This window comes from Pseudarthrobacter sulfonivorans, from assembly GCF_031454915.1.
GTDB lineage: Bacteria > Actinomycetota > Actinomycetes > Actinomycetales > Micrococcaceae > Arthrobacter > Arthrobacter sulfonivorans_C.
Genome location: NZ_JAVDRS010000002.1, coordinates 510,019 through 565,771 on the forward strand (window position 1 = coordinate 510,019; position 55,753 = coordinate 565,771).

Here is a 55,753-nt window from a genome sequence, read left to right on the forward strand (position 1 = left end):
TCAGCCGACGGTGGCGACAGCCAGTTTCCGGAGGATGGCCTTGCCACCCTTGACGAACACGGACGAACCATGGGTGCCAACGCGCGGGAAGACCAAGTCGGTCAGGACCACCTTCCCGCCTTGCGCGAAGACCTCCACCGAGCAATGGTCGACGACGATGCGCAGCGTGAGCACTCCGTCCTCCAGCGGCACGGGAGCGGAGTCCACGGACGCGAAGGTCGTGTGGAAGGTTGTGTCCCCCACCGCCGTGCGGTCCAGGCTCAGTACCCCGACGGCGGGATCGTAGTCAATGACGGCGGCACCGCCGTCGGCGTCTTCCCAGAGCCGGAAACCGCAGTGTTCCGCGGTGCCGGGCAGGATTTCAGCGTCGATGACCTGCGCCTCGCCCGGCAGGATTTCCGGCAACGCCAGCACCCCGTGGAGCTCGCGTCCGTCCAGGCACTGGACCTGGTTAAGGGGCGGAAGGATGGGCGCCTGGGCCAGGGATGGGCGGCCGCCCACGGTTTCCAGGGCGACCTCGCGGACCAGCGACATCCCGGACCGCCAAGGGAACGTGGGCAGGCTGTTGGCGTAGTCCCAGTTGTTAAGCCAGCCGATCATGAGTCGCCGGTTGTTCGGAACATTGCTGAAGGAGACGGCGGCGTAGTAGTCGCGGCCCCAGTCCAGCCAGCGGCATTCGCGCAGGCCTTCCAGGCCAGTGCCGGAGCCCGCGCCGGTGGTTCCGAAAACCGGGGAGTCCAGCAGCGACGACGGATCCGGCGTGAACGTGACGCCGTCGAAGTCGCCAACGAAGTACTGCCCGCCGGAGCCTCCTGCCACTGCACCGGGGTTGACATTGACCACCAGCACCCACTTTGTCCTATCCGGATCGCCGTCCACAGGCAGCGGGAACAGGTCCGGGCATTCCCATTCGCCGCCGGCGGCGTTGGCCGGTCCGAACTCACTGGCCAACTCCCACAACCGCAAGTCTGCGGAGCGGTAGAAGACCACCGTCTGATCCCCCGCTTCGACGGCTACCATCACCCAGTACGGGCCGTCAGGGTGGGGGTAGCTGAAGACCTTGGGGTCGCGAAAGTTCGCCGAACGGCGTGTAAGCACGGGGTTGCCGGTGAACTTGGTCCAGGTCATGCCGGCGTCGTTGCTGTAGGCCAGGGACTGCGCCTGAGTGCCTTCGTGGGCTGTTTCCGGCTTGTAGGCGCTGGTGTAGATGGCCACCAGGGGCGGGTTTTCCGCGTTGCCGAAGCCAGAGCTGTTGGTGTGGTCAACCACAATGCTGCCGGAGAAGATATCCTCCGCGTCGTCGCAGGCGATGGCCACGGGCTGCTCGATCCAGTGCACGAGGTCGGTGGATGTTGCGTGGCCCCACGACATGTTGCCCCACACGTCCCCGTGCGGGTTGTTCTGGTAGAAGAGGTGGTAGGTGCCGCGGTAGAACACCAGGCCGTTGGGGTCATTGAGCCAGGTGTCCCGCGCCGTGTAATGAAGGGCGGGTCGCAGGTGCGGCGTTCCGGCCGGGGCCGTTTCGGGGCGTGCGTCATCAAGGCAACTGGACATGGGTGGTGGTCCTTGGTCTGTGTCGGTGGTTTATGGCTGTGGCCCTTGGAACTGGCGGTAACGCAGCAGCGGTCAGCGCACGGGCGCCGCCACGGAATCGCGCTTCACCAGGGGGCAGTCCAGGATGGTTGGGTGGAGCGCCATGAGGGCCAAGTCCGTCTTGCCTTCGATGGCGTCGATCAGGTTCTCGGCGGCCCAAGCACCCATTTCGTAGTGCGGCAAGGCCACCGTTGTCAGGCCCGGGTACAGGTTTGCCGCGATGAGTTCCTGGTCATCGAAGCCCACCACTGACAGGTCCCCAGGTATGGACAGCCCCAGTTCCGCCGCGGCCCGGTAGGCGCCCATGGCCATCCGGTCGTTGTAGCAGAACAGTCCAGTGGGCCTGTCTTCACGCCCCAGCATCCGGCGGGCCGCCTCATAGCCTCCCTGCACTTCGGAGAGCTCCGACTCGACAGGCGCCGCATCGCCGTCGAGCCCTGCCTCCGTCAGCGTGGCACGGAAACCGCGGAGGCGGTCCCTGGTGGCGGGGACGTCGTCGGTGTTGTTGAGGAAGCCGATGCGGGAGTGGCCGGCGGACAGGAGGATTCCGACGGCGGCACGGGCGCCGCCCTCCTCGTCCGGCACCACGGCCGTGATGCTGCCGCTGGTGCTGACGGAGTCCACCAGCACAGCCGGTACGCTGCCAAGGTTGACGGGCAGCTGCACGTGGCGGTGGTACATGGTGGCGTAGAGGATGCCGTCAACCCGGCGCTCCAGGAGGGCCTCGACGTCGGCATCCCTGGATTCTGGGCTCGCGGACCCGGACGTGTTGATGATCATCAGGTTGTAGCCGCGGGCGCGGGCAGCTTCGTCTGCGCCCAGGATGATGCGTCCTGCATGCGGTGTAGTGGCGATGTCCTCGCTGACCAGGCCAAGCATTCCGGTCCGCTGGGTACGGAGCGCCTGGGCCAGGCGGTTGGGACCGTAGCCGAGCTGCTCGGCAGCTGACTTCACCTTGTCCCTGGTTTCCGGGCTGATCCGTGCGTACGACACGTCATTCAGGACATGGGAGACAGTGGTCACAGAGACGCCGGCGGCGACTGCCACGTCCTTGATGCCTATGTTCTTGTTGCTCAACGGTCTCCCACGTCCTCATGGTGTTGGTGCTGTACCAGTAAGGCTACAGACGGGTAATCGTTTCCCTGGCGTGGCCGTGGCCTGAGGGGGTTACTGGGCCACAAGTGCATGTGCCGCCTGGGAACCGACCGTGGGTGTGGCCCTAAAGGCATTAACAGCCCTGTCTGCGATAACTTGGGCGTCGCTTCCGGAATCAAGGATCGTATTCCGGGCTGATTCGGAATCGACCATGACGGCCGTAACGGCGAGGGCGTCCGAAGCCTCGGTGGTCAACAGGGCGTCCACCTGAGCAGAGAAGCAGGAGTCACTTGACTTGGAGTGAACGTCCATCGCCACCACGTGGTTGTTGGAGACGAAGTTGCCGACCCCCGCCATCAGCCGGATGACGACAGGGGTCGCACCTGCAGGCCGGATGCTCTGTGCGTCGATGATCTCGGAGAAGTGGTTGCCGACGACAGAGTTGTTGCTGCCGCTGACACAGAGAAGTCCGTAGAGGTCGTCCAGTCCGTTGTCGACGCCCAGGAAGGGCGTCCAGGGCTCATGGTCACGCAGGAAGTGATTCGTGGCCACGAGGTTCTCCGAACTGTTCGCTGCAAGAATCACCATCCCGGGGTAGAACGAATGCAAACGGTTGTTGGTGACGCTTGAACGCGTGACGCCGTCGAGATGGACGCTGCTCGCACCACGGGGGAAGACGTTGTTCGCGGTTATCAGGAGCCCGCCATGGTTCTCGGCGTAGATCGAGTGACCCTTGAAGCCCGCTCCGACCAGGTTGTCGGTGATCTTTGATGCCTGTCCCCACCCCCGCAGCTCGATGCAGCTTCCGCATTCAGCGATGAAGTTGTCGTGAACGGAAAGCGCATCCGCGTTGTAGATAGTGAGAGCGTTCTCAAGGTAGACGAACCCCATGCCGGTTACGCGGAATGAGTCATTGGCGTTCGCCACGTAGATACCGGTCTTGCCGTTGACGTAGGTGTTCTCCGGATGCATCCCCGAGCCATCCGGGGTGAAGTGCAACCCGTCGATGCAGAAGTTGGAGAACTCCACCGAGCTGATCCGCGGGCTCCCGCTTCGCTCAACGTAGAACGCGGCTCCCTTGGATTCCTCCCCGTCGCCGCCGAGGGGAATGTCGACGAGAATGCGACTCCCTCCGGGCCACAGCTCATGCAAGTCGGGCCATTCGTCTTCGGGAACATTGAACCGGATGCTCGAGGACGTAAAGCCGTGTCCCGAGCCATGGATGCTGAGGAAGCTGACGTCGATCACCACCTGCGTACGAAGGTGGTAATCCCCGGGCGGAATGTAGATCACCGCGCCCGGCTTTCCTCCACTGTTCGCATCGGCGACCGCCTGCCGGTCCTTGATGTCAGCGATGATGCTGTTGATTACTTCACCGACGTCCTCGGACGGATTGCCGACGGGCCACGTTGTCACGTCGTAGTAGTTGTTGCTTGACATGGGTTCTTCCCTTTGTGTTGTGGTTTCTCAGCCCTTGACGGCGCCGAGAGTCATGCCTGCGACGATCTTGCGCTGCAGGAGAAGCGTGAGCAGGATGACGGGGATGGAGTAGACGGCGGCGAGCGCCGTCATGGATCCCCAGTCGAGTCCGAACTGGGTCTGGAAGTTTGCTATGACCACGGGTGTGGTCTGGGACCGGACGGCGGTCATCAGGAGGGCGAAGAGGAACTCGTTCCATGAGGCGAGGAACGCGAAGATCGCCGTGACTGCGATGCCGCCGGACACCACCGGGATGACCACCCGCCACAGGGCTCCGAGCCTGCTGCAGCCGTCCACGGTGGCCGCTTCCTCCAGGTCCTGCGGCACGGCTTCGAAGAAGCTGGACATAAGCCAGATCGAAAGCGGAAGCGAGATCGTGGTGTGGGCGATGGACAGGGCGATCGGCGTGTCAGCGAGTCCAGCTGCCGACATCATCGATGCGAGCGGGATGCCGATGGCCACCGGCGGCACCATGCGGGTGACCAGGGCCGCCATGATGAAAACGCGGCCGCTGGGTGTCTTGTATCGCGTGATGCCATAGGCGGCCGGAACTGCCAGCACGAGGGACAGGACCGTGCTGATGATGGCCGTCTGCGCGCTGTTGATGAAGGAGGCCAGCACCCCGCTGCGTCCCAGGGCGTTGGTGTAGTTCTCCAGCGTCCATTCCCTGGGCATGATGGTGGGCGGCACGGCGATGGTGTCGATCGGCGTCTTGAATGACGTGAACAGCAGGTAGAGGAACGGGAAGCCGTAGAGGATCATGGCCGCCGCGAGCAGGATCCAGAGCAGCGTCCTGGTGCTGCGCTTGCCCACCTCAAGGCCCTCGGCGTAGTGGCGACGGCGGCGCGCACCGTTGCCTCCTGAAACCTGGGTGGGGAGCGCGGGAAGCGCTGTTGTGGTTGGCATGGTGGTCTCCGTTGCGGCTGGTCCGTGAAGGCGGGAGTCTGCGAGGCTCATCAGTTGTCCTTTCCTGGCCGCCAGATGGTGGAGACAGCGACGAAGGCGACGGCGAGCATGGCCAGCAGGTAGATGGTGCCCATGGCGCTTGCCAGTCCTGGATCGCCGAAGCGGATCATGGTGCGGTAAATGAGGAGGCTCATGGTTTCGGAGGCGGACTGGGGGCCGCCGTTGGTCTGGATGAGGATGGTGTCGAAGGCCCGGGCTGCGTCGATTCCGCGGACCACCAGCGCGACGGCAATGACGGGCCGCAGGAGGGGAAGGATGATCCGGAACAGCATGGCAGGCGCCCTGGCCCCGTCCAGGCGGGCCGCTTCAATAATGTCACCGGGGATGTTCTGCAGCCCGGCAAACAGCACCAGGCACATAAACGACGTGGTGAGCCAGATGTCCGGAATGGCCACCGAGAACAGCACAATGTTGGGGTCGGACAACCAGCCGATCTGATTCGGGTTGGCCAGCAGCCCGGCCTGGTGCATCAGTGTCCCGATCAGGCCGAAGTTGTCGATCATGAGGAACTTCCACAGCAGGCCAGCCACGATCGGGGCGATCATGAGCGGGTACAGGAACACGGTCCGCCAGATCTCGGATTTGCGGCCCAGCATCGTGAAGAGCAGGGCCATGCCCAGCCCGAGGGCGAATTCGAGGGTGACCACCACCAGGGTGTAGGCCAGGGTCCGCCAGCCAGCGCCCATGAAGGCTTCCGAGGTGAATGCCCTGACGTAGTTGTCCAAGCCCACGAAGTCGCGGGGGCCGCCGGCCATGGGCGAGATTTTGAAGAAGCTGTCCGCGATGAGTCGGAACAGCGGGTAGGCCACGAATACTGCCAGGAACAGGGCCGCCGGAGTCATGAGATACAGGGCGAAGCGGCGATCGGAGATACGCACGGTTTTCTCTTCTGTTGGTTTGGGGCCGCGGCCGGCACCGCATTTGCGGGCGGTGCCGCGCTGGCTGGTGCCGGCCGCGGAGTTTTTACTTGAGGAGGTCCTGGATCTGCTTCTTGGCGTCAGCCAGGAGGGTGGCGGAGTCCCCGCCGGCCACAGCCTTCTGCAGGAGGGGCACCAGGACGGTGTCCACGATCTGCTGCCACTTTTCGGTTGCCGGCCGGGTGGCGGTGGCGTCACCGTTGAGTGTCTTGATCAGTGGGCCGAAGCTCTCGTACCCGGCCTTGTCCTGGTACTTCTCGAAGGCCGAGATGCGTGAGGCGAGGCCCAGGCTGGACTCGATGCCCATGCTGTTGTAGTCATAAGCGCACTTGACGAACTTCTTGGCGTTGTCCGTGTTCTTGGTGGCCTTGGGGACGGAGAGGTACCAGGGACCGGGAACGCCGGCCACGCCTGCGCTGCCGCCAATCATCGGAGCCGCGCCCACCTTGCCGGCCACCGGTGCATCCTTCGGGATCTGGCGGTAGGCGTGGGCCCAGAAGCGGGTCATGACGGTTTTGCCTTGGTTGAACAGGTTCTGGGCAGCGGCCCAGTCCACCTGTGCGGCACCCGGAGGCGCGTATTTGGTGAGGCTGGTGTAGAAGTCCAGCGCCTCCCTGTGGGCGTCGTTGTCGATGACCACGTTGTTGTTTTCGTCCAGGACCATTGGGGAGCCGGCCTGAAGAACGTGTGCCAGCCACTCGGTCTCGACGCCGCCCTTGACGTCGGTTCCGTACATGCCGTCCTTGGTGAAGAACTCGGAGATGTCCTTGTACTGCTGCCAGGTGGTGGGAGCCGCGAGGTCGTAGCCGTACTTTGCCTTGAAGCCGGCCTTGTTCGCGGCGTCTTCAAAGAGATCCGTGCGGTAGAGGATGATTTCGGCGTTGGTCCAGGCGGGCATGCCGATGAAGTGGCCGTCCACGTTGGCTTCCTTGACGAGGGCCGGGAAAATGTCCTTCTTGGCTTCGTCGGTGAAGAGTTCGTCGATGGGCTGGACGGCGTCCTTGAAGCTGGGCAGCCATACGGAGTCCAGTGCTGCGACGTCGAAGGAGACGTTGCCGGAGGAGAACTCGCTGGAGAGCCGGTTGAACATGCCGTCATAGGGCAGCTCGACGAAGTTGACGTCGATTCCCGCGTCATTCTTGCACTGCTGGGCCACGCCTGTCAGCTCGGCGTGGCCGCCGGCCTCCACCAGGACGTTGACGGTGCTGGCGGCGCTACCCGAGCTGGTCGGGCCCCCAGCGCCGCACCCGGTGGCCGCAAGTGCGACAGCGGTGCAGAGGCCGCCGATGGTGGCGAACCTGTTGATCATCTTTCGAGTGGACATCGCTGTCGACTCACTTTCTCTCGAACGGAATGGCGAGACGGTTTGTGGGGTGAAAAATCGTTTTGCCAAAACGACTTGGCACCAACGTAGGCCTCGCGCCGACGAAGTGTCAAGGGTCACAGTCTGGGAAGTTTTGCCTGTTGACGGAGGTGGCCGGCGCGCATAAGTCATGAGCGGTCATTGCATTAGTTCGGCCACTTTGGCGCATTTTGACACCGCAGCCCGCATCCGTCCCGGGCGACGCCGCAATCCCCGGCGCTGGATTTTCCAGAGCTTAAACGCCGGCGGCGGCCTCCGAAGAGGCCGCCGCCGGCATTGTCGCGTGTGAGTCTTTACTCGTAGACGTGCGGGGCGAGCGTGCCCACGAAGTCCAGGTTGCGGTACTTCTCGGCGTAGTCCAGGCCGTAGCCCACCACGAACTCGTTGGGGATGTCGTAGCCAACGTATTTGACGTCGATCTCCACCTTGGCAGCTGTGGGCTTGCGGAACGCGGTGCAGATCTCCACGGACGCGGTGCCGCGGGATTCCAGGTTCGTCTTGAGCCAGGACAGCGTCAGGCCGGAATCGATGATGTCTTCAACGATCAGGACGTCCTTGCCCATCAGGTCCGTATCGAGGTCCTTGAGGATGCGGACCACGCCGGAGGACTGGGTTCCGGAACCGTAGGAGGATACTGCCATCCAGTCCATCGAAACGTGGCTGTGGAGCGCGCGGGCGAGGTCGGCCATGACCATCACAGCACCCTTGAGTACGCCGACGACGAGGATTTCGCGGCCTTCGTAGTCCTTGTCGATCTGGGCAGCGAGCTCGGTGATCCGCTGCTGGATCTGTTCCTTGGTGTAGAGAACGTGCTTGAGGTCTGCCTGGACGTCGTTTGAATCCACCAATGGCTCCTGTGTAGATGCGGGGTGCGACTATTCTTGGGGCGGTTTTTGAGGCCGGAATACTAGCTTCCCACAGCGGGCCGCCTCACGGGGAACGGGAATGCCGCCATCGGGCCTGTCAGGGGCCCCGGGCTGCGTTTCCGCCGTGTCCCGCTGGGCCAGCTCGGCGAGTGAGAGCCGGTAGACACTCACCCCGCCGGGAAGTTCCACGGGACCGGCCGAACCCTGCCGCCGCAGCAGCGCTTCCGCGGCCAGAAGGCGCTGGTAGCTGGGCTGTTGACCCCCGACGTCGGCTGCCGCCTTGGCGATGACCCGGAACCTGATGGCCGGGGAAAGTGCGCCGAGGGCGTCCTCGGGAAGGCTGATTTCCGGGCCGGACCGCTGCACCAAATCGGCGTATGTGCGTTCTGCCACGTCCTCCAGATAGTCTGCGTCCAGCTGCAGGATGGACGCAGTCCGGGCGAGCGATTCAGCCACTCCCGGCCCGAGCTTTTCCTCCAGCAGCGGCAGCACTTCCACCCGGGTCCGGGAGCGGGCGAAGGCCGGATCCGAATTGCTGGGATCGTGCCAGGGCTGCAGTTCCTCAACATGGCAGATCTCGAGGGTGTCCTCGCGGCGCAGGCCCAGGAAGGGCCGGAGCAGCAGGCCGCGGGCGGGCCGCATCCCGGCCAGCGAGCGCGTGCCGGAACCGCGGGCCAGGCCGAGGAGGACCTGTTCTGCCTGATCGTCCAGGGTGTGGCCCAGCAGGATGGCGGCGGCACCCTGTTCAGTTGCCGCTGCTTCCAATGCTGCGTGGCGGGCGTCCCGGGCGGCGGCCTCGGGGCCCATGCCGGTACTGTCGACGTCGACGGTCCGGACCTCCACCGGGGAGAGCCCCAGTTCCTTCAGGGCCTGGGCGGCGGCCGCGGCCACCTGGGCCGATCCCTCCTGCAACTGGTGGTCCACCACCACGGCACCCACGGTCAGCGGGTGCCTGTCAACATGGCCACGGCGGGCAAAGTAGGCTGCGACGGCGGCGAGTGCCAGGGAATCCGGGCCACCGCTGCAGGCCACCAGCACGTGGGCGGGATAGCCGGCCTCCGCAAGGGCGTTCTGAAGCATTTTGCGCGCTTTGCCGACGACGGGCGCCAGCCTGCCGGGCCGCCGTCGGCCGCTTGCGTGCGGCTCCTGCTGCACGTCCGGCACGTGGGGGGAATCCGGCACCTACAGGCCCATCCGGTCAACCCACAGCCTGGACTCATGGATCTCAGGCTCGGTAGGGAGGTTGTCAGCGGATTCCCAGACCCTGTTGAAGCCCTCCATCCCGGCGACGGCCACAACCTCGCGGACAAACTTGGCGCCGTCGGAGTACTGGCGCATCTTGGCGTCCAGGCCCAGCAGGCTGCGGATGAATTTCTCGATGACGCCGCGGTCCTTGCCGCGGTCGGTGAAGCGTTGCCGGATGGTCTTGACCGACGGGACAATACTGGCGTCGACGGCGTCCATCACCACGTTCGCGTGGCCCTCCAGCAGGCTCATCACGGCCGTGAGGTGCGAGAGGGACGCCTTTTCCTCGGGGTTCTGCAGCAGGTCCAGGATGGCACCCCGGCCGGGGGTGTTGCCCGTGGCCGAGCGGTCCTTAAGGGAGCGGGCGGCGGCGGAGGCGCGCTCCATCAGGGAATCGACGTTGCCCAGCAGGTGAACGCTGAGGTTGTCGATCTCGGAGAGCATGTGGTGGCGGAGCCAGGGCGCCGCGGCGAACTGAACACGGTGCGTCTGCTCGTGGAGGCAGACCCAGAGCCGGAAATCCTCGGGCGTGACGTTGAGTTCCCGCTCCACGGAGACGATGTTGGGGGCCACGAGCAGCAGCCTGCCGCCTGCCGGCGCTTTGGAGCCTTCGGCCAGGGCCGCGAAGGGATCGTACTGGCCGAGGACCTTGCTGGAGAGGAATGCCAGGACCGCGCCCAGCTGGCTACCGGTGATGGCGCCGCTAACGCTGGCCGCCGCCGGACTGACAGTGCCGCGGCGGCTTTCCAGCATCTTTTCCATGGCGGGTTTGAGCATCACCGCGAAGCTTTGGGTGTTGGCCTTGGCCCAGTTGGCCCGGTCCACCACCAGGACAGAGGAGTCCCGGAGGTCCCTCGCGGCTTCGAGGCCGGTGATCTCGTGGACGTGCGGGACCGAAGCATCCGCGAGGCGGCGCAGGCTGTCCACGGCCTCGCCGATTTCCGCCGAGCCCAGCGTTGGACCCGCGGAAGCCAGCCGGGCGGCGGTGGATGCGGCCAGGTCCCAATTGATCAGGGCCTGGGCCGGATTGGATGACGCCGGTGCTGACGAATCGCGCGCAGTGGACTCCATAGCCCCATCACATCACAGCCGACGGCGGAAGGTCCTTAAGTTCGCTGACCGGCGAACGCTGGCAGGCCCGGTGGCAGGTCCACAGGCGGCTCCGCTGGCAGGTCCACTGGGATGTCCACAGGGCGCGCACAGGGGGACGAAAGCGGAGTCCTAAGCAGCGCTCGCACACTGGGTGGGAACAGCAATCGTCCCAGCGCGTATGCACGCAGGGGCCGGCCGCTGTTGCCAGCCCTACCGGCAGCCGCAGGCAGCAAGCGTGGCGGCGGCACGGTCCACGGCCTCACGGTTCCCGGCCGCGCCAGGCTTCAGACCGTTACCGATAAACGAGAACACCAGGAGCCGCCCGTCGGCGTCCACCACGTATCCGCTGAGTGAGATCACCGTGTTCAGCGTCCCCGTTTTGGCCCGGACCAGGCCCGCCCCACGGGAGGTGGCACCATCTTCGTAGCGGGCCTCCAGGGTCCCGGTCAGCCCGGCCACCGGGAAGCCATCCAGTGCGGCCCGCAGCCGCTGGTCGGTTCCGGTGGTGACGGCCCGCACGACGTCGGCGAGCTGGCGGGCGGAGGCCTGGTTTCCGATGGCCAGCCCGGACACGTCCGCAAACCGCATGGTGTCCGTGGCGATACCCAGCTCGGCGAGGTGTGCGCGGACCGCGGCGCTGGCTCCGTCGTTGCTCGCCGGCTCTCCCGCCGCTGCCGCGGCCATCCGGCCCAGGGTCTCCGCCAAGTAGTTGTCGGAGGACTCCAGCATCAGGCCCACCTGTTCGCCGAGAGTGGCGGACTGTACCTCGGCAAGGATCGCGCTGCCTGCGGTTTCGGAGACGGCTTCGGGAGCCGGGAGACGCCCGACGCCGGCTGCTACCGTGATTCCCGCCGCGGCGCCGGCCGTCTTGAGCTGCCCAGCGAACGCCTCCGCGGCCGCAACAGCCGAGTCCTGCGGGCGCGGGCCCGTGGTGACGGCGGGGTTGTAACGCGCCGAGTTCAGGGCGAGCGGGAACAGCGGGGCCATCTCGCCGGCCTCAACATCCCCGTCAGCCCAGGCCGGGTTCAAGGCGGGTCCGCTGAACAGGGAATCGTCCACCATGACCGTCAGCTCGCCGGTTGTTCCGTTGGCCTGGAGCGCTGTGACGGTGGCGGCGGCAAGCGTGGCGAGCCCGGCGTGGCCCATCACGTCGTCCGGCACGGATTTGCCGGCGCCGAGGAGGACATCGCCGCCGCCGGTGAGCACCACGTGGTTGGGGTCGGGCCCGGCGAGGACCCTGGTGCTGAAGCGGTGGTCCGGCCCAAGCGCCCGCAGTGCGGCCACGGCGGTAAACAGCTTCATATTGGAGGCGGGAATCCGGTTCTCCGAACCCCCGCGGTCAAAGAGGACATCGCCGGTGAGCGCATCCTGGACGAACCCCGCGAAGCTGCCGCCGCCGTCGGGCTTTAACACGGCGTCCAGCTGCGCCGTGACGGCGGAGGGCAGCGGCACCGGCGCGCTGTCCGCGAGCGGGGACAGGCCTTGCCGGGCAGAGAGCGTGGCCGGGGGCAGCTGCCAGGCCGGTGTGGCAGGAGCGGCGGCGGGCGGTTCCGGGCCGATAAAGCCGGGGGCAACCACAAAGGCGGCGGGAACGGCGAGTACCAGCATCAGGGTCGCAAGGACGGCGAGCGGCCATGCCTGGCGCGCCGTGCGGCCGGCGCGACTTGTGGCAGAAGCGATAGCGTCCTTGAACCCGCCGTTGAACGCTGCGGGGCGCGATGTTTCCTTCATGCTGCTGCTGGTCCTCAAGTCCTGAAATTTCCCCGCAAGTTCCTGAAACCTGGGCCTCTCGCTATATCCTCAATAGTAGTCGGCGGCACCGACACTCCTTTTGTGGTTCGTCTCCTGTGCCGCGAACCCCTGCAATTGCCGAGGAGCATTCCATGAAGCATGACGTGACCATCGAGATCCCCAAGGGATCACGCGTCAAGTACGAAGTTGACCACGAGACCGGCCGCGTCCGCCTGGACCGCGTCCTCTTCACCTCCATGCAGTACCCCACGCACTACGGATTCTTCGAGAACACCCTGGGTGAAGACGGCGACCCGTTGGATGCACTGGTGCTCCTGCAGGACTTCGATCTGCACCCGGGTGTCATTGTTGAATCCCGCCCCATCGGCGTTTTCAACATGACCGACGACGGCGGCGGAGACGCCAAGGTCCTCTGCGTCCCCGTTGACGCCCGCTTTGACCACATCCAGGAAGTGAGCGACGTCAGCGAATTCCTGATCAAGGAAATCGAGCACTTCTTCACCCGCTACAAGGACCTGGAGCCGGGCAAGTGGGTCAAGGCTGAAGGCTGGGGCGACCGCGCCGCCGCCGAGGCCGAGCTGGAAGCATCCATCAAGCGTTACGTTCCGGCCGCGCACTGATTTTCACGCAACGCGGGGTCACTTCCCGCCCATTCCACGTCAGGAATTGGGCATGAAGTGACCCCGCGTTGTGGTTAAGGTGGAGGGTGAGTTCCGAGCCTTCGAGTCCCCCGTATTTTGACCCGCCGTGCGGGCCCATCACAGGATGGCGGGACGGTGAGGTGGTGCGCGCGACCGGCATTCCGTTTGCCACCGCGGGCCGCTTCCAACCTCCAGTGGCCGCGCCGGACTGGACCGATGACTATGCCGCCACCACCCTCGCACCGGCCTGCCCGCAGGGGCCCGTCCCGTTCCTGGACGACATCCTGGGCACGCGATACGGCGAGCTCCCCGGCAGCGAGGACTGCCAGTGCCTGTCGATCACCGTGCCCGCGGGCCTGGCCGAGGACGAACGGGTCCCGGTCATGGTGTGGCTGCACGGCGGCTCATACACGTCCGGCTCCGGCGACCTGGCGATCTTTGATGCCGCGTCGCTGGTGGCAGAAAACCGGGTCATCGTGGTCTCCGTGACGTACCGGCTGGGCCTGTTCGGATACCTCGCCACCGGTACCGGCCGGCCTGCCAACCTCGGCCTGCTGGACCAGCTGGAAGCGTTCCGCTGGGTGCAACGCAACATCGCCGCGTTCGGAGGGGATCCGGGCCGCGTCACCGCGTTCGGCCAGTCAGCCGGAGGCGACTCCGTAGCCCACCTGATGGCGACGCCCGAAGCGCCATCACTGTTCCAGCGGGCCATCATCCAGAGTGCGCCGCTGGGCATCACCCGCGGCCGGCACAAGATGAGCCGCGCCATGGGCATCGCCGCGGAGGCGGTCACCGAGGACACTCCTGCCATGGAGGTTGTGGCCATTGAGGACAAAGTGTCCCAGGTAGCACGAAAGTACGGGCTGATTGCGGCCATGCCGTTCGGTACTCAGTACGGGCACGCCCCGCTGCCGGCGGAAGCCGCCATCGAGGACGCCTGGAACGTGACCGCGCCGGGCATCGAGGTGCTGATCGGGCATACGGCAGATGAGGCCAGGCTGTTCCTGCCGCGCAGCCCCGTCGTCAGCCGGCTGGGCAGGGTTCCGGTGCTGGGCACCGTCGCCATCAGGAGCATCAACTGGGCCGTGACGGAGGCGGTTTACGGCCGGGCTGCCCGGAAATTTGCCCGCCGCCATGCCCGCGCCGGAGGCAAGGCGCACAGCTACGTGCTGTCCTGGGGTGCGCCCGGAAACTTCTACCGCGCTGCACACACCGTTGACCTGCCGCTGCTCTTTGGAAACCGGCAGACCTGGGCCGCTGCCGGGCTCCTCACGGGCGCAACGTGGGATGAGACCAATGCCGTTGGCCGTCAGGTACGCCGGCTGTGGGCATCCTTTGCCCGGGGTGACAGCCTCGGCGAGTCGGGCGGCATCCCGGGCGCCCTTCACTACCGGTCGGTGTAACCGGGGAGGTCCTCAGGTACCGGCGCCGGCATTTCGGATTGCCGCCACCAGCAAGTCCTGCCGTTGGAAATACGCGTTATGGCCCGCGTTCTCCACTACCAGCAGGCGGCTGCCCCGGACCGTTGCGGCTACGTGCTCTGCCGCGCGGCGGATGCGTGGCCTTTCGGCGTCCCCGATGAACACCAGCAAGGGGCTGGTGATCGACTCCAGTCCTTGCTGGAATGCATCCACGTCCTGGGCGGCGGCACTGAGGAACTCGCCCTGGCTTGCTGCGAGGCTTCGTGGGTGGCGGGCCGCTTCGATCGCTGCGGCTGTGGACCGGACCCGGATGTAGCGGGCGTAGTCGAGCGGGTTGTCCGCGATCCATTCCTCCGTGAATGAATCCCCCACTCCCAGCCAGATCCGCTCATCGGCGTCGAGCGAGCTGAACACCTGGAATTCCTCCGGCTGGCCGGGTTGCCCGGGAGGTGGCACCACCAGCGGCCAGCCCATGCCGCACACCACCAGCGCCGCTGCCTCGCCCGGATGGCGGACGGCCCAGCGAAGCGCAGTCATGCCGCCCATGGACTGCCCTACGATGATGGGCTCTTCCAGCCCGAGCGAACCGATGAAATGCTCCAACTCCGCTACCCGGTCAACCAAGGGACCCTGCCGCGGCGAGTTCGAGGACCAGCCGTGGTCGTAGGTGTCGTAGGCCAGCACCCGGAAGTCCCGCTCCAGCTCAGTGCTGATCGGTTCCCAGCATGCCGCCGCGGAGGCATGGCCGTGCAGGAGGACCACCGGCTGGCCGTGGCCTGCGTCGGTGTAATGGATATCATTGCCGAGCACATCAAGCCATGGCATTAGGACGGTTCCTTCCGGGCAGCGGGCCGCTGGCCGACCCTCTGCCAACCAGCGTTCCAGACAGGAATCCGGGTGTCACGTGGCGTCCAGCACGGCGGCGGTAAGGTCGATTGCATGACTCCCTCGGTAACCGGCAGTGTCACTTGAGGACCCTGGGCGTCGATCTCGCTGCGGCGGCCAGGAAGACGGCCGTCGCTGTCCTGGAATGGGACGCCGGCACCGCACGTCTGGTGCACCTCGCCCTGGACGTGGATGACCGGGAAATCGTGGAACTGTTCGGCAGCAGTTCGATGACCGGAATCGACTGCCCCGTTGGCTGGCCGGACGCCTTCCTGCCGTTCCTCGCCGGCCACCTGAATCTTGATGCTCGTTCGGTCCTGGAGCACGACGGCATCGAGGGGCGCCGGCTCCTGGCCTACCGGGACACGGACCGCTTTGTCACCGGGCACACCGGGCTGATCCCCCTCAGTGTTTCCGCCGACCGGCTCGCCCACCCGGCCATGCGCTGCGCCGTGATCCAGGCCAAGATCGCAGCGGAGCACGGGCCGCAGGCCAGGGACGGGTCCGGCCGTTTGGCGGAGGTCTACCCTGCGGCGTCGCTCAAGGTCTGGGGTCTCCTGGCCCGTGGCTACAAGGGCCGGGGCGCTCCCGAGGCGGAACGTCTTGGCGTGATTCTGGAGCACCTGGCCGCGGCGGCGCCCTGGCTGGACCTTGCCGGCAGCGAAGACCGGCTGGCCGCCTCCGACGACCTCTTTGACGCGGTGATCGCGTCGCTGACCGCCCGTGCTGCGGCAGTTGGCCAGACCCTCCATCCACCGGAAACCCATGCCGCCGCAGCTCTGACCGAAGGTTGGATCCATGTTCCGTCCGGCCAGCTGGCCGGTCTCACCAGGGCCTAGCCGTTTGTTTCCCTGTTTTTCAACGTCCAGTTGCGGATGTCCTCCGGGTCCTCGCCCTCGGTGCGGGTGTGTTCGCGGGCCTGCATCCGCCGGTCCTGCAGGTCCTGGCGCAGCAGCGAGTGCTTCTCCGCCAGGCCCGGCACGCGGTCGATCGCGTCGATGGCCAGCTGGAACCGGTCGATGCCGTTGAGCATGGCCATGTCGAACGGCGTGGTGGTGGTCCCCTCCTCCTTGTAGCCGCGCACGTGCAGGCCCTCCTGGTTGGTGCGCCGGTACGCCAGCCGGTGGATCAGCGACGGATAGCCGTGATAGGCGAAGATGATCGGCTTGTCCGGGGTAAAGATCCCGTCGAAGTCCCGCGATGTCAGGCCATGCGGATGCTCACTCGCGTCCTGCAGCCGCATCAGGTCCACCACGTTGACCACCCGGACCTTCAGCCCGGGGGCGCCTTCCTTCAGGAGCTCCGCAGCCGCGACGGTCTCCACCGTGGGAACGTCGCCGGCACACGCGAGCACCACGTCAGGTTCCTCCCCCGGCACTTCGGAACCCGCAAATTCCCAGATGCCCAGCCCCCGCCGGCAGTGGTTCGCAGCGTCGGCCGGCCCCAGCCACGTGGGCGACGGCTGCTTTCCGCTGACCACGATGTTCACGTAATCCGTTGACGCCAGGCAGTGCTCCATGACCGCGAGAAGCGTGTTCACGTCCGGCGGCAGGTACACCCGGATGACCTCGGCCTTCTTGTTCACCGCATGGTCAATGAAGCCCGGGTCCTGGTGCGAGAACCCGTTGTGGTCCTGCTGCCAGACGTGGGACGAGAGCAGGTAGTTCAGCGAGGCCACCGGCTGGCGCCACGGAAGCTTCCGGTGCACCTTGAGCCATTTGGCGTGCTGGTTGAACATGGAATCCACGATGTGGATGAAGGCCTCATAGCAACTGAACACCCCGTGCCGGCCGGTCAGCAGGTAGCCCTCCATCCAGCCCTGGCACAGGTGCTCACTCAGCACCTCCAGGACGCGGCCGGACCGGGCGAGGTGCTCATCGACGTCGTCAATCCGGTACTGCCACACCTTGTCGGTGACCTCGTAGACATCCTGCAGCCGGTTGGACGCGGTCTCGTCGGGTCCGAAGAGGCGGAAGGTCTCCATGTTCAGCGAGATGACATCGCGCATCCACGAGCCCAGCGTGATCATGGGGCTGATCCGCTCAGTCCCCGGTGGTGAAACCTCGACGGCGTGGGACGCGTAGGCGGGCAGCTTCAGGGGTTTTCGCAGCAGTCCGCCGTTGGCGTGCGGAGTGGCACTCATCCGGAGGTTCCCCGTGGGCGCATTGGCGGCGACGTCTGGCCGGAGCCGCCCGTCGGCGTCGAACAGTTCGTCCGGGCGGTACGACGCCAGCCACTCCGCGAGCTGCCTCAGATGTTTCTCGTTGGTGCGGACCTCGGCAAGCGGCACCTGGTGGCTTCGCCAGGTGCCCTCCACCTGCTTGCCGTCCACTGTCCGCGGGCCGGTCCAGCCCTTCGGCGAGCGCAGCACAATCATTGGCCAGCGCGGCGCGGTGCCGTTGCCTCGTGAGCCGGCGGAAGCGCCGACGTCGTCCGTTCCTTCTTCACCCGAGCCGCCGCGGCGTGCCTCCTGGATTTCCCGGATCCCCGCGACGCAGTCGTCGAGGGCCGCGGCAAAGTCGCGGTGCGCCTTCGCCGTGTCATCGGGGTCGGCTACGGTCACGAAGTACGGCTCGTGACCGTAGCCGCGCAGCAGCTGTTCCAGCTGTTCCTCCGGCATCCGCGCCAGAATGGTGGGATTGGCAATCTTGTAACCGTTGAGGTGCAGGATGGGCAGCACGGCGCCGTCGTGAACTGGATCCAGGAAGTTGTGCGAGTGCCAGCTCGCCGCGAGCGGCCCCGTTTCCGCTTCCCCATCGCCAATCACGACGGCGGTTATCAGCTGGGGATTATCGAAGACAGACCCATACGCGTGGGCGAGCGCGTACCCCAGTTCGCCGCCTTCACTGATGGAGCCCGGGGTCTCCGGCGCCGCGTGGCTGGGGATGCCACCGGGGTAGGAGAACTGGCGGAACAGCTCCGCTATTCCTGCTTCGTCCGAGCCCACGGCGCCGTAAATCTCGGAGTAGGTCCCCTCCAGCCACGCGTTGGCGACCACGGCAGGCCCGCCGTGGCCGGGTCCGGCAACGAAGAGCATGTTTTGGGAGTCGCGGCGGATCACACGGTTCAGGTGGGCGTAGACAAAGTTCAGTCCCGGCGTGGTCCCCCAATGCCCCAGCAGCCGGGACTTGGTGTGATCCGCAGCGAGAGGCTCGCGCAGCAGCGGGTTGGCGCGGAGGTAGATCTGGCCCACCGAAAGATAGTTCGCGGCCTGCCACCAGCGGTCCACGAGTTCCAGGTCTTCCTGCGTCACTTTGTCCTGCGTCAGTTCGTCTTCCGGGTACCCCACCACAATTGTCCTCACGTCCCTGTGTGCCCGCCTCATGGCGGCCGTGCCACCATCGCAACATCTTCGGCGCCCCGGCACAACCCAGGCGTTCCCTGACCTGCGTGGGAGTCCCCGGTTCACTTGCCCTCCGCCTGCTACCAGCGGGTAGTCTGTCTTTCACATGTTCACGTTGACCATCAACCAGACCGATAGCCGGCGCGACGGCGACCGCGTCCCTCAACTGTTGAAGGACCTGCGGCATATTCCGGCGCGCCTTGATTTCGACCGTTCGGTGGAGGACGAAGTCCAAGGAATTGTCGACTCACCGCATCAGGCGGTTGAAGCGGCGCTGATCGCCCTGCGCTGTGGCTCCTGGTACGTGGGCCTGGGGGTGGGGCCGGTGAATGAGCCGCTGCCCAACCAAATCAAGGACGCCTCCGGCCATGGCCTCGTGTACGCCCGGCGCGCCGTGGACCGGCTCCGCAACGGCAAGGAACGCATCCCGGTTGCCGTTGAAGGACCCCTGGCCGATGTCTCGCACGAGGCCGAAGCCGTCCTCCGGCTCCTGGGGCACATCGTCAGGGACAGGTCCGGTGCTGAGTGGCGGGTCCTCGACCTGATGACCCCCGGTGTCCGCGGACAGCAGAAAGCGGTGGCCCAGGAGCTGGGGATTACCACCCAAGCCGTCAGCAAGGCGGTGGCCCGGGCGCAATGGACCGAGGAATACGCTGCCCGTCCGGCCGCCGCCCGGCTGCTGGCGCTCATCCTCGAGGTGCGCTGAGCGGTCCCGCTGTTTCGGCCCCGCCTACTGCAGGGCGATTGCTGCCAGGGCCGCTTACTGCAGGGCCCCGATAATCGCGCCCATGGCCGAGAACGTCACAATGTTGTAGCTGGCGTTGATCGCAAACAGGGTCAGGCTTCGGCGTTCAAACAGGTAGTTCACGCCCAGGGCAGCCGCCACCCAGGCCGCACCGGCAGCCAGCCCGGCCAGGGCACCAAATACTGCGCCCCCGCTGCCGATAAACGCCGCGAGCACTACGGCCATGACCACTGCGAGCAGGAACGAGCCGACAAAAACCTGGGCTGTGCCGCGCTTCAGCTGATCGTCGGTTAGGCCGGCTTCACGCTGCCACACCTTGGCGAAAAGCACCGAGCACCAGAGCCCGCCCACTATGAAGCTCGCCAAGGCAGCCTGGAACACTGCCAGCCAGTTGATGTTGATGTCCATGGGGCCATCCGCCTTTCAGAGGTGATAGCCCGATGCTAGCCACCGCCACGTGGGGGGGTCTTGTACAAATCCCGCAGTATCAGGCGCGTCCTGATGCGCCGCCCGGCAGCTCCTCCACCGGCACAAAGGTGGCGTAGCCTGCGCCGTGCTCCCGGACGATCCTGAGGTATTCCGACGGGGTGAAGCCGGCAAAGCGGCGGAACGCCCGGACCAGATGGGGCTGGTCGTAGTAGTCGGCCAGGGCAAGGAGGTCCCTGCCCGCCGCGGCGCCCGGAGGCAAAGCGGCCGCAGCGTTGACGAAGCGGTGGAAGCGGCAGACGTCAGAGAATGCCTTTGGCGTCGTGCCGCAGTCCCTGGCTCAACGCGGCGCGCAAGCTGCCGAATCCGGGGAAGATCCCCTCCGCGTCCAGCACCTGCCCGGTAATGGACGACGGCGGCACTTCAGTAAACGCGGCCGCTCCGAATGGTGCGAGGACGGCCCCGACGTTGAAGAGCTGCGCGGGGTTTTCGCTGATCAGGTACGTCCGCTGGAGTCCTGAGTAGAACCCGGCTGCCACTTCCCGGGCTGGTTCCCGGGATGGGGCGGGCTCGATCAGGCGGTACGGATCAGACAGATTCAGGACCAGATACGCCGAGGGCCCCGGCAGGATCTTTTCGAAGCGTGCTGCGGGGGTGGCGCGGATGAACCAGAACCCCGTGACGAACGGCTGCAGCCCGGCGGGGGCGGGACACTCCTCGAAATGCACACGTGCAGTCTACGGTGCGGCCGGAAACAGCCCTACGAGAAGCAGCCCTACGAAAGGAGGCTGCGGAGCACGTGCGCGGCGCCGTCGTCGAACACCGACGCGGTGACCTCATCGGCTACGGCGATGACTTCCTCCGGGGCCTGGCCCATGGCGACGCCGCGTCCGGCCCAGCCCAGCATTTCGATGTCGTTGCGGCCGTCTCCGATTGCCACGGTGAGGTGGGATTCGGTTCCCAGCTGGCCGCGGAGCCGCTCCAGCGCACTTGCCTTGGTGACTCCGGCGGCGGCGATGTCCAGCCACGCGGTCCAGCCGACGGAGTAGGTGACACCGGCCAGGCCGATCTGCTGGATGGTTTCGGAGAACTCCTCCGGTGTGTTCTCCGTGCTGAACACCACCAGGCGCACCGCGGTGGCCTCGAGCAGTGTCTGGAAGTCGACGCCGATCGACTCAACGCCGAAGCTGGCGTCCTGGAAGCGCTCGGTGGCAAGGAAGTTGCCGTCCTCGTCTTCCAGCGCGTACTTGGCCGTGGGCAGGCGTTCGCGGAGGGCGCGGAGGGCCGGGGCGGGGTCGAACGTGGATTTGTGGATGATCTCATAGCCGTCGGCCAGGCCGGGATCAAGCCGGAGGGTCACGCCACCGTTGCAGCAGACGGCGTAGCCGGTGTCGATGCCGATCTGCTCAATGATCGGCAGGGTGGCGTTCAGGGAACGGCCGGTGGCGATCAGGACGTCGTGTCCCGCTGCCACCACGGCCTGGGCGGCCTCACGGACGGGAACGGACATGTGGCCGTCGTGGTCCACCAGGGTGCCGTCCACGTCAAGGGCCACCATGAACTTGGTGATGTTTTCGGTTGCGATCCGCTGGTCATCGATGCCAGCGACTGTCGTTTCAGTCAATGTAGTCATACATCAAGTAGACCAGAGGCCCCTGACACCGGCTAGGACGCACGCCACAGCACGCGATGAACACGGGGTTAATACTCACAGGTTATCCCCGCTGTGAGTGTTAACCTTCGCCTCCCGGGCCCGCCGCTCCAACCAGGACGCGGGGTCACTTTTCGCCCGATAAACGGGATTTATCGGACGAAAAGTGACCCCGCGTTGGAGTAGGCGGACGTCCCGTGTGTCAGCGGGTCTTAGAGGACCGGGAGGACCTCCATGCCGCCAAGGTACTTCTGCAGTGCGGCGGGGACGTTGACCGAGCCGTCGGCGTTCTGGTGGTGCTCCAGGATGGCCACGATCCAGCGGGTAGTGGCCAGGGTGCCGTTCAGCGTGGCCACGGCGCGGGTGCCCTTGGCGACGCCTTCGGAGTTGATGACACGCTCGCGGATGTTCAGGCGGCGAGCCTGGAACGTGGTGCAGTTCGAGGTGGAGGTGAGTTCGCGGTAGGCGCCCTGTGTGGGAACCCAGGCTTCGCAGTCGAACTTGCGGGCGGCGGACATGCCGAGGTCGCCAGCCGCGGTATCGATGACCCGGTAGGGCAGCTCGCACTTGGCCAGCATCTCCTCTTCCCAGGCCAGCAGCCGTTCGTGCTCCGCGGCGGCCTCTTCAACCGTCGTGTAGATGAACATCTCCACCTTGTTGAACTGGTGCACGCGGATGATTCCGCGGGTGTCCTTGCCGTGGGAGCCGGCTTCGCGGCGGTAGCAGGAACTCTGGCCGGCGAACCGGATGGGGCCCGACGTGAGGTCCAGGATCTCGTCCGCGTGGTAGCCAGCCAGGGCCACCTCGGAGGTTCCCACAAGGTAAAGGTCGTCCTCCGCGAGACGGTAGATCTCGGCGTCGTGCTTTACGTCGAAACCGGTACCCTGCATTGTTTCGGGGCGCACGAGGGTGGGCGTGATCATGGGCACGAAGCCGGCCTCGATGGCCTGGTCCATGGCCATCTGCAGCAGCGCCATTTCAAGCCGCGCACCCACGCCGCGCAGGAAGTAGAAGCGGGAGCCGGACACTTTGGCGCCGCGCTCCATGTCGATGGCGCCGATCAGTTCACCTATTTCCAGGTGGTCTTTGGGCTCGAACTCGGGGAACTCGCGGGGCGTGCCGACGGTCTTGACCACAATGTAGTCATCCTCGCCGCCCTCAGGGACGCCGTCCTCGATGAGGTTGGGGATGCTGCGCAGCAGTTCGTCCTGCTTTGCCTGCACGGCGTCCGCCTCGGCGGAGGCGGCCTTGACCGTGTTGGCCAGTTCCTTCACTTCGGCCAGGAGGGCTTTTTTATCATCGCCCTTGGCCTGCGCCACCTTTTTACCGAAAACGTTCTGCTCGGCACGGAGGTTTTCAAACCGGATCAGGGCGGCCCGGCGGGCGGAGTCTGCGGCGATGATCGCGTCCACCACTGATTCGTCGGCGCCGCGGGCGCGCTGGCTGGCACGGAACTTGTCCGGGTTTTCGCTGAGGTCTTTTACGTCGATCACCAGACAAGAGTATCTAATCCCTCGCACGCAGCACTGCCGCCCAAGGTGCGGGAATGGCGGCGCCGCGGCCGGGATACTGTTGAAGCACCATGAACGACTGGCTTCTATACCTCCTGAGTGCGGCAGCGCTGGCCTTCGCCGTCTCCAGTTGGTGGGGTGTACGGAAGCTCAAAGCCCTGCACGTTCGCAGCGCCGTCCACGAAGACGCGCACGAAGCCGGCCTCAGCCACCAGCGCGTGGCCGTCATCCTCAATCCCATCAAGGCGCGCGCTCCCGAGGCGAAAGCAGCCATCCAACGCGCCTGCCTGGCTGCCGGCTGGGACGAGCCCCTCATTCTGGAGACGACGGCCGAGGATCCGGGACACTCCCAGGCCCAGGCGGCGCTTGAGTACAAGGCCGACGTCGTCCTGGTGGGCGGCGGCGACGGTACGGTGCGGGTGGTGGCGGAGTCCCTCGCGCACACTGATGTGGCCATGGGCCTCATTCCGCTGGGGACCGGGAACCTGCTGGCACGCAACGTTGACCTGGATGTCTACGATCTCCACGCCAGCATCGAGACTGCCTTGTTCGGCCAGCAGCGCTACATCGACACCGCACGGATGGGCATCGAAAACTCCCGTACCGGCCACTCCTCCGAACACTTGTTCCTGGTGATCGGCGGGATCGGCATGGACGCGGAAATCCTGGCGGACACCAACGACGGCCTGAAAAAAGCCGTGGGGTGGCTGGCCTACACCGAGGCCGGCATGCGGCACCTGCCGGGCAGGCGCAGGAAGGTGTCCGTCGCCCTGGATGACAACCCGGAGCAGGTCCGGAACATCCGCAGCGTGCTGTTCGCCAACTGCGGGCTGGTGCCGGGCGGCATCGATTTCATCCCGGAGGCCATGATCGATGACGGCATGCTGGATGTGGTGGTTATGAGCCCGCGCAGCGCCATCGGCTGGCTGGCTATGTACGCGAAAATCCTCTTCAAGCACAAGGGCAACCTGCCCATCATGACGATGTACAGGGCCGGGAAAATAGTCATCAAGTGCCCGGAGCCCATGCCCACACAGATCGACGGCGACACGTCCGGCCTGGCCACGAAACTCACCGTCCGGGTGGCGCCGCGGTCCCTCCTGATCAGGGTGAAGGGGCAGGCGGCCTAAGCGGGCGTGGCCTCAGGCGGTGGCCTTCTTGGCTGCTTCCTCCGCGGCGGCCTTCGCGGCACGGGCCTCGGACTGTTCACGGATCATGGCCTGCTCCTCCTCGAAGCGCAGGCGGTCAGCACGGTCTGCCTCATCGCCGTCCCAGTCCTGGTTGTCGGCGGTCGGTTTGGGGTTAACGATCATGCCTTGGCCGTCATTATCGGTGCTACTGGTACTCATGACCCGCTCCCTTCGTTAGGGGCCGTCCCCCAAGTGGATCAAGCAAGCATACGCACAGTAACAATCGCACGGAAGTACCCTGACCTACGCTGTGGGCGAAGCCTCGGAAGCGGTTTCCTGCACGAGAGGTACCCCGTGCAGAATCCCGCCCACCCACTCATGCGCCGCACGGAAGGCCTCGTCCGACGTGTGCGGTGCCACGTGAATGCTTTGGGTATCCGCCCGCCCGTAGGAGCCCAGGAACCGGGTGGCCGGGCTGATGCGGTGAAGCCCGGCCAGCGCGTCCGCCATGCGGGCATCCTGCACGTGGCCGTCGGCGTCGATGCTGAAGAAGTAATGGCCAAGGTACTGTCCGGTGGGCCGGGATTCGATCCTGCTGAGGTTGACGCCCCGGGTGGCGAACTGGTCCAGGATTTCCATCAGCGCACCTGGCCGGTCCTCGGGCAGCGGGACCACGACGGTGGTTTTATCCGCACCTGTCCGCTCGGGCAGGGCACCGGGCCGGCCCACCAGGATGAACCGGGTTACGGCGCCCGGGTTGTCGCCAATGTTCTCCGCCAGGACGGCCAGGCCCGGCTGTTCCTGTGCCACGATCGGTGCGCAGATCGCTGCCTCGTAATGGGCGTCCTCTTGTAGCAGCCCCATGGCGGCGGCCGCCGTGGAGGACCCTGGGACGTACTCTGCACCGGGTATATTTGCGTCCACCCACAGCCGGCACTGCGCCCACGCGTGACCGTGGGTGGAGATACGGCGGATGCCGGTGAGCGCCACGCCTGGACGGGCCACCAGCACAAAACTAATGGGCACCAGCACCTCGCGGATGATCCGGAGTTCCGGTCCGCTGGCAATGGCGTCAAGTGTGGCTGTGACGCCGCCTTCCACGGAGTTTTCAATGGGGACCATGGCCGCGTCCACAGAGCCGTCCCGGACCATGTCCAGCGCCGCATTTACGTTGGAAGCCGGGATGCGGGTTGCTGCTGCGGCACCCGGTACCTGCATCAGCGCCGCCTCGGTGAAGGTTCCCTCAGGCCCGAGGAAGGTGAAGGTTGCGGGTGACGCCGGCATGGAATATTCCTCTACGGTGATGGACGAAGCGTGGGGCGACTACAGAATGAGCGGCTTGAGCCCGTTGTCGGACACAAGCGGCTTTCCTGACTCCAGCCACTGGTCCATCCCGCCTGCAACGTTGATGGCCGCATAGCCCTGGCCGGTGAGCCACTGGGTGGCGCGGAAGGACCGTCCGCCGGTGCGGCAGATGACATAAAGGTCCTCGTCCGGGTCCAGCTCCTCCAGCCGTGCGGGCAGCTGGTCCAGCGGTATGTGGAGGGCGCCATCTGCGTGTCCCGCTACCCACTCGTAGTCTTCGCGGACGTCCAGGATGGCGGCGTCGGCCGGGACGTCGTTGACTGGCACGGATTCGAAATCGCTCACGGGAGTCCTCTTTCGGATGATCATGGTCTCCTTCCAGCCTAGCGCCAGCCGTCCCCATGCCTGCCGAAACCCTGGCAGGTTACGCTTCTCATTGATCCTGAGGAGGAGCCTTGCCCGCTGCGCAGTCAACCGTTTTCATGGCCGAGATCCACCGCCTGTCCGCCGTCCAGCTGCGGGACTCCCTCCGATCCGGCGAGCTCTCTGCGCGGGAAGCGACGGCCCACTTCCTTGCCCGCATCGCGGAGCGGAACCCGTTGCTGGGCGCGTTTGTCACCGTCACCGCGGAACAGGCCATGGCCGACGCCGGTGCCGCCGATGCGCGGTATTCCCGCCTTCGAAGGGGCTCGGGAACGGATCATGCCAAACACCCGGCCGGAGACACCAGTGACGTCCTTCCGCTCCTGCACGGCATGCCGCTGGCCTTCAAGGACCTCACTGATGTGGCCGGCGTGGTGACCACGCATGGCAGCGCCGCGCTGGAGCACAAACCCGCGCCAGCCGACGGGGCGTTGGCTGCGGCATTAAAAGCCACAGGCGTGATCTCGCTGGGCAAGACCCAGGTTCCGGAGTTCGGCCTGACCGCGTACAGCGAAAACCGCATCGCCCCGCCGTCGCGCAATCCGCACGCTCCCAGCCGGAGTTCCGGCGGTTCCTCCGGTGGCAGCGCGGCCGCGGTGGCCGCTGGGCTGCTCCCCTTCGCACCCGGGACCGACGGCGGCGGATCCATCCGCATCCCCGCGGCTGCGTGCGGACTCGTGGGGCTCAAGCCGGGCCGTGGGCTCGTGCCGTCGGGCGAGAGCCTGGGTGATCCCGCCGGACTGGTGGTGGCAGGCCCGCTTGCCCGGAGCGCCGCCGATGCTGCCCTGCTGATGGATGCGCTGGTGCCTTCCCCCCGAACCGGCTACCTCGGCGCCGTCACGCACGAACCGCGGCCGCTGCGCATCGGCCTCACCCTGGACAGCCCCTGGTCCGCGACGTTCCCGTTCACGCCCGAACCGGAAGCCCTGGCCGCCCTGAAGGCGGGCCGGGACATGCTGGAACACGCCGGGCATGCCGTGACCGAAGCTGCCGTCCGCTACGACAACCGCTACGCGGACGCGTTCACCACAGCCTGGACCGCCGCCGTCGGAACCGCCCGGATCAGTCCGCACCGCGAGGCGCTGCTGGCCCCGCTGACCCGGACCTTCCGGCGAAGGGCCCAACAGCGCAGTGCGTCCAAGCTCAACGAATCACTCGCGTTCCTGCGGCAATTCCAGCGCGACACCGTCACGCAGTACGGGGCCTGGGATCTCATGCTGATGCCTGCCCTGGCCCAGACGCCGCGGCCGGTGGGCTGGTTCGCCGGCGCCACGCACGGTGGCGAGCGCTGGCCCGCCGCCGCCTGGGCGGGCGACGCCGACGACGACTACCGCAGGCAGTGCGAATTCGCGCCGTGGTCCTCCATGGTGAATGTCTGCGGCCTGCCGGCCATCACCATTCCCGTGTACTGGACCGGCGGACAAGCGGCCAGCGGACTCCCGATGGGCATCCAGCTGGTGGGACCGGTGGGCTCGGAACTGCTCCTGCTCCAAGTGGCGGCCCAGCTGGGATTCTGAAGCCGGCATGAACAGGTTCCGGGTGTCGACTCCAGAGCCGAACGGGTGGACCATTAAAGGGCAGTCACCATGAGGAGGCCTGTGATGTGCTATTCATCGAGCAGGGATTTCGGGTGGGGCATCAAGAAGGAAGCCACCCGTGAACCCGAAGCGCGCCAGCAGACACCGCCGGACCGTTCGGAGCCCACTTTCACGGCTCAGGACTTCACCTTCTGGGCCTTCCCGCGTCGCCGGAAGACCCACGAAGCCGAGGAACCTGCTGCTGAGCGCACCCGCGAGAGGGTCTGACCTGTTGGCCAAGCCCGCTTGACGAAAGGCCCCTGGCTGGGGCCTTTCCCCTTGGCCGGCCAGGCACTCCGCCACGGCAACCCGGCCGGCCGGGGACCTCCGGCAGGACCTGGACCGCCCCCCGCAAGACCGCCTTGGAAATCTGGAGGGACACCAAAAATGCGCGGACAATACGTACACCAAGCATCTCTGCTGATGGCAGCCGGATCCGATCCCGCGGCACCGGGCGCGGCCATCACCCTGGAACTGTGCGGAAGCTGGGAGCACGTACCGCCGTGCCCGTTGGCGCCACATCACACCGGCCATGCCCGTGACGGCAACGAGGTGAAACTCAGGATCGTCTTCGCCGCCGAACCGGCCAAGGAAAACGAGGTCCGCCGCCGGATCGAAAAGGCCCTGGCCGGCGGGTCCCTCACCGGGCCGGGCGGAGTGAAAACCAACTGGACGTTCCGTGACAGCGGGCCCGCCATCCTGAGCGACGCGGAACGGGAGCAGGCGAAGCGGATCGCCGCCGAACCCCAGTCTCCGGAGACCTAGTAGCTATAGCTTGAGCTGTAGGCCATCACGCCGACGATGAACAGCAGCCAGATCGCGCCGTAACCGAGCAGGCAAAGGTAGCCCAGGACCAGCCCCGTGATGGACATGCCCTTGCCGGAAGGCTCGCGGCCGAGGGCAAGGTGGCCGGTGATGATCGCAGCGATCTGCGGAATCAGCATCATCCCCAGCATGACCGAGGAGATGCCGCAGACCAGGCTGGTGATGCTCAGGCCCTTGGGCTCGGCCGGCACGCCGTAGTACGCGGGCTGGCCGTAATGGCTGGGCTGCCCGTAGGTGCTAGGCGGACCATAGGGGCTGCCCGGCTGCACGTATGGCGCACCGTACTGCTCGGCAGGCTGCTTGTACTGGCCGGCCGCGGGCTGGTTCCAGTCGTAAAGGGGCGGCGCGGGGATGCTTGAGCCCGGCGCCGGCACAAACTGTGGCGCTTCGTAGCCGGTTGGTGAATCGCCTGTGCCCTGGGCTCCGGGACCCTGCGAATCCGGGCGCGGCGTGGTCTGGTCACTCATTGTTTTCCCCATTCGAAGTCTTCGCTTCCCAGCCTACCGCCGCCCTTGGCCCGGTCCTACTGTCCCCAATACGGCAGCGCGTACACAGCAAAAACCACAAAGCCGGCGAGGCACAGCAGCCGGGCCATCGCCCCGGCCGCATGCTGCTGAGCCCTGGTTTTGCGGCCGCTTCCGGTGCCGCCACTGTGCGGGCCGTGCACAACTCCGTGGGCCAGTTGCCGCGGTCCCGGCCGGGCACCCTGACGCGCCTCGGGACGCTGTGAAACCTCCGGCCGGCCGGCGGACGGCGTCACCACGACGCGATGGGCAGTCAACGACTTCAGCACGGGACTCTCCGCCGCTGGTTCCTGCGTCAGCAGCTGGCCAAGGTGGGCATACAGGCCAACCACCGTCTGCTGGTCGAGCACCGGAGGAAGCGCCAGGACTGCATCCACGACGCGGTCGGCACCAGCGACGGCGACGTCGGCGCTGGTGATGGCGAAGACGTCCGGCTGGCCCGCGAGGCAGATCAACGGGCGGACAAAGCGCCGATGTGGCGGTGCCAGCACCGAGGCCACGGCGGCGCACTGCGCCAGGGCGCCCTCCACTGACTGCGTCCTGGCAAACCGGCCCTGCCACAGGACCCCGGCGGAAACGCGAACTTCACCGGTCCAGTTCTTGGCGTCCACCACCACCACGCCGCCGGGTCCCACCAGGACGTGGTCCAGGTTGGCTTTGGGCCGGCCTGGCCAGTGCACGTCGTGGAGCAGGTACCAGCCGTGCGGCATCAGCAGGCTCAGCCGGTCAGCAACGACCCGTTCGCCAACCGCCCCGTCGTCCCATGATTTTGTGGCCCGCTCCGCCTGGTCCAACTGGCGTTTCAACCGCTGAACGCGCTCAGCAGCGAGCCTTGACTGTTCGGCCGCGCCGTCCCCTGCCCCCATGACCGGTCCCCTACCTTCCAGGCGGATGCTTTCCGCCGCATGCGCGACGGCGGTGCTGCCGCCGTCGTGCATTCCTTCCTGACTTTTTCCGAACGTAACAGCGGCGGCGGCAGCCGGTATATAGGTACTTTTGAGCCAAGTACTCAGGTTTCACTACCTGTTCATGACATTCCGCGTCACAGGGTCCGCGATTTGGACCGGGGCGTATTGCCGCCCGCCCGGGTCTGGCATGCTGGTCCCATGGCTAGCCGCGCGGGCACAGTTGCCCAACCCCAGGACCTTGTTGACATCACTGCGCTCCTCGACGCGTACTACGACATTTCGCCGGATCTGGGTGATCCCGCCCAGCGAGTGGCGTTCGGCACCTCGGGGCACCGGGGATCCAGCCTGAAGGCGTCGTTCAATGAAAAACACATCGTCGCGATCACGCAGGCAATCGTGGAATACCGTGCGGGGCAGGGCATCACCGGCCCGCTGTTCCTGGCGAAGGACACCCACGCCCTGAGCGAGCCGGCGCAGAACTCCGCGCTGGAAGTGCTCGCCGCCAACGGTGTGAACGTGCTGGTGGACGCCCGCCACGGCTACACCCCCACGCCTGCGCTGAGCCACGCCATCCTCACCTACAACAACAACCGCCAGCCCGGGTCTCCGGAGGCGGACGGCATTGTGGTCACTCCCAGCCACAATCCCCCGGCGGACGGCGGCTTCAAATACAACCCGCCGCACGGCGGCCCGGCCGATTCCGACGCCACGGGCTGGATCGCCAACCGCGCCAACGAACTGCTCGAAAACGACCTCCGCGGGGTTAAGCGCGTCTCCGTAGCGGATGCCCTCGCGGCTGACAGCACGGGGAAGTTTGATTTCCTCAGCAGCTACGTTGACGATCTCCCGTCGGTACTGAACCTGGACGCCATCCGCGAAGCCGGTGTCCGGATCGGGGCCGATCCCATGGGTGGCGCCGCCGTGGATTACTGGGGCGAAATCGGCGAGCGCCACCACCTGGACCTGACGGTAGTGAACCCCACCGTGGACCCGCAGTGGGCCTTCATGACCCTGGACTGGGACGAGAAGATCCGGATGGACTGCTCCTCACCTGCCGCGATGGCGTCGCTGATCAAGCGGATGTCCGACGGCGGCGCGGGCTCCGCGTTCGACGTCGCCACGGGCAATGACGCCGACGCCGACCGTCACGGCATTGTGACCCCCGACGGCGGGCTGATGAACCCGAATCACTACCTCGCCGTCGCCATCGATTACCTCTACCGCAACCGCAGCGGCTGGAACCCGAACTCGGTGGTTGGCAAGACCCTGGTATCGTCCTCGATCATCGACCGCGTGGCGGAGAGCCTGGGCCGCAAACTCGTGGAGGTCCCCGTGGGCTTCAAGTGGTTTGTGCCGGGCCTGCTGTCCGGTGAAGGCGCGTTCGGCGGCGAGGAATCGGCCGGAGCGTCCTTCAACAAGCTGGACGGCAGCGTGTGGACCACCGACAAGGACGGCATCCTGCTGGCCCTGCTGGCCTCGGAGATCACCGCGGTCACCGGCAAGTCGCCGTCGCAGCTGTACAAGGGCCTGACGGACCAGTTCGGCGCCCCCGTCTACGCGCGCATCGATGCAGCAGCCACGCGCGAGCAGAAGGCGGCACTCGGCAAGCTGTCGCCGTCGGACGTCACTGCCACTGAACTGGCAGGCGAAACCATCACCGCCAAGCTGACCGAGGCGCCCGGCAACGGGGCTTCCATCGGCGGCCTCAAGGTGGTCACGGAGAATGCCTGGTTCGCAGCCCGCCCGTCCGGGACCGAGGATGTCTACAAGATCTACGCCGAGTCCTTCAAGGGCGAGGAGCACCTCAAGCAAGTGCAGGCCGAAGCCAAAGCCCTGGTGGACGGTGTGATCGCCTAACCCTTAAAGCCAGATGCTCTATCACTTTTGGTCCCCATTCCGCCGGCTGGATGGGGACCAAAAGTGATAGAGCATCTTGGTCTAATTAGACGGTGCGGACGACGTCCTCGTAGGCGAACTTGGGCTTTGCTGCACCCCAGGCGTCTTCGCCGGGCTGGCCGATGTTGACCACCAGGAAGCTCTTCTGCCCGCCGGCCGGAAAGAGCTGGGCATCGATGGCGCTGAAGTCGGCACCGGTCATCGGGCCTGCGGCGAGGCCGAGGGAGCGGACAGCGATGATGAAGTAGCCGGCCTGCAGGTGTGCGTTGTTGTTGCCGGTGGCTGCAGCCAGGTCCGGAGCGGCGTCGTACATGGCCTTGGGGGCGCCGTACTCGGGCAGGAAGGTGTCCCACTGCTCGGCCCAGGCGGTGTCGTAGCTGAGGACGGCAACCAGCGGGGCGGACGCGGTCTTGGCCTTGTTGCCGTTGGACAGTGCGTCAACGAGCTTGGCGCGGGCCTCGTCCGAGCGGACGTAGGTGACGCGGAGGGGCTGGGAGTTGAAAGCCGTGGGACCGAATTTGGTGAGTTCGTAGATGGCGCGGGCCTGGTCCTCGGTCACCTCTCCGGTGAAGGAGTTGGCGGTGCGGGCTTCGGCAAAGATGGCGTCGACGGCGGCCGAGTCGATGACTGCTTCTTCGTGGGCAATAGTCATATGCGTACCTTTCGCTGGGCCCGCTCATCGGGATGATGTGCCGGCGGTCTGCTTTCCATACTTGCAACTTCAAGCGTTCCTGTCTTCTTCCCGTGACGGCACGTGACGTTCGGCACAGTGTGCGTCATTCCAGGAGTCAACGCTGACGCTTGACCGCCCCGCGGAGCGTGAGGAACATGGGCGTTAGTGGCGCTGGCCGCCGTTCGCACCTTTCCGGCGCTGCCCTACACAGCAGGGACGTGAAGCCATGCCGGAGACCCAGCAACGCACTTCAGCGGGCCGCAGCCCGGCACATCTGGCGATGGCCCTGGCGATATTACTCACGGGCTGCGCCTCCGGAGCGCCGGCACCGGTCCAAAAGACCCAGGCAGCTGTCAGCCACCAGACTGTACTGGCGGAATTCAGCGAAAGGATGCTCAAGCTCGGAGCGCCGGCTGTCCTCATCGAAGCGCGGGTCAACGGTGAAGTCTGGTCGTCAGCGGGCGGGGTCCGCAGCCTGGATGCCCCGACTCCGGCCGAGGTCACCGACCCGGTGCACGTCGCCAGCGTGACCAAATCCATGGTGGCCGTATCGGTCCTGAAGCTCGTGGAGGAAGGCGCCATCCGGCTCGGAGATCCAGTAGGGAAACATCTCCCCGGGTTCGACAGCCTGATGAAGCCCCCTGGCCCCGTTACCGTGGAACAGCTCCTCCGGCACGAGAGCGGGATACCGGCTCACCCTGAGTCCGTGTTCACATCCCGGCAGATAGTTGAGCTGCTCGGCCAGCCCAGGACTGCTGAACAGAACCTTGCCCTGGCAGCTTCCACGCCGTGGGTGCTGATGCCCGGCAGCGGCTTCCGATATTCCAACTTGAACTACCTTGTCCTGGGCCTCATCGTGGAGCGACTGCGTGAACAGCCCCTCGGCCAGGTCCTGAGGTCAGACATCATCGAGCCCCTCAAGCTGACCGGCACACACCTGACGGCCCCCGGCCCGGCCCCGGCCACCATGGTCCATGGCTACATCACCGTCGACGGCGAACAGCAGGATGTCACCTACCTGGATGGGCTGATCGACGACGCAGCGGGCGGACTGGTCTCAACCGTCGGCGACCTGAATACGTTCTACGCTGCCCTGATGGACGGGCGGCTCGTGAAGCCGGCCACTGTCAAGGAGATGCTGCTGGCACCGAGAGGCTACGGTTTGGGCCTCACCCGGTGGGCAAGCGTCTGTTCAGGCGCCTTCTACTACGGCCATGCCGGAGACACGGCAGGGTACGGCACCATAGCCCTGACCACCCCGGACGCCAGACGTCAGGTGACCATTACCCTCGCCTATCCTCCTGACCCGCTCAATCTCACCCCCTATGCGCCGAGCAATCCGCTGGCCTGGGAAGTCCTCAGGATGGGCAGGAAAGCACTGGACACCAACTGCTAGCCCTGACGCGGGGCCTGCGCGGTATTGTTGCACCGGAAGATCCCCGGCCCCAGCGGCCAACCCCCTGAAAGGCCCGCCCATGAGCATGCTCGGAATGAAATGGAAGCTCCACGGCAACGGCAAGTCGATCAAGCCCGGCCAGGTGGTGGCCCCCGACGAACGGCTGGCCTGGCCGCTGACCATCGGCGTGGGCATGCAGCACGTGGTGGCCATGTTCGGCGCCACGTTCCTGGTGCCCATCATTACCGGAATGCCGCCGGCCACCACCCTGTTCTTCTCCGGCATCGGCACCCTGCTGTTCCTGGTCATCACCAAGGGCCGCGTCCCCAGCTACCTCGGCTCCAGTTTCGCGTTTATCGCCCCCATCATGGCGTCCCAGCAGCAGTTCGGTGTGCCTGGCGCGCTGGGTGGAGTGGTGCTTGCCGGCGTCGCGCTGGCCATCATCGGTGCGATTGTGCAGAAGTTCGGCGCGGGCTGGATCAACCGGCTGATGCCGCCGATCGTCACCGGCGCCATCGTGGCACTGATCGGCCTGAACCTCGCCCCCGCGGCGAAGATGAATTTCGACGCCGCCCCGGTCACCGCCGTGATCACGCTCGCCACCATCATCCTGGTCAGCGTCCTGTTCAAGGGGATCATCGGCCGCCTCAGCATCCTGGTGGGTGTGGTGGTGGGTTACCTCGTGGCCATGCTGCGCGGCGAAGTGAGCTACGACAAGATGGACGCCGCCGCCTGGATCGGGCTGCCGCACTTCCAGACGCCGGAATTCCACGTGGGCGTGCTCGGCCTCTTTGTCCCGGTGGTTCTGGTCCTGGTGGCAGAGAACATCGGGCACGTGAAATCTGTGGCGGCCATGACCGGCCAGAACCTCGACGGCGTCTCCGGCCGCGCGCTGATGGCCGACGGCGTGGCCACGGTCCTCGCCGGCGCCGGCGGCGGTTCCGGCACCACCACCTACGCGGAAAACATCGGCGTGATGGCGGCAACCAAGGTGTATTCGACGGCGGCGTACTGGGTTGCCGGTGTCTTCGCCATCGTGCTGAGCTTCTCGCCGAAGTTCGGCGAACTGATCGCCACGGTCCCCCCGGGCGTGCTGGGCGGCGCGGCCACCATGCTGTACGGCATGATCGGGATCCTGGGCGTGAAGATCTGGGTTCAGAACAAGGTGAACTTCTCCAACCCGGTAAACCTGACCACCGCCGCAGTCGCCCTGATCATCGGCATAGCCGACTACACCTGGACCATCGGGGAGCTGACGTTCACGGGCATCGCGCTGGGCTCCGCGGCGGCCCTGGTGATTTACCACGGCATGAAGGCGCTCGCGAAGGCCCGGGGCACGGTGGCGGAACCGGAAACCGAACAGGCGGGCCTGCCGCCCGCGGCGAAGGCGGCCCTCAACGCTGCCGCGAAGCGCACCCCGAAGAAGCGCTGATCCAGTAGCGGCCCGGGTCACGGTCTCCTGGGTCAGGGTCCAGAGCAGGCTGCGGGCTCAGGCTGCGTGGCCGCCCCCGATGAACGGGCCCGGCGGGGTGCCCATGCCAAATACCGGTCCGGGCTCGGGCCGCTTGGCGGTCAGCGCCTGTTCTGCGGGGTGCCTCAGTTGCCGGACCACCCAGGGGACCAGGTATTCGCGCGCCCAGATCAGGTCCTCGGCCCTGGCTTCCTTCCAGCTCCGGGCCAGCGGCGGCTTGGGTTCCAGCGGTACCAAGGTGTGCGGGACGCCTAGGGCCTTCAACACGGCCGCCGCGATGGTGTGGTGCCCCAGCGGCGAGAAGTGCAGCCGGTCCGGGTCCCACATGCCGGGGCGGGTGAGCTCGCGCAGGAACCACAGGTCAACCATCACCGCGTCGTGGCGGGCGGCCACCGTGTGGAGGTTCTCGTTGAAGATGGCAACCTTGCCCCGGATCTGGCTGAAGACAGGCGTGGCACCCCAGTCTGGTCCGGCAAAGAGAACCACCGTGGCACCGGACCTGGTCAGTTGGTCCACTCCGGCGTCGATCTTTTCTGCGAGCCGGTCCGGATCGCTGCGGCGGAAAACAATATCGTTGCCACCTGCGGAGAGCGTCACCAGATCGGGCTTCAGCGTCAGCGCCGGCGTAAGCTGCTGGTCGAGGATCTGCTGCACGAGCAGACCCCTGACTGCAAGGTTGGCGTAGGCAAAATCGGGCTGGTTTGCACTCAGCTCTTCCGCCACGCGGTCCGCCCAGCCGCGCAGACCCCCGTCACTGCGGGGTTCGGGGTCGCCGATCCCTTCGGTGAAGGAGTCGCCCAAGGCCACCAACCGGTGCCATGGGTGTGCAGGCTCCGCAGCGACGTTCCGGACATCTTTGTCCTGCTTCCAGGCGTTCATGCCGTACTCCCTGTTTTGTAGGGTCCCTCGTTCCGGCCTGGGGGTTTGGCCGAGATAAGTCCACCGACGCCGGCATTTTCCTGGCCCGGTGCTGCTGGGCCAGGGCGCGAAGCGGCCACAATATTCATGGCTGTCTCGCGCAGCCCCTGGTTGGTATGCCGTGCAATGGTCCGGAGGTACTGGAGCGCTGCTTCATGGCCCAGCCCGTAATCAGAGGTAAGGACGGTGACGGCCAGGTCCATCAGCACCATGGAGCTTTGGGCGACCGCCAGTTGCGCGCCGGCCTCCGCCCGCTCGGCCACGCGAACCACCATACGAAGGGACCTGGCCACCTGCCGTACATACCGGCGCATCTGAGTGATGTCTTCGCTGGTGAAGGAGTGGGGCATGGATGCGTAGAGGCTCAGCGCAGCACTCCAACCGGCCCCGGCCATAATTGGTGTGGACAGCAGCGACCTAACACCGTGGTCCGCGGCAACATTGGCATACCCTGGCCACCGGCGGTCGCGGGCGACGTCCGCCACATGAACAAAATCACCGGCGCGCAGGGATTCGAGCACAGGGCCGTCCGCAAACGAGCACTGTTCTTCGTCCGCAGCCCGGGCCGCGGCGCTGCCTGCAGCGGCCGTGCGCACCGATCCGGGGCGGAAGAACGTGACGGCCCAACTGATACCGCGGAGGTCGCCGTCAATGTCACGCATGAACTCGTGGGTGACGGCAGCAAGGAAGTCCTCGACATCCGTGCTGTCGAACACCAAATCCTGGGGGTCGGGAAGCGATTCCCAGCCCGGCCCCTCTGGGGTTGCCGCGGCCATGATCCATGCCTACATTCGAAATGCGCGGCCCACTGCAAAACCTGTTTCTAGGATACGTCCGGAGACGGCTCCGCGGGCGGGACCGGGGGCACTAAAAGGTCCCCAGTCCCGCCCGCGGTGGGAAGGCTCAGCCAGCCCGCACCTACGGGTCAGCCGGCGTCGAAACTTTCCTCGTCGTCGTCGTTCGGTGACTTTTCCTTAGGCAGGTCATCCCCACTGCCGTCCGGCAGGCCGGAAGCGTCCTGGCCCGACTCAGACGAGAACGGCTCTGAGCCTTGTGAGTCAGCGTTGGACTCATCGATTTCGGCCTCGGCCGAGGGGACCTCCGCGTCACGCGGCACCGGCGGCTCCCCCGGTTCGAACCCGGGATCGTTTGAGTCGGCCTCGGCATGATGCTGCTCGTCCGTGCCGCCGAACCGGCCGGCTCCGGGCTCACCGGCGCTGTCCTTGTCCTCCTCGGCGAAGTGGCTGAGGTTGGGGGTGCCTGTGGCGAATGTTTCGCCGTCGGGGCTGTCCTGGTTCAGCCCGGCGGCGTCGAAGTCTTCTTCCTCGCGGGGCTGGGCGAACTGCTTGTTGTCCGCACCGCCCATCTCCTGCTCCGCTGTCGGTGTACCGTAGCCACCCACTTCCTCTGCCGGTTCCGGGTGCTGGTTCTCCTGGCTCATGGTTCCTCCTGTTGTGGATGTGGATAATCTGACGTGCAAGTACCTTAGAGACCCTTGCCGCCGGTGACCGGCAGCACCGCTCCCGAAATGTAGGACCCCTGGTCGGACGCCAGGAGTACATACGCGGCGGCGAGCTCGGCGGGCTGGCCTGCCCTCTGCAGCGGTGTGTCCTGGCCGAATGTGGGAAGTTTGTCCGGCCACTCGGTTGCGGGAATCAGCGGGGTCCAGATGGGGCCGGGGGCCACGGCGTTGACACGTATTCCCTTGGGTCCCAGCTCCTGGGCCAGCGCCTTGGTAAAGGCCACCTGCGCGGCCTTGGTCATGGCGTAGTCAATGAGCCCCGGGGACGGGTTGAAGGCCTGGATGGACGCCGTAGTGATGATCGAGGCGCCGGCTTTCAGGTGCGGAACCGCCGCCCGCGCCGTCCAGAGCAGGGAGTACAGGTTGGTCTTGAAGACCCGGTCGAACTCCTCGGTGGGCAGCGACTCGAGGCTGTCCCGGTTCTTCTGGTAAGCGGCATTGAGCACCACCACGTCCAGTCCGCCAAACTCCGCCACGGTGTCCGCCACAATCCGCGTGCTGAAGTCCTCCTCGCGCCCGTCGCCAGCGAGCAGCAGCGCCCGCTGGCCCGCTTTGCGGATCCACTCGGCGGTGTCCTGGGCGTCTTCCTCTTCTTCCGGAAGATAGGAAATCGCGACGTCGGCCCCCTCGCGTGCGAACGCAATGGCTGCAGCTTTGCCGATCCCCGAGTCCCCGCCGGTGATCAGCGCTGCCTTGCCCTGAAGTGCCCCGTGCCCTTCGTAGCTGAGTTCTCCGTGGTCCGGCTTTGGGTTCATGGGCCCCGTGAGGCCCGGCTGTTCCTGCTCCTGCTTCGGGAAGCCGCCGGAATGGTAGCTGCCCCGGGGGTCTGCGGGCGGTTCTGTCTGCTTTTTCTTATCGCTCATAGTCCACCTCTTCACTGAATCGGTTTCCGAAGGCTCCTGCTGAACCGGCCCTTCGAAACTATCCCGCCCGGCAGAGCAAGTCCACCGTTCGGAGGAAACAATCAGCAAACTTAGCAATTGTTGATCTTGGCGCAACTTCGGCCTAGCTTTGGAGCACGCGGCTTGGCCGCCACGCCCCGGAGCGAGGAGTAGCAATGTCGGATATGGAGGACTACACAGGCAGCACCGGCCGCAACGAAACCCGGGAAGAACAGCTTGACCGCAACTGGGGCGAGCTATTGCAGGAGCTCCGTGTGCTGCAGACCGGGGTCCAGATCCTGGCGGGCTTCCTCCTCACCCTCCCCTTCCAGCAGCGGTTCGAGGATCTGGACGATTTCCAGGTCATCCTGTACCTGGTCAACGTGGTCATCGCCACGCTCACCACTGCCCTGATCCTGCTTCCGGTGAGCGTCCACCGCCGACTGTTCCGCCAGCGCCTCAAGGAGATGCTCGTATCGAGCGCTGATTCCATCACCAAACTGGCCCTGGCCGGGGTAGGCATGCTCAGCGTCGGAACGGCCTCACTGGTTTTTGACGTGACTGCGGGCCGCCTGGCGGGCCTCACGGCTGGCGGCATCCTGCTGGCCGTGCTCCTCGTGCTGCTGGTCTATGTCCCGCTGCGGCTGAACCGCCGCGCCCAGGAAGGGTAACCGCCCGCCACCGCGGAAACCCGGCGGCCACTGAACAAAGGAGCGGACATGCGCACGTGGGTCAAGGAACACGGCCTGATGCTCGCCAACGCCGGGCTGTTCGTGGCCTTTTTCGGCGGAATGATCCTCTCCGGTGCAGCCTCGTACAGCGAGGAGCAGGCCGCCCATGGGCAGCCGGGCGTCACCGTGCTGGAATATCTGTCTACGGGCGACTTTGTGGAGGCTACGTTCGAGAATTGGGAATCCGAGTTCCTGCAAATGGCCATGTACGTGGTGCTGACCGTTTTCCTTTTCCAGAAGGGCTCCTCGGAGTCCAAGCCGATGGGCAAGGCCGCCCCGCAGGACCAGGATCCCCGCGATGCCACCGTCAAGGACGCCACACCGTGGCCGGTGAAGCGTGGCGGGCTGGTGCTCAAGCTCTATGAGCACTCGCTCTCCATCCTCCTGCTGCTGCTGTTTGTTGCGTCCTTCAGCCTGCACGCAGCCGGCGGAACCTCGGCATACAACGACGAACAACAGAGCCACGGCCAGCCCTCTGTCACTGTGCTCCAGTACCTGGCCACCAGCCGCTTCTGGTTCGAGTCTTTCCAGAACTGGCAAAGCGAGTTCCTCGCAGTGGCCGTCCTGGTGGGCGCGTCCGTTTACCTCCGAGAGAAGGGGTCACCGGAATCCAAACCGGTGGCTGAGCCGCACTACGAGACCGGCGCCTGAGCGGCCCGCTGCCGAAGCTGGCTTCAGGCGCCTTCGAGGACCTGGGTGGTGGCCCACGCCAGGTACTTCGCGGCGTTTGCGACGGCGTCTTCCGGGCTGGCTGCCACATCAAGCAGCTGCGCGGCGGCTACTACCCCGTGGGCAGCGAGGTCCTCAGGCGTCACCAGGATGCGGCCCGCCACCACAATCACCGGGATACCCCGTTCCCGGGCGGCGTCGGCGAGCGCAATGGGAGCCTTGCCCGTCAGCGACTGGGAGTCCAACGATCCTTCACCGGTGATCACCAGGTCCGCGTTGTCCAACTGGCCTTCGAGGCCGGTGAGCCCTGCCACCAGCGCAAATCCACCTTCCAGCCTGGCGCTGGTAAAGGCAACGAACGACGCCGGGAAGCCGCCTGCAGCGCCGGCGCCCGGCAGGTTGACGTCCCGGCCGGTTGCCTCCCGGAGCAGGGACGCCCAGTTGCGGAGGCCGGCGTCGAGCAGTTCCACGGCCTCCGCGTCGGCACCCTTTTGGGGCCCGAAGACGTGGGCGGCTCCGGTGGCGCCAAACAGCGGGTTCTGCACGTCCACCGCAATCCGGAAAGAGACGGCGGACAGGCGCGGATCCAGCCCGGAGGTGTCCAGGGCCGCCACTTCGGCCAGCGATCCGCCTCCCAGCGGGACCACGTTTCCGGCGCTGTCCAGCGGTTTGAGGCCCAGCGCGCGCAGGGCGCCGCTGCCGGCATCGGTCATGGCCGATCCGCCCAGGCCCACCACAATCTCGGTGGCGCCGGCGTCGAGGGCGGCCGCGATCAGTTGTCCGCAGCCGTAACTGTGGGCCCGCAGGGCGTTGGCCGGTGTGGGCTCCATCTGCGCCAGGCCGGAGGCCTGCGCGGTCTCAATGACGGCGGTAGCGCCGCCGTCGGCATTTTTCCGGATGGCCCAGGCCGCACCAACGGGTTTAAGGATGGGCCCGACGACGGCGTTGAGCCGCTCCTCATAGCCGGCAGAAACGGCGGCCTCCAGGGTTCCCTCCCCGCCGTCGGCGATCGGAAACTGGTTGGCCACGGCATCCGGGTAGACGCGCAGCGCGCCCTCTGCGATGGCGGCCGCGGCCTCGGCAGCGGTGAGTGAGCCCTTGAACTTGTCCGGAGCGATGAGAATGCGCATGCCGCCCATCATGCCAGCCCGGCGCAGGAAAGCGCTTGCCCGATCCGGAATACGGACAGCTGTGGCCTACGGACCAGGCACCTTGCCCCTGAGCACGGCGAAGTATCCGGGAATCCGGCTGTCGCCGTATGCGTCCATCAGCGGGTTGGTTTCGATAGTGGTGGGACCGTCCTCCACGAGCGTCCACCGGTCCGGGGGCATCACCCGGGCAAGTTCCTTCGGCCCGAAGCGGCCGGGCATGGGCAGTTTCCGGATGGCCAGTTCCAGTGGGGCTGGGATGCGTCGGCGCGAAGCGCCCAGGTGCGAGACATATTCCACCGGGTTCCCGTTGAAGTTCGTCTCCGCCAGGAAAACCCTGCCGCGCACACCCACCAGCCGTAGAATATTTTCCATCATCGCGGCCTGGTCGGCGGCGTCCAGGACATGGAGTACGCCGCGGATGAAGACGTTGGCGTCCGTCCCTTCCGCCAGACCGGCAGACGCGCCGGGTCGTGTCATGTCCCGCGCCACGAAGCTGATGTTGTTGATGCCTGCGGACTCGTCCTGCGCGCGGGCCACCGCGTGGTCCGATACGTCCACCCCCGTGACCTGCGGGGAAAACGCCGCGAGGGCCCGGCTGAAGCCGCCATGCCCGCACCCCACATCCACCACAGGGAGGCCGGGATCGAAGTGCCGCACCAGGATGTCACGGTAGCCCAGCAGCTCGTGATCGGTCCCGGAGTCCCACAGCACTTCGCTCTGGGCGCCCGTGCTGGCGATCCCCGCCCAATATCTGTCCCAGGCAACGGTGCGGTTTTTGGGCGCAGAGCGGGACAGGCTGATGAGCTTGGGCAGGATCAGATACTTCCGCCAGGCGGCGGGCATCGACTTCGACGGGGAGGACACCGTTCAAATATAGGTCCCCCAACGACGCACGGCCCCGCGCGGGGATCGCATGGTGCTCAGGCCGTGCCTGCCTGACCCTTCCGCAGCCAGGCCATGGCCTCATCCCGGGACGTAAAGAAACGGGTGGGGCAGGGCAGCTTGTTGATGCCCAGGATGAAATTGGCCAGCACCTTGTCAACCGGCGAGGACCCCAGCAGCGCAATGCGGGACGCCTGGCACGGCCTGCCGAAAACGGCGCGGGCACCCCGGCTGACCTGCGCCGTAGTAGCCATATCCACCAGCATGGGATGGCGGAGCTCCCCGCACAGTTCGTTGACGCCGCGCATGGCAGCCTCGGCGTCCGCTTCGGAGATGGACACCGCCCGCGGCCACTTCAGCTGGACAACACCGTGCCCATCCAGTGTCAGATCTGCCTTGGCAGCGTCTGCAGGCTGACTCGTCACGATTACCCTCCGCGCATCTCTATAAGGACCAGGTGTGCCCCGTCACCCTACAATGTACTCATTCAGGACTGAGCAGGTGCTCAATCAGCAGCGAGGGGGACGGCTTGCCAGCGGACACGCCACATTTTGCCACCGTGCCATACCTGGCTGTCGTTGCGGATCCTGACGCCGGGCGCCGGGGATTCACCGCGGCAACCTTGGAAGCGGCGGGTTTCATGGTCCGCACAGCCGGGAGTGCCGCCGGCCTGACCGCCCTGCTCGGCGACGGCGAGCCGTCAGTTCTCGTCCTGGACAGTTCGCTCTCGGATGTCGACGTCAGCGCTCCCGTGCTGGTGCTCGTGGACCTGGACAGCCCGGCCGAGGTCAAAGCCGTGGAGCATGCCGGCGTGCGGGACTGTGTGGCCAAGCCGCCCGCGGCCAAGGAACTCGTGCACCGCGCCACTGCACTGATCAATTTGGTTTCCCGCCGGACCGAGGCGCGCCAGGAAGCCGAGACGTTGCGCGAGAGGCTGCGGCAGGTATCCGCAGCCATCCGCGGAACCAACGATCCACAGCAGATCGCCGACTTTGTGGTGAAAGGCTTTGGTGAGACCTTCGGCGCCGACCGGGTCTGGCTGACCACGTTCGACGACTACAGGGTCCCACTCATCACCGCCCAATGGCACCGTTCCAGGCTTGCGCCACTGCCCGCAACCCTGTTCGCGGACGCGGAACAGGCACGTACCGCAGCTGATCTCCTGTGGGCACAGTCGGAATCCCTGACTGCGGAAGGGGCCTTTGTCCAGGGCGGCAGTGGCGACGTCGCGCAGCCGGCGGAACTTGCCGCACTTGGCGCGGCCGCATCCGTCGCCGTCCCGATGGGGGAGGGCAGTTCGTCGCTGGGCATCATCTGGATAGCGTTGCTGGACTCCCCGAGGGAATGGTCACGAACTGAGCTCGGGCTGATCCAGCACGTGGCCGGCAACGCCGCTCATGGCCTGATCCAGAGCCACCTGATCACCAGCCAGCAGCAGGTGGTCAAGCAGCTCCAGCAGCTGGACAAAGCCAAGACCGATTTTCTGGCCACCGTCAACCATGAGCTTCGCACCCCGCTGACGTCGATCATGGCGTACCTGGACATGATCCAGGAGAACACGTCCGATCCGGTGTCCAACGAAGTCCACCAGATGCTGGACATCGTGGTCAGGAATACCGAACGGCTGCGCCTGCTGATTGAAGACATGCTGAGCGTTTCCCGCAACGGGCACGAGCTCAGCCCCCTCCAGCTGACACCCTTCCGGCTGGACCGGACACTCGAGATTGTCACCGCCGCGCTGACACCGCTCGCGAAGCTGCAGAACGTCACCATCTTGCTGGCCCCCTCGGCTGACAACCCGGAAATTATGGCCGATGAAGTCCAGCTGCAGCAGGTCTTCACCAACCTGGTCTCCAACGCCATCAAGTTCACGCCAAGTGGAGGCCGGATCGATGTTACGAGCGTTTCGTGTACCGAAACCGACGGCACCCGCTGGGCAACCGTGAGCGTCTCAGATACGGGGATGGGGATCTCCAGCGATGAAATAGCCCACGTCTTCACCCGCTTCTACCGGGCCTCCAACGCCATGTCCGGGGCGGTGCCGGGCACCGGCCTGGGCCTGGCCATCACCCAGGACATCGTCGATCGCCACGGCGGGCGCATCGACGTAGCGTCGGAACTGGGCCTGGGGACCACTGTCACGGTGAAACTCCCCCTCGCCGCACACGCATCGCAGAATCCCTGAACCCCGGAGAGGAGGACGCATTGTTCGCGGACGATGATCCCAGGCTGTCCCAACTGTTGGAGGGCATTGTCCGGCTTGCCTCCGGCGACCTCCAATCGCGGATTGAGGTCTCACCGGCCCGGGACGAACTCGATGCCATCATCATGGGCACCAACCTTCTGGCCGAGGACCTGCAGATCATCTACGAGGAACTTGAACAGCGCGTCGAGGACCGCACGCAACTCCTCCACGAGGCCCACCGCGAAATGCAGATGATGGCCATGCAGGATCCGCTCACTGGCCTTGCCAACCGCTCAGCGCTCCTTGCCGCGATCAAGTCAGCCCAGGACGACGACGGCGGCGCCGCCAGCCAGCCCGTCGTCCTGCTCCTGGACCTCGACGCCTTCAAATCCATCAACGACGCCCTTGGCCACGACGCCGGCGACCAGGTGCTGATCACAGTCGCCAAGCGCATCCGCGGCGCCGTCCGCGGCACCGATGTTGTGGCGCGGCTCGGCGGCGATGAGTTCGCCATTGTTATGCCTGCCACGGGTCCCGACCAGGCCGCCGTCGTCGGTCAACGCATCCTGGCCGCCCTCAAGGTACCGATCGAACTGCCCGACCGGACCATCCGCTGCGGGGCGAGCATCGGGCTCAGCATGGGGGAGGCCGGGCGTTCGGCCGAGGACTTGCTCATGGAAGCCGATGTTGCGATGTACGCTTCCAAGGCCGAGGGCCAGAACCGGCTGCATGTGTTTGAGCCCGGGCTCCTGCTGGTCCGCAGGCTCCGCAGCCAGTTGCTTGACGACCTCCGAATCGCCGTCAAGGGCGAAGGGCTGGTTCTCCACTACCAGCCCGTGATCGAGCTGGACACGGGACGGATTGAAGGCGTGGAGGCCCTGGTCCGCTGGCAGCACCCCACCCGCGGGCTCATCATGCCGGATGAGTTCATCCCCCTTGCCGAGGACGCCGGGCTGATCTCTGAGCTTGGCCTGTGGGTCCTCACGACGGCGGTTCACCAGCTCCGGCGCTGGATTGACGACGCACTCGTGGACAGTACGTTCTCTGTCCGGATCAACATCTCCGCCACCGACCTGCAGAGCCTGCAGTTCATTGAAGACGTCCGGGGCGTGCTCAAGGAAACGGGTGTCCGGCCGGAGCAGGTTGTCCTGGAACTGACGGAAGTGGCCATCGTAAGGGGCAACGAACTGGACCGGTACTCACTGGGTGGGCTCCGGGGGCTTGGGGTCGGAATCGAGATCGACGATTTCGGGACAGGCTACTCCTCCATCAGCTATCTTCGCCGGCTCCCCGTGGACCGCGTCAAGGTGGACCGCTCCCTGATCGAGGGACTGGGCACCGACCCCAGCCAGCCAGCACTGGTGGCCGCCGTCCTGCAGCTGGTACGGGCCTGCGGGCTCGAAGCTGTCTGGGAAGGAGTGGAAACGGCGGAGCAAGCCGAGCATCTGCGGAACCTCGGCTGCCTGAGCGCGCAGGGATATTACTTCAGCAAGCCGGTTCCACCCGAACAGGTCCCCGGGCTACTGGCGAAGGCTTCAGCGGAGAGTAATAGCAGTTAATCCGGGAGGGGCTGCGCTTTTGGCCCATACCGATATACGATCTAGTTGCGGTATCATATTCTCCGCGGCCAGGGAGATCGGCCTAAAATTAGAAGTAGCAAATTCCGAAGGCGTTTTGAAATTTTGAAAATAGAATGGCCAGCGGGCCATTACTTCGTCAATGGGGGGCGTTGCTAATGACTGTTCGGGTGCAAGCATGGGGAGTTATCGCTGCGGTATTAGCGGATCCAGATCCTGCCGGGGCGGCAATCCGCCAGCGCCTTAGCGACCGCCTGGGCGAAAACCCGGGCGTACCGGAGCGGGCCTTGCTGGAGTACCTCCTGGAGCGCCGGCAAGAGGATGCCGAGCAGGAGGGCACCCCGGACACGGCCCACGCGCCGCAGCCGATGAACGCCATGCCACCACATCTGGCTGAGCGGCTGCATTCATTGCGGAGCCTGTCTCGGATCAGCGCATTGCTGGAGAACCAGATGCTGATGACCGCCTTCCAGCCTATTTTCGGCCTCGACTCAAGGTCTGTGGTGGGCGTCGAGGCGTTGTCGCGCTTTGTGAGCGACGACGGCGCAGGCGCGGAACTCTGGTTTGCGGAAGCTGCTGCCGTTGGGCTCGGCGCAAATCTGGAATTCTCGGCTCTCGGTTCTGCGGCGTCGGCCGCCGCGAATCTCCCACCACACCTTTATGTCGCCATGAACATCTCCCCGACGTCCTGCCTCGATCCGCGGCTCCCCGAATTGTTTGACCACATCGAGTTGCCCATAGACCGTATTGTGCTCGAATTGACGGACGGAATTCCCGACGAAGAATACTCGCATTTCATTTCCGCAATTACTCCGCTGCGGGAACGTGGTCTGCGTATTGCAATTGACGATTCACACTCCGGCGCCGGCACCCTAAGCCGGATGCTGCACCTGCGCCCCGACTTCATCAAACTCGGCAGAAGCGTGATCAGCGGTGTGGACTGGGACGCCTCCCAGCGAGCTCTTGCGGCCTGCATGGTGGACTTCGCGGCCCAGATCGGCACCGTCCTGGTGGCGGAAGGGGTTGAAACAGCCGAAGAACTCAGCGTCCTGACGGAGTTGGGCTTCAGCGCCGGACAGGGATACCTGCTCGGCCGGCCGTCAGTACTGCCGATGGATTGGGAGTCCTGGAACACTCCCCTCGATCCGGAAGAACTCCGGCACGTCACCGCCGCCGATTCCGGCCACGCCTTCCCTGGCCCTGGTGGCGCTGACCGGCACTGATACGGTTGCGCCCCACGTAAGGTTGCGCCGCACGGTGACGCATGGCGTTACTCGTCGTGCCCCTGGTCCCCACTCATCTGGTCCTCCATGGGCGGGGTCTCCCCGGGCGGCACTCCCCCGCCCGGCTCCAGGCCGGTAATGTTCCCCTCTGCGGGGTCCGGATTGGCTGAGTCCGCGGAGTCCTTCGCGGGCCGATGGGCTTCCTTCGCTGATGGAGTGTCTTGTTCCGGGAGGTTGCTGCTCATGGCACTGGTTCCTTCCTGGGTGCGGCCGGGGCTGTTCCCAGCTCTGGACTAATTGTAAGCATGCTGATAATTCTGGAGGATAGGTTCCGGCGGGATCTCAGAGGTGCTGCCGGGCTCGCATTTCAGGAAGGAGCGGTCAGATGGGCATTGGCGACAGCATCAGCAAGGCGGCTGAGAACGCGATGGAGGACTTGGCGGGTACGTCCAAACCGACCGATGGTACAAGCGTTCCGGAGCCAACGGATCCCAACAGCGACGTCGAAGTGCACTCATCCATCAGCGAGGGTTCCAATGCCATGGAAGCCGAAAAGGAAAAGGCTCCTGGCCTGAAACCTGGCCCCACCACGGGGCCGGTGTCCGCCGACCCCGCCCCGTCCGAAAATGACAGCGGGACCACAGAATCCGAAACCGAAGACGCGCCTGATGTTCCCCGCGGCGTCCCGGGACCTGGCGGCCTGCCGGAAGGCGACCCCGGCGAGCTTCGTGCCGATCCCGGCGAAGGCGGCGAGGACCCCTCTACGCAGTTGGGCCGCAGCTGACTTTAGAGGCCGAAGGCCGGCCAAGCGGCGCGTGGCCGGCAGCCACGCGAGGTCAACTGCCCGGCCACTCATCCCGTTCCTGCAGGACCTGCTTCAACAGATCGGCCCGGTCCGTCACGATCCCGTCCACACCGAGATCCAGCAGGCGGCGCATCTCGGCGGGCTCATTGATGGTCCACACATGAACCACCAGGCCGAGGCGGTGCGCGCGCCGGATGAAGCCCGGCGTCACCACCGGGATCACGCCGTGCCGGACTGGAACCTGCAGGGCCTGAACGTCATGCAACGGCCGCCGGAGCACAAGGCGCAGCAAAGCAACTGGAAGCACGGGGCCGAGCAGGACGAACAGCCCGTTCGTCACCACGCCCGCCGACGACGCAACCGGGCGGCTCAGCAGCTTCAGAACCGCCCGCCGGCGGCGGTCTGAAAAACTCGCCACCAGGACCCGCTCATGCGCCCTGTGCCGTTCTATGCCGGCTGCCAGACTGCGCACGGAATCCCAGTCCTTGACGTCGAGGTTCGCCCGGATGTCAGGGAACGCCGTGAGCAGTTCATCGAACAGCGGCACCGGCTCGCGCCCGCCGATCCGTGCGGCTGCCACCTCGGCGGCGGTCAGTTCGGTGACACGGCCACGGCCGTCGGTGACCCGGTCAAGGGTTTCGTCGTGGAAAAGCAGCAACACGCCGTCGGACGTGGTGTGGACGTCCGTTTCGACGTGCGTGTATCCGAGGTCGACGGCGGCGCGGAACGCGGCCATCGAGTTTTCGAACCCTTCCCCGGAGAATCCGCGGTGGGCCATGGCGATGGGGCGCGCGGGACGCGAATCATCCCCGGAAGTGTCAAAGTACGGCCAAGTCACGCTGCGAGCGTACCGGAACCGGCCGCTATGCCTCCTGCAGCATGATCTCCACGCCGTCGCTGCAATGCAGCAGCGTGCGGCCCAAGCCGTCGTCGAGGGCCACCCAGACGGCGGTGTGGTCCGAGGTGATGGCGTCCACGAGCCCGCCGGTTTCGTAACCGGGGGTGAGGAAGACCCGCACCCGGTCGCCCTCTTTCAGTGCTTTCCAGTGCGCAGCCGGTTCTGCCGGTCGCAGCGGCGCTTCGGCCGCACGTTGGTTGCCGTTCCTTGCCATGACTTCCCCTCAAGCTGCGGATGTGTATATCCACGGCCCACGTTAGGGGGCGAAAGTGAACGTCAGGTGAGCGGAAGCTGTGAATCCCGGCGTTATGAGCCGGCTCAGGACAGCTCTACCCCAAGCGCTGCGAGCCTGGCCTCGAGAACCTGGGCCACGCCGTCGTCGTCAAAATGGGGTGCCTGCTGCCCGGCGGCGCGGATGGCTGCCGGGTGGCCGCTGGCCATGGCGTATCCGTTGCCCGCCCAGCGCAGCATCTCGACATCGTTGGGCATGTCGCCGAACGCCACCACGTCGGTGGCGTCGATCGAGAGGGACTTCGCGTACTCGGCCAGGGTGACGGCCTTGTTGACGCCGGGAAGGGACAATTCCAGCATGGCCACGCTGGGGGCGGAATGCGTTGCGTACGCGAGGTGCGCCACGGCGGGCCGGACGGCGGCGAGGAACTCGTCCGGGGTGCCCTCCCGGACGATCGCGAGGAATTTCACGACGGCGTCGTCCGCGGTCAGCGTGTCAGTCAGCGGCGCGGGGGTGAATTCGGACAGCAGCTCGCTGGAGCCGTTCTCAATGAAGCCCGGCTCCAGGTGGAACCCGGTGAGGGTTTCAGCGGCGAACAGCGCGGCCGGGCGCAGGTCCTTGATGATCCGGCGGATTTCCAGCACGGCACCAATGCTCAACGTCTGGGCGGAGACCAGCCGGTCCGTTTCGAGGTCCCACACTACGGCGCCGTTGGAGCAGATCACCGTGCCGGTGTGGCCCAGCTGTTCCTCGAGGGGGTGGAGCCAGCGCGGCGGACGGCCGGTGACGAAAACAAGCTCGATGCCGGCGTCCCGGCAGGCGTGGAAGGCGCGGATGGTGCGGTCACTGATTTTTCCATCGTGCCCAAGGATCGTTCCATCGATATCACTTGCTACCAGCCGCATCCTGCCAGTCTACGTGGGGCGGTGGACATGCCTAACCGGCGGGCCTGGCTTCGGCAGATCGTTCGCTGAAGTCGTCCCGAGACGTTTTTTTACTCTCCGCGACGCCACATTGAGCCTTCGCGACGCCGGGTGAACGCCCGTGTCCGGAACCATTGTGGCGTGTCGGGGCCGTCCGTAATCTCTTCTCCAGTACTCGCCCCAACAAAGGAATCCCCATGGCAACTCCGCAGGACAACAGTCCGCAGAACCCGCAGAACTCCACCCGCATCGTCGCAGGACAGTCCGCCGCTCCGAAGCGCCCGCTCGGCCTGAAGATCGGCATTGTGGCCGGCGTCCTGGCCCTGATCGGCGGCGGCGTGGCCGTGGCAACCGCCGTCAACAACAACGCCACCGTGCCCGCCGCTTCCGTTGCAGCGCCGGGCAATGCCGCGGCGGAGCTCAAGCTCGGCTACTTCGGCAACGTTACCCACGCCCCCGCCCTGGTGGGCGTCAGCCAGGGTTACATCGCCGGCGAGCTGGGCGATACCAAGCTCAGCACGCAGGTATTCAACGCCGGGCCCGCCGCGATCGAGGCGCTGAACGCCGGCGCCATCGATGCCACCTACATTGGCCCGAACCCGGCCATCAACTCGTTCGTCAAGAGCGGCGGGGAATCGGTGAACATCATTGCCGGTGCTGCCGCGGGCGGCGCGCAGCTGGTGGTCAAGCCGGAAATCACCGCAGCCGCTGACCTGAAAGGCAAGACCCTGGCGTCCCCGCAGCTCGGCGGCACCCAGGATGTGGCGCTGCGCGCATGGCTCTCGGCCCAGGGTTACAAAACAAACGTCGACGGCAGCGGCGACGTCGCCATCAACCCCACCGAGAACGCTCAGACCCTGAAGTTGTTCCAGGACGGAAAGCTCGACGGCGCGTGGCTGCCTGAGCCGTGGGCGTCCCGGCTGGTGCTCCAGGCCGCGGCCAAGGTCCTGGTGGATGAAAAGGACCTGTGGGACGGTTCGCTGACCGGCAAGGCCGGCGAGTTCCCCACCACCATCCTGATTGTGAACAAGAAATTCGCCGCCGAACACCCGGACACCGTGAAGGCCCTCCTGCGCGGCCACGTCAAGTCAGTGGAGTGGCTGAACGGGGCGGCTGCCGGCGAAAAGGCCACCGTCATCAATGCGGCCCTGAAGGAAGCCGCCGGAGCCGAGCTCAAGGGCGACGTCATTGAGCGTTCACTGAAGAACATCGTGTTCACCGTGGATCCTCTGGCCGGCACCTACTCCAAACTATTGAAGGACGGTGTTGAGGCCGGCACCACCAAGCAGGCGGACATCAACGGCATCTTCGACCTCACCGCGCTGAACGGAGTAACCGGAGAGAAGACCTCCGCGGCGGGGCTGGGCAAAGAGTAGCTTCTTCCTGCGGGTCGGTCGCTCCATCGTGCAGCACACGGTGGAGCGGCCCAGGGAATAGTTCGGCAACTGCCAGCCAAAGGTTGCCTTGGCGCAGTCATCGGTCGGCCCGCACTCTAGGTAAGTGCGATGCGTGCCAATAGGAGCGCGCCCACGGTCACGTCGAAGACGGCGCGGCCGTTTTCATGCGTGAAGGGTATCTCCGCCGGCGCGGCGTCCCCCGGCTGCGTGACGGTCACCCGCCGCGGCATCTTTCCGCCGCAGGGGATGGCGACCTTGAAGCTGGCACTCTGCCCCTTGAACCCGCCAGTATCGAGGCCGTGGATGTTGGCGAAGAGCACATCCAGGCGGTGCTCCGTGCGCTGTCGCAGGTCGATGACCACCGCTGGCGGCGCATCGGTGACAATGGTGTGCCCGCCCGCCTCCAGGATCCGCACCAGCTGGGTCGTCGTTGCTGCTTCGGTGGTCTGGTAGTACGTCTGCCCCACCTGCTGGGTCACCAGTACCACTGCACCACGGCCGTACGTCGTGCGCACCCAGTTGGCGCCTGCCTTGATGCCAAACGCCTCCAACAGCGCCGGCTTCGCCCGCAGCGCGCCGTTCTCATCGAAGACGCCGGCATCGGTACCACCGGTGACCAGCAGCGTGCCGCCAGCCTCGACGTAGCTCTTCAGGCTGGCGATTTCCCCCTTCGACAGCGCCGCCGGCCGTGGCGCCACCACCAGCGGGTAGGGCGCGAGCCGCGCCGGCTTCAAGTGCGGCGTGGTGACGACGTCGTACGGCGCGTGCGCGTGGATGAGGGCCTTGCAGATGCCGCGGTATTCGCCGAGGTAAGGCAGGGTCTTGGCGGAGTCGGACAGCGTGCTCGCCGACCAGTCCTCATCAGCCGGGTTGATGCTGGTATAGAGCCCCACGCCGGCGTTCCGGTCGACATAGTCGCGGCTGGCACTGGAGAAGACCACCGCCACCGCGTTGGCGCTCTCACCGGCCCAGATGTCGTTGTTGTCCTTGAGCCAGCCATACATCTTGCCGCGCCAGGCATCGCCTACCGTGTTGTTGAGGAGCGGGACCTGGCTCTCGTAGGGCCGCACGCCACCGGCGATGCAGATGGCCATGACCCGCTCGGCGTCGTCGGTCTCCTTGCCGTAGCAGATCGCCCAGCCCGGGTTCTTGCCCGCGCAGCCGCGGCCGTGGCGCATCATGATCGCCATCGAGATCCAATCGTCGGCGGGCGCCTCGCGCATGCCGGTCGCGTCGCTGGCGGCGCTCACTTCCCACACGCGCAGCACATCGCCGGCGTCACGGCTGGCGCCGTCGAGACCCTCCACCGTGGCGTTGCTGTAGTCCACGGTGCCGGTCTCGACGATGAGCTGGAAATCGGGCCGTACCGTGCGCGCACCGGCAAGCACCGCCTGCTCGAACTCGTGGATGACGCCGTGGCGCCACGCCACCCACCGGCGAAACACCGGATTGTTCCAATCCACGCGCGTGGGCTGGGCGAGCCCGGTCTCGGCGCGGAACTTGGCGGCGCAGGAGGCGTTGGTGCATGGCCACACCCCGACGATGTCCGAGAGCAGCGGGACGTCGCCCCACAAACCGTCGAGTGAGGTCTGCGCCAGCCGCTTCACCCGGCTGATGAAGTAGTCGCGGTAGCCAGAGGTGGGGCAGAGCCAGGCGCTCTCGGTCCCCCTTGGCACCCAGAAAACGCGGCCCCCGCCGACAAACTTATTCGGCCTGCCGTCGATGCCGCGCTGCACCCAGTCCGGGTGATCCTTCCACATGGTGCGGCGCCTGTCCCGAGCGCTCCTGGTGAGCGCCTCCAGCATTGGATAGTAGGCCACCGCCTTCATGCCGCGCTGGTGGCATTTCTTCGCCACCGCCTCGATGTAGACCACGCTTTCCTCGAAGCGTGCGCCGGTCATATAGAAGGAGAGATCGGAATCGATCACCACCACGCTCACGTGCGCGGCCGCGAGCACGTCCAGTCGCGCGTCAACGTCCGGATCCTCCGAGTAGGTCTCGAACCCCGCCACGCGCGCGTCGGAGACCCAGCTCAACTCCGCAGGTGGCAGCTCCACGATCGGCGGGAGCCCACCCTGCGGCGTCTCCGTCCCCGGTACCGGCGTCTGGCCGCCGCCACCCGCGCCGCCGAGCAGGTTGCTTCCACACCCCGCACCAACGGCGGCAAAGCTCAGCGTGACTGCAACGAATTTGCGTCTGGAAATTTCGGGCCTTGGTCCGGGACGGTACAAAATGACTGCCTTCCTTTTGAGGAAGCCCCCCACCTACATCCTCGACCAGTGTGGGCGAATGATTGCCAGTTGCACAAGGGGGTTGCGGCTTCGACTCCGGCTATATTTCTCAAACGTGCAAGCCGTCCTGCTCTTGGCTCATGACGCTGAGCATGTTTCTGGTGCCGGGCAACAGGAACGGCAGAACCTAAGACGGGCACAAACGGCGCGACGGGCCTGATCAGGCCTTCGCGATCGGCAGCACCAGCAAATAGCCGGTCGGCAGATCGCTGCTCCAGCGCCGCGGCTCGCGAACCACGAACTGCGTCGCCAACTGCTCGGGGGTGAGCAGGCTGTTCGGCGCGGGCGACGGACCCCACTGCCCGCTGCCGTGCGGGTATAGAGGATCCTGGACGCGGATGCCGGTGACCGAAAATTCACGGAATTGGCCGGGATCGCCGAACGACTCGAACCCGCTCATCACCCACGCGTGTCGACCGCTCCACATCACCAGCCCGACAGGCCGGCCCGTGTCGGCGATGGCGCGCGCCGCTGTCTGCAGCGCGTCCTCGTAGTCGGCGATGCTGACGACGCCGTATGGCCCCATCCCGACCGCGGTCAGCACCTTCGCCCAGCCGAGCGGGTTGGCACCGTTAAACGAGTTGGACGACCGTGCCCGGGCCATCTCCCACAGCTCGCCCTGCTGAGCGCGATCGGTCCACGTGCCACCGCCTGTGTCGTCGATGAGGTTGTGCGCGATCTGGATGCTCGCCGCAACACACCAGTCGAAGGTGTACTGCGGAACGAAGTCACCCTCCTGGTAGAGATTGAGGGCGAACGCCGCCCGGGGCGCAGGGGTTGGTGTCGGAACCGGTTTCGGCGTCAGGGCTGGGGTCTGGCGAGGTACGAGGTCGACGTCGGGCGCGGATGGCGGGGCCGAGGACGTAGCGGTCCGTTGAGCGGTGGCGGCCTCATCAAGGCCGACCGCGGGCGCACAGGCTGTCAGGAGGCTCGCCAGGACGACGAGCCACACCACAAAACGAGGCTGGGTGCCGGTCATGATCGATCCAGTCTAGCGCGACGTGCCTGCGAGATTCATGACTCGACGCATCAGCCCACACAGCCGCCGACGTACCGCGGGTGAGTGTGAATACGATGGGAGAAAGTTTTATTCCTTGGCCTGAATGCCGAGAAGTCGACTGCGTGCTTGGCCGTTTTTCCGGTTGATAAGCGAAAGTCAGTCCGAATGTCGTCGCGTCATTGCTGCTGCCGCTTCACCATCTCAGTGATCCAGATGGGCGCGAACGGAGAGGTACAGTTCGGCGGCGTGGGGTAATCCTTGAGCACCTCCAGACGTTCCCCGATGTCCAGGGCACGGGCGCGGTGCCCGGCGTGCTCAATGCCGATCTGGGCCAGGCAGTGGTTCATGGCCCACTGCAGGCGGTCCGGGGCGGCCTGCATCTCCGCCTCGATGATGTCGAGCAGTCCCGGGAGGTCGAGGCCCTCTGGTTGCTTCACCACGCGGTCGCTGGTCAGCGCCCAGCCTGCACTGGCCACCACAGGATCCCGATCGGCGAACCAGAGCACTCGCAGCGTCTCGGCGTGCGGGCTCTTCTTCACCACGTAGTTCACCAGCCAGTCCTGCACCTTGGGCGTGCCCGCCTGGCGCAGCATGGCGTCCAACTCTGCACTCCCGAATGCCTTCACACGGCAGATCAGCAGCGCCAACAGCCGGGCCGCAGTATCCCCGGTGGCCCACAGCTCGAGCGCGAGCTCCTGCTGGGTCTTGAGCCGCTTGGCCACCGCCCGCAGCTTGCCGAGGTTCACCCCGTGGTCGTCACCGTGCCGGGCGTTCACTTCACGGGCCCTCGGGTCCTCGAGCGCGGCCAGCTCGGCCAGCACCTCGTCCACCGTCGTCCCGGTCACCGCCGTTGTCTGGGCCACCTCAGTCTCCTGTCCATCGTGCGTGCGGGATGCAGGTTCAGCCTACCCACCGATGCGGAATCCCGCGGCTTCAGAGCAGCATGGCTCGGCGCAGCCATGCCTCAAGGGCCGGTCCGACCTCGCGAACTTCTTCGCCGCGCACCGCCAGCCCTTCGCCGATGGTCGCCCCAGGACATGAGGCGGCATAGTCCCGCCCGGTGGTGCCGAGTCCGCTCATGGCATGGGTGGTGACGGGGTAAATGGTTTTGCCGTTGAAGTCGTAGCTTTCGGCGAATGTCGACATGATCATCGGTGCCCGGACGTTCCATACGCCGCTGGCCAGGAGAACGGTGCCGTACTGGTCGATCGAGGGCAGCGGGGAGGTGATCGCGGGGCGGGCATCCGCATCCTGCTCGCGGACGTTGCGGGCGACGGCGGCATCGTAACTGTCAGGGTAGGGGTCAGCGGCCACGATCCGGTGCACGTCGCATGCGATGAGGCTGCTGA

At 66.0% G+C, this 55,753-nt stretch carries 56 protein-coding genes (1 of these 56 cut by a window edge); 18 read left to right on the plus strand and 38 right to left on the minus strand.

Going from position 1 to position 55,753, the window contains the following annotated elements; all coding sequences use genetic code 11:
• The 10 genes from J2808_RS06340 to dacB all read right to left on the minus strand — a co-directional run bounded on the left by J2808_RS06340 (position 1) and on the right by dacB (position 12,347).
• Complete coding sequence (locus J2808_RS06340) at positions 1–1,554, minus strand: glycoside hydrolase family 32 protein (protein ID WP_309813324.1); 1,554 nt, start codon at positions 1,552–1,554, stop codon at positions 1–3.
• Positions 1,555–1,626: 72 nt separating this feature from the next.
• On the minus strand, positions 1,627–2,670 hold the full coding sequence (locus J2808_RS06345; RefSeq protein ID WP_309813326.1) for a LacI family DNA-binding transcriptional regulator: 1,044 nt from the start codon (positions 2,668–2,670) through the stop codon (positions 1,627–1,629).
• Positions 2,671–2,760: 90 nt separating this feature from the next.
• Positions 2,761–4,128: a right-handed parallel beta-helix repeat-containing protein gene (locus J2808_RS06350; RefSeq protein ID WP_309813329.1), complete on the minus strand. Its 1,368-nt coding sequence runs from the start codon at positions 4,126–4,128 to the stop codon at positions 2,761–2,763.
• A 27-nt stretch (positions 4,129–4,155) separates the two neighbouring features.
• The gene (locus J2808_RS06355; RefSeq protein WP_309814204.1) at positions 4,156–5,073 is read right to left on the minus strand and encodes a carbohydrate ABC transporter permease; all 918 of its coding nucleotides are present in this window, start codon (positions 5,071–5,073) and stop codon (positions 4,156–4,158) included.
• A 50-nt stretch (positions 5,074–5,123) separates the two neighbouring features.
• Positions 5,124–6,011: a carbohydrate ABC transporter permease gene (locus J2808_RS06360; protein WP_309813332.1), complete on the minus strand. Its 888-nt coding sequence runs from the start codon at positions 6,009–6,011 to the stop codon at positions 5,124–5,126.
• Between the two features lie 85 nt (positions 6,012–6,096).
• On the minus strand, positions 6,097–7,374 hold the full coding sequence (locus J2808_RS06365; protein ID WP_309813335.1) for an ABC transporter substrate-binding protein: 1,278 nt from the start codon (positions 7,372–7,374) through the stop codon (positions 6,097–6,099).
• 332 nt (positions 7,375–7,706) lie between these two features.
• Complete coding sequence (gene hpt / locus J2808_RS06370) at positions 7,707–8,258, minus strand: hypoxanthine phosphoribosyltransferase (RefSeq protein ID WP_018762659.1); 552 nt, start codon at positions 8,256–8,258, stop codon at positions 7,707–7,709.
• Between the two features lie 30 nt (positions 8,259–8,288).
• Positions 8,289–9,359, minus strand: coding sequence for a tRNA lysidine(34) synthetase TilS (tilS, locus tag J2808_RS06375; RefSeq protein WP_309814206.1), 1,071 nt, complete (start codon positions 9,357–9,359; stop codon positions 8,289–8,291).
• 102 nt (positions 9,360–9,461) lie between these two features.
• Complete coding sequence (locus J2808_RS06380; RefSeq protein WP_309813346.1) at positions 9,462–10,595, minus strand: zinc-dependent metalloprotease; 1,134 nt, start codon at positions 10,593–10,595, stop codon at positions 9,462–9,464.
• Between the two features lie 231 nt (positions 10,596–10,826).
• The gene (gene dacB, locus J2808_RS06385) at positions 10,827–12,347 is read right to left on the minus strand and encodes a D-alanyl-D-alanine carboxypeptidase/D-alanyl-D-alanine endopeptidase (RefSeq protein WP_397427998.1); all 1,521 of its coding nucleotides are present in this window, start codon (positions 12,345–12,347) and stop codon (positions 10,827–10,829) included.
• A gap of 152 nt (positions 12,348–12,499) precedes the next feature.
• On the opposite strand from dacB, the gene J2808_RS06390 reads away from it, so the two are divergent.
• Together J2808_RS06390 and J2808_RS06395 are read left to right on the plus strand one after the other, a co-directional pair.
• The gene (locus J2808_RS06390) at positions 12,500–12,988 is read left to right on the plus strand and encodes an inorganic diphosphatase (RefSeq protein ID WP_024818962.1); all 489 of its coding nucleotides are present in this window, start codon (positions 12,500–12,502) and stop codon (positions 12,986–12,988) included.
• A gap of 86 nt (positions 12,989–13,074) precedes the next feature.
• Positions 13,075–14,412, plus strand: coding sequence for a carboxylesterase family protein (locus tag J2808_RS06395; RefSeq protein ID WP_309813351.1), 1,338 nt, complete (start codon positions 13,075–13,077; stop codon positions 14,410–14,412).
• Positions 14,413–14,424: 12 nt separating this feature from the next.
• On the opposite strand, the gene J2808_RS06400 is transcribed toward J2808_RS06395, so the two are convergent.
• Positions 14,425–15,255 carry an alpha/beta fold hydrolase gene (locus J2808_RS06400; RefSeq protein ID WP_309813354.1) on the minus strand — a complete coding sequence of 277 codons (831 nt, stop codon included), beginning with the start codon at positions 15,253–15,255 and terminating at the stop codon, positions 14,425–14,427.
• A 143-nt stretch (positions 15,256–15,398) separates the two neighbouring features.
• Between J2808_RS06400 and J2808_RS06405 the strand changes: the two genes are divergently transcribed.
• Complete coding sequence (locus tag J2808_RS06405; protein ID WP_309813359.1) at positions 15,399–16,154, plus strand: DUF429 domain-containing protein; 756 nt, start codon at positions 15,399–15,401, stop codon at positions 16,152–16,154.
• Here J2808_RS06405 and J2808_RS06410 read toward each other — a convergent pair.
• Positions 16,151–18,640: a phosphoketolase gene (locus J2808_RS06410; RefSeq protein ID WP_397427999.1), complete on the minus strand. Its 2,490-nt coding sequence runs from the start codon at positions 18,638–18,640 to the stop codon at positions 16,151–16,153. The two genes, J2808_RS06405 and J2808_RS06410, sit on opposite strands and share 4 nt — an antisense overlap.
• Before the next feature lie 124 nt (positions 18,641–18,764).
• On the opposite strand from J2808_RS06410, the gene J2808_RS06415 reads away from it, so the two are divergent.
• Positions 18,765–19,364: a hypothetical protein gene (locus J2808_RS06415; protein ID WP_309813362.1), complete on the plus strand. Its 600-nt coding sequence runs from the start codon at positions 18,765–18,767 to the stop codon at positions 19,362–19,364.
• A 54-nt stretch (positions 19,365–19,418) separates the two neighbouring features.
• Here the strand turns inward: J2808_RS06415 and J2808_RS06420 are convergent, their stop codons facing one another.
• The 5 genes from J2808_RS06420 to serS all read right to left on the minus strand — a co-directional run bounded on the left by J2808_RS06420 (position 19,419) and on the right by serS (position 22,973).
• The gene (locus J2808_RS06420; protein ID WP_309813364.1) at positions 19,419–19,811 is read right to left on the minus strand and encodes a DUF1761 domain-containing protein; all 393 of its coding nucleotides are present in this window, start codon (positions 19,809–19,811) and stop codon (positions 19,419–19,421) included.
• A 79-nt stretch (positions 19,812–19,890) separates the two neighbouring features.
• Positions 19,891–20,091 (minus strand): hypothetical protein, encoded by a 201-nt coding sequence (locus tag J2808_RS06425; RefSeq protein WP_309813369.1) that lies wholly within the window; start codon positions 20,089–20,091, stop codon positions 19,891–19,893.
• A 40-nt stretch (positions 20,092–20,131) separates the two neighbouring features.
• Positions 20,132–20,557: a DUF6597 domain-containing transcriptional factor gene (locus tag J2808_RS06430; protein ID WP_309813372.1), complete on the minus strand. Its 426-nt coding sequence runs from the start codon at positions 20,555–20,557 to the stop codon at positions 20,132–20,134.
• Between the two features lie 47 nt (positions 20,558–20,604).
• Complete coding sequence (locus J2808_RS06435) at positions 20,605–21,462, minus strand: HAD family hydrolase (protein ID WP_309813374.1); 858 nt, start codon at positions 21,460–21,462, stop codon at positions 20,605–20,607.
• 230 nt (positions 21,463–21,692) lie between these two features.
• Positions 21,693–22,973 (minus strand): serine--tRNA ligase, encoded by a 1,281-nt coding sequence (gene serS / locus J2808_RS06440; RefSeq protein ID WP_309813376.1) that lies wholly within the window; start codon positions 22,971–22,973, stop codon positions 21,693–21,695.
• Positions 22,974–23,062: 89 nt separating this feature from the next.
• On the opposite strand from serS, the gene J2808_RS06445 reads away from it, so the two are divergent.
• On the plus strand, positions 23,063–24,121 hold the full coding sequence (locus J2808_RS06445) for a diacylglycerol/lipid kinase family protein (protein ID WP_309813377.1): 1,059 nt from the start codon (positions 23,063–23,065) through the stop codon (positions 24,119–24,121).
• 12 nt (positions 24,122–24,133) lie between these two features.
• Here the strand turns inward: J2808_RS06445 and J2808_RS06450 are convergent, their stop codons facing one another.
• The 3 genes from J2808_RS06450 to J2808_RS06460 form a co-directional block, all read right to left on the minus strand.
• Positions 24,134–24,340 (minus strand): hypothetical protein, encoded by a 207-nt coding sequence (locus J2808_RS06450; RefSeq protein ID WP_275213833.1) that lies wholly within the window; start codon positions 24,338–24,340, stop codon positions 24,134–24,136.
• Positions 24,341–24,424: 84 nt separating this feature from the next.
• Positions 24,425–25,405 carry a prephenate dehydratase gene (pheA, locus tag J2808_RS06455; protein ID WP_309813381.1) on the minus strand — a complete coding sequence of 327 codons (981 nt, stop codon included), beginning with the start codon at positions 25,403–25,405 and terminating at the stop codon, positions 24,425–24,427.
• A gap of 39 nt (positions 25,406–25,444) precedes the next feature.
• A complete protein-coding gene (locus J2808_RS06460; RefSeq protein ID WP_309813383.1) occupies positions 25,445–25,771 on the minus strand; it encodes a rhodanese-like domain-containing protein in 327 nt (108 codons plus the stop codon).
• Between the two features lie 137 nt (positions 25,772–25,908).
• Between J2808_RS06460 and J2808_RS06465 the strand changes: the two genes are divergently transcribed.
• The 3 genes from J2808_RS06465 to J2808_RS06475 all read left to right on the plus strand — a co-directional run bounded on the left by J2808_RS06465 (position 25,909) and on the right by J2808_RS06475 (position 28,191).
• Positions 25,909–27,366: an amidase gene (locus J2808_RS06465; RefSeq protein WP_309814213.1), complete on the plus strand. Its 1,458-nt coding sequence runs from the start codon at positions 25,909–25,911 to the stop codon at positions 27,364–27,366.
• Between the two features lie 84 nt (positions 27,367–27,450).
• Positions 27,451–27,654, plus strand: a complete 204-nt coding sequence (locus J2808_RS06470) for a hypothetical protein (RefSeq protein WP_309813386.1) — start codon at positions 27,451–27,453, stop codon at positions 27,652–27,654.
• A 195-nt stretch (positions 27,655–27,849) separates the two neighbouring features.
• On the plus strand, positions 27,850–28,191 hold the full coding sequence (locus tag J2808_RS06475; protein WP_309813388.1) for a hypothetical protein: 342 nt from the start codon (positions 27,850–27,852) through the stop codon (positions 28,189–28,191).
• Here the strand turns inward: J2808_RS06475 and J2808_RS06480 are convergent.
• Both J2808_RS06480 and J2808_RS06485 read right to left on the minus strand, forming a co-directional pair.
• Positions 28,188–28,718: a DUF4190 domain-containing protein gene (locus J2808_RS06480; protein WP_309813391.1), complete on the minus strand. Its 531-nt coding sequence runs from the start codon at positions 28,716–28,718 to the stop codon at positions 28,188–28,190. The genes J2808_RS06475 and J2808_RS06480 overlap by 4 nt on opposite strands.
• A 56-nt stretch (positions 28,719–28,774) precedes the next feature.
• Positions 28,775–29,713 (minus strand): nuclease-related domain-containing protein, encoded by a 939-nt coding sequence (locus J2808_RS06485; RefSeq protein ID WP_309813394.1) that lies wholly within the window; start codon positions 29,711–29,713, stop codon positions 28,775–28,777.
• A gap of 168 nt (positions 29,714–29,881) precedes the next feature.
• On the opposite strand from J2808_RS06485, the gene pgm reads away from it, so the two are divergent.
• Complete coding sequence (gene pgm / locus J2808_RS06490; protein ID WP_309813397.1) at positions 29,882–31,540, plus strand: phosphoglucomutase (alpha-D-glucose-1,6-bisphosphate-dependent); 1,659 nt, start codon at positions 29,882–29,884, stop codon at positions 31,538–31,540.
• Positions 31,541–31,625: 85 nt separating this feature from the next.
• Here pgm and J2808_RS06495 read toward each other — a convergent pair whose 3' ends face one another.
• Complete coding sequence (locus tag J2808_RS06495; protein WP_309813400.1) at positions 31,626–32,231, minus strand: malonic semialdehyde reductase; 606 nt, start codon at positions 32,229–32,231, stop codon at positions 31,626–31,628.
• A gap of 247 nt (positions 32,232–32,478) precedes the next feature.
• Between J2808_RS06495 and J2808_RS06500 the strand changes: the two genes are divergently transcribed.
• Both J2808_RS06500 and J2808_RS06505 read left to right on the plus strand, forming a co-directional pair.
• Positions 32,479–33,648 (plus strand): serine hydrolase domain-containing protein, encoded by a 1,170-nt coding sequence (locus J2808_RS06500; protein WP_309813403.1) that lies wholly within the window; start codon positions 32,479–32,481, stop codon positions 33,646–33,648.
• A 79-nt stretch (positions 33,649–33,727) separates the two neighbouring features.
• A complete protein-coding gene (locus tag J2808_RS06505; RefSeq protein WP_309813406.1) occupies positions 33,728–35,080 on the plus strand; it encodes a uracil-xanthine permease family protein in 1,353 nt (450 codons plus the stop codon).
• Positions 35,081–35,137: 57 nt separating this feature from the next.
• Here the strand turns inward: J2808_RS06505 and J2808_RS06510 are convergent, their stop codons facing one another.
• The 4 genes from J2808_RS06510 to J2808_RS06525 all read right to left on the minus strand — a co-directional run bounded on the left by J2808_RS06510 (position 35,138) and on the right by J2808_RS06525 (position 38,422).
• Positions 35,138–35,998: an SGNH/GDSL hydrolase family protein gene (locus tag J2808_RS06510; RefSeq protein ID WP_309813408.1), complete on the minus strand. Its 861-nt coding sequence runs from the start codon at positions 35,996–35,998 to the stop codon at positions 35,138–35,140.
• Positions 35,995–36,813, minus strand: a complete 819-nt coding sequence (locus J2808_RS06515) for a GAF domain-containing protein (protein ID WP_309813412.1) — start codon at positions 36,811–36,813, stop codon at positions 35,995–35,997. The genes J2808_RS06510 and J2808_RS06515 overlap by 4 nt, the downstream gene beginning before the upstream one ends.
• Before the next feature lie 149 nt (positions 36,814–36,962).
• A complete protein-coding gene (locus J2808_RS06520) occupies positions 36,963–37,478 on the minus strand; it encodes a hypothetical protein (RefSeq protein ID WP_309813414.1) in 516 nt (171 codons plus the stop codon).
• 44 nt (positions 37,479–37,522) lie between these two features.
• Positions 37,523–38,422: an SDR family oxidoreductase gene (locus J2808_RS06525; protein WP_309813417.1), complete on the minus strand. Its 900-nt coding sequence runs from the start codon at positions 38,420–38,422 to the stop codon at positions 37,523–37,525.
• A 194-nt stretch (positions 38,423–38,616) separates the two neighbouring features.
• Between J2808_RS06525 and J2808_RS06530 the strand changes: the two genes are divergently transcribed.
• Together J2808_RS06530 and J2808_RS06535 are read left to right on the plus strand one after the other, a co-directional pair.
• Positions 38,617–39,111: a DUF6328 family protein gene (locus J2808_RS06530; RefSeq protein ID WP_309813420.1), complete on the plus strand. Its 495-nt coding sequence runs from the start codon at positions 38,617–38,619 to the stop codon at positions 39,109–39,111.
• Between the two features lie 48 nt (positions 39,112–39,159).
• Positions 39,160–39,822: a DUF6766 family protein gene (locus tag J2808_RS06535; RefSeq protein ID WP_309813422.1), complete on the plus strand. Its 663-nt coding sequence runs from the start codon at positions 39,160–39,162 to the stop codon at positions 39,820–39,822.
• 23 nt (positions 39,823–39,845) lie between these two features.
• On the opposite strand, the gene J2808_RS06540 is transcribed toward J2808_RS06535, so the two are convergent.
• The 3 genes from J2808_RS06540 to J2808_RS06550 all read right to left on the minus strand — a co-directional run bounded on the left by J2808_RS06540 (position 39,846) and on the right by J2808_RS06550 (position 42,298).
• Entirely contained in the window at positions 39,846–40,970 is a 1,125-nt protein-coding gene (locus J2808_RS06540) for a glycerate kinase (RefSeq protein WP_309813424.1), read from the minus strand.
• 66 nt (positions 40,971–41,036) lie between these two features.
• Positions 41,037–41,834, minus strand: a complete 798-nt coding sequence (locus J2808_RS06545) for a class I SAM-dependent methyltransferase (protein WP_309814216.1) — start codon at positions 41,832–41,834, stop codon at positions 41,037–41,039.
• 77 nt (positions 41,835–41,911) lie between these two features.
• Positions 41,912–42,298 (minus strand): DUF7793 family protein, encoded by a 387-nt coding sequence (locus tag J2808_RS06550; protein ID WP_309813427.1) that lies wholly within the window; start codon positions 42,296–42,298, stop codon positions 41,912–41,914.
• A gap of 134 nt (positions 42,299–42,432) precedes the next feature.
• Between J2808_RS06550 and J2808_RS06555 the strand changes: the two genes are divergently transcribed.
• The 3 genes from J2808_RS06555 (at position 42,433) to J2808_RS06565 (ending at position 46,858) form a co-directional block, all read left to right on the plus strand.
• Positions 42,433–44,058, plus strand: a complete 1,626-nt coding sequence (locus tag J2808_RS06555) for an ATP-binding protein (RefSeq protein ID WP_309813429.1) — start codon at positions 42,433–42,435, stop codon at positions 44,056–44,058.
• Positions 44,059–44,078: 20 nt separating this feature from the next.
• The gene (locus J2808_RS06560) at positions 44,079–45,617 is read left to right on the plus strand and encodes a putative bifunctional diguanylate cyclase/phosphodiesterase (RefSeq protein ID WP_309813431.1); all 1,539 of its coding nucleotides are present in this window, start codon (positions 44,079–44,081) and stop codon (positions 45,615–45,617) included.
• 188 nt (positions 45,618–45,805) lie between these two features.
• Positions 45,806–46,858 carry an EAL domain-containing protein gene (locus J2808_RS06565; RefSeq protein WP_309813433.1) on the plus strand — a complete coding sequence of 351 codons (1,053 nt, stop codon included), beginning with the start codon at positions 45,806–45,808 and terminating at the stop codon, positions 46,856–46,858.
• Positions 46,859–46,905: 47 nt separating this feature from the next.
• Here J2808_RS06565 and J2808_RS06570 read toward each other — a convergent pair whose 3' ends face one another.
• Positions 46,906–47,103 (minus strand): DUF6480 family protein, encoded by a 198-nt coding sequence (locus tag J2808_RS06570; RefSeq protein WP_309813435.1) that lies wholly within the window; start codon positions 47,101–47,103, stop codon positions 46,906–46,908.
• A gap of 140 nt (positions 47,104–47,243) precedes the next feature.
• Between J2808_RS06570 and J2808_RS06575 the strand changes: the two genes are divergently transcribed.
• Positions 47,244–47,642 carry a hypothetical protein gene (locus J2808_RS06575; RefSeq protein ID WP_309813437.1) on the plus strand — a complete coding sequence of 133 codons (399 nt, stop codon included), beginning with the start codon at positions 47,244–47,246 and terminating at the stop codon, positions 47,640–47,642.
• A 52-nt stretch (positions 47,643–47,694) separates the two neighbouring features.
• On the opposite strand, the gene J2808_RS06580 is transcribed toward J2808_RS06575, so the two are convergent.
• The 3 genes from J2808_RS06580 to J2808_RS06590 form a co-directional block, all read right to left on the minus strand.
• Entirely contained in the window at positions 47,695–48,501 is an 807-nt protein-coding gene (locus tag J2808_RS06580) for a glycerophosphodiester phosphodiesterase (RefSeq protein WP_397428002.1), read from the minus strand.
• 25 nt (positions 48,502–48,526) lie between these two features.
• Positions 48,527–48,775: a hypothetical protein gene (locus J2808_RS06585; protein WP_309813441.1), complete on the minus strand. Its 249-nt coding sequence runs from the start codon at positions 48,773–48,775 to the stop codon at positions 48,527–48,529.
• Between the two features lie 104 nt (positions 48,776–48,879).
• Positions 48,880–49,698, minus strand: a complete 819-nt coding sequence (locus J2808_RS06590) for an HAD family hydrolase (protein WP_309813443.1) — start codon at positions 49,696–49,698, stop codon at positions 48,880–48,882.
• Positions 49,699–49,913: 215 nt separating this feature from the next.
• On the opposite strand from J2808_RS06590, the gene J2808_RS06595 reads away from it, so the two are divergent.
• Positions 49,914–51,092 carry an ABC transporter substrate-binding protein gene (locus J2808_RS06595; protein ID WP_309813446.1) on the plus strand — a complete coding sequence of 393 codons (1,179 nt, stop codon included), beginning with the start codon at positions 49,914–49,916 and terminating at the stop codon, positions 51,090–51,092.
• Positions 51,093–51,208: 116 nt separating this feature from the next.
• On the opposite strand, the gene J2808_RS06600 is transcribed toward J2808_RS06595, so the two are convergent.
• From J2808_RS06600 to J2808_RS06615, 4 genes are all read right to left on the minus strand, one after another.
• Positions 51,209–53,377 carry an alpha-amylase family protein gene (locus J2808_RS06600; RefSeq protein WP_309813448.1) on the minus strand — a complete coding sequence of 723 codons (2,169 nt, stop codon included), beginning with the start codon at positions 53,375–53,377 and terminating at the stop codon, positions 51,209–51,211.
• Between the two features lie 187 nt (positions 53,378–53,564).
• Positions 53,565–54,383, minus strand: coding sequence for a hypothetical protein (locus J2808_RS06605; protein WP_309813450.1), 819 nt, complete (start codon positions 54,381–54,383; stop codon positions 53,565–53,567).
• A gap of 197 nt (positions 54,384–54,580) precedes the next feature.
• Positions 54,581–55,267, minus strand: a complete 687-nt coding sequence (locus tag J2808_RS06610; protein WP_309813455.1) for a DNA alkylation repair protein — start codon at positions 55,265–55,267, stop codon at positions 54,581–54,583.
• A 70-nt stretch (positions 55,268–55,337) separates the two neighbouring features.
• Positions 55,338–55,753: the 3' portion of a flavodoxin gene (locus J2808_RS06615; RefSeq protein WP_309813457.1), read on the minus strand. 283 nt of this gene lie beyond the right edge of the window; 416 of the gene's 699 nt are visible here — the last part of the coding sequence; its start codon lies beyond the right edge, outside the window — the gene reads right to left on this strand; its stop codon occupies positions 55,338–55,340.

What these genes read in the sequence shown, in the direction of transcription:
- J2808_RS06340 (WP_309813324.1), bottom strand. Translation starts at nt 1,554, where the DNA reads ATGTCCAGTTGCCTTGATGACGCACGCCCCGAAACGGCCCCGGCCGGA.
- J2808_RS06350 (WP_309813329.1), bottom strand. Translation starts at nt 4,128, where the DNA reads ATGTCAAGCAACAACTACTACGACGTGACAACGTGGCCCGTCGGCAAT.
- J2808_RS06355 (WP_309814204.1), bottom strand. Translation starts at nt 5,073, where the DNA reads ATGCCAACCACAACAGCGCTTCCCGCGCTCCCCACCCAGGTTTCAGGA.
- J2808_RS06365 (WP_309813335.1), bottom strand. Translation starts at nt 7,374, where the DNA reads ATGTCCACTCGAAAGATGATCAACAGGTTCGCCACCATCGGCGGCCTC.
- tilS (WP_309814206.1), bottom strand. Translation starts at nt 9,359, where the DNA reads ATGCTTCAGAACGCCCTTGCGGAGGCCGGCTATCCCGCCCACGTGCTG.
- J2808_RS06380 (WP_309813346.1), bottom strand. Translation starts at nt 10,595, where the DNA reads ATGGAGTCCACTGCGCGCGATTCGTCAGCACCGGCGTCATCCAATCCG.
- dacB (WP_397427998.1), bottom strand. Translation starts at nt 12,347, where the DNA reads ATGAAGGAAACATCGCGCCCCGCAGCGTTCAACGGCGGGTTCAAGGAC.
- J2808_RS06390 (WP_024818962.1), top strand. Translation starts at nt 12,500, where the DNA reads ATGAAGCATGACGTGACCATCGAGATCCCCAAGGGATCACGCGTCAAG.
- J2808_RS06400 (WP_309813354.1), bottom strand. Translation starts at nt 15,255, where the DNA reads ATGCCATGGCTTGATGTGCTCGGCAATGATATCCATTACACCGACGCA.
- J2808_RS06410 (WP_397427999.1), bottom strand. Translation starts at nt 18,640, where the DNA reads ATGAGGCGGGCACACAGGGACGTGAGGACAATTGTGGTGGGGTACCCG.
- J2808_RS06415 (WP_309813362.1), top strand. Translation starts at nt 18,765, where the DNA reads ATGTTCACGTTGACCATCAACCAGACCGATAGCCGGCGCGACGGCGAC.
- J2808_RS06420 (WP_309813364.1), bottom strand. Translation starts at nt 19,811, where the DNA reads ATGGACATCAACATCAACTGGCTGGCAGTGTTCCAGGCTGCCTTGGCG.
- J2808_RS06435 (WP_309813374.1), bottom strand. Translation starts at nt 21,462, where the DNA reads ATGACTACATTGACTGAAACGACAGTCGCTGGCATCGATGACCAGCGG.
- J2808_RS06445 (WP_309813377.1), top strand. Translation starts at nt 23,063, where the DNA reads ATGAACGACTGGCTTCTATACCTCCTGAGTGCGGCAGCGCTGGCCTTC.
- J2808_RS06450 (WP_275213833.1), bottom strand. Translation starts at nt 24,340, where the DNA reads ATGAGTACCAGTAGCACCGATAATGACGGCCAAGGCATGATCGTTAAC.
- pheA (WP_309813381.1), bottom strand. Translation starts at nt 25,405, where the DNA reads ATGCCGGCGTCACCCGCAACCTTCACCTTCCTCGGGCCTGAGGGAACC.
- J2808_RS06465 (WP_309814213.1), top strand. Translation starts at nt 25,909, where the DNA reads ATGGCCGAGATCCACCGCCTGTCCGCCGTCCAGCTGCGGGACTCCCTC.
- J2808_RS06470 (WP_309813386.1), top strand. Translation starts at nt 27,451, where the DNA reads ATGTGCTATTCATCGAGCAGGGATTTCGGGTGGGGCATCAAGAAGGAA.
- J2808_RS06475 (WP_309813388.1), top strand. Translation starts at nt 27,850, where the DNA reads ATGGCAGCCGGATCCGATCCCGCGGCACCGGGCGCGGCCATCACCCTG.
- J2808_RS06480 (WP_309813391.1), bottom strand. Translation starts at nt 28,718, where the DNA reads ATGAGTGACCAGACCACGCCGCGCCCGGATTCGCAGGGTCCCGGAGCC.
- J2808_RS06485 (WP_309813394.1), bottom strand. Translation starts at nt 29,713, where the DNA reads ATGCACGACGGCGGCAGCACCGCCGTCGCGCATGCGGCGGAAAGCATC.
- pgm (WP_309813397.1), top strand. Translation starts at nt 29,882, where the DNA reads ATGGCTAGCCGCGCGGGCACAGTTGCCCAACCCCAGGACCTTGTTGAC.
- J2808_RS06495 (WP_309813400.1), bottom strand. Translation starts at nt 32,231, where the DNA reads ATGACTATTGCCCACGAAGAAGCAGTCATCGACTCGGCCGCCGTCGAC.
- J2808_RS06500 (WP_309813403.1), top strand. Translation starts at nt 32,479, where the DNA reads ATGCCGGAGACCCAGCAACGCACTTCAGCGGGCCGCAGCCCGGCACAT.
- J2808_RS06505 (WP_309813406.1), top strand. Translation starts at nt 33,728, where the DNA reads ATGAGCATGCTCGGAATGAAATGGAAGCTCCACGGCAACGGCAAGTCG.
- J2808_RS06510 (WP_309813408.1), bottom strand. Translation starts at nt 35,998, where the DNA reads ATGAACGCCTGGAAGCAGGACAAAGATGTCCGGAACGTCGCTGCGGAG.
- J2808_RS06515 (WP_309813412.1), bottom strand. Translation starts at nt 36,813, where the DNA reads ATGGCCGCGGCAACCCCAGAGGGGCCGGGCTGGGAATCGCTTCCCGAC.
- J2808_RS06520 (WP_309813414.1), bottom strand. Translation starts at nt 37,478, where the DNA reads ATGAGCCAGGAGAACCAGCACCCGGAACCGGCAGAGGAAGTGGGTGGC.
- J2808_RS06525 (WP_309813417.1), bottom strand. Translation starts at nt 38,422, where the DNA reads ATGAGCGATAAGAAAAAGCAGACAGAACCGCCCGCAGACCCCCGGGGC.
- J2808_RS06530 (WP_309813420.1), top strand. Translation starts at nt 38,617, where the DNA reads ATGTCGGATATGGAGGACTACACAGGCAGCACCGGCCGCAACGAAACC.
- J2808_RS06535 (WP_309813422.1), top strand. Translation starts at nt 39,160, where the DNA reads ATGCGCACGTGGGTCAAGGAACACGGCCTGATGCTCGCCAACGCCGGG.
- J2808_RS06540 (WP_309813424.1), bottom strand. Translation starts at nt 40,970, where the DNA reads ATGCGCATTCTCATCGCTCCGGACAAGTTCAAGGGCTCACTCACCGCT.
- J2808_RS06545 (WP_309814216.1), bottom strand. Translation starts at nt 41,834, where the DNA reads ATGCCCGCCGCCTGGCGGAAGTATCTGATCCTGCCCAAGCTCATCAGC.
- J2808_RS06570 (WP_309813435.1), bottom strand. Translation starts at nt 47,103, where the DNA reads ATGAGCAGCAACCTCCCGGAACAAGACACTCCATCAGCGAAGGAAGCC.
- J2808_RS06575 (WP_309813437.1), top strand. Translation starts at nt 47,244, where the DNA reads ATGGGCATTGGCGACAGCATCAGCAAGGCGGCTGAGAACGCGATGGAG.
- J2808_RS06585 (WP_309813441.1), bottom strand. Translation starts at nt 48,775, where the DNA reads ATGGCAAGGAACGGCAACCAACGTGCGGCCGAAGCGCCGCTGCGACCG.
- J2808_RS06590 (WP_309813443.1), bottom strand. Translation starts at nt 49,698, where the DNA reads ATGCGGCTGGTAGCAAGTGATATCGATGGAACGATCCTTGGGCACGAT.
- J2808_RS06595 (WP_309813446.1), top strand. Translation starts at nt 49,914, where the DNA reads ATGGCAACTCCGCAGGACAACAGTCCGCAGAACCCGCAGAACTCCACC.
- J2808_RS06605 (WP_309813450.1), bottom strand. Translation starts at nt 54,383, where the DNA reads ATGACCGGCACCCAGCCTCGTTTTGTGGTGTGGCTCGTCGTCCTGGCG.